Genomic DNA, 57,671 nt, shown 5'->3' on the forward strand with positions numbered 1-57,671 from the left:
ACTTGATCATATTATAATAGGTGACCATAAATTCGTGAGTTTAAAGGAAAAAGGTCATATTTAAGACTATGCTTTTTACTTATTTTGTTTTATAATGTGATTTATGAGTTTTTTGTAGAAAATTATCTACAAAAAGGATACAGATATAAAAAAACGTACTGTTTTTATCATATAAAGTAAGAAAAAATGAGTCCGTGAAAACAAGAAAGGAAGATAAATAATATGTTTGGATTTGGTGGCTTTACTCGCGATCTTGGAATAGATTTAGGAACTGCGAACACGCTTGTATATGTAAAAGGAAAAGGTGTAGTTTTACGTGAGCCTTCAGTAGTAGCATTACAAACTGATACAAAACAAATCGTTGCAGTAGGTAGCGATGCAAAACAAATGATTGGTCGTACACCAGGAAACGTAGTGGCACTTCGCCCTATGAAAGACGGTGTAATTGCTGATTACGAAACAACAGCAACAATGATGAAATATTACATTCAACAAGCTCAAAAATCAAATGGATTCTTCTCACGTAAACCATACGTAATGGTATGTGTACCATCTGGTATTACAGCTGTAGAAAGACGTGCAGTAATCGATGCAACTCGTCAAGCTGGTGCTCGTGATGCATATCCAATTGAAGAGCCATTTGCAGCAGCAATTGGTGCGAACTTACCTGTTTGGGAACCAACTGGTAGTATGGTTGTTGATATCGGTGGTGGTACAACAGAAGTTGCAATTATTTCTTTAGGTGGTATTGTAACAAGCCAATCAGTTCGTGTTGCTGGTGATGATATGGATGATTCAATCATTCAATACATTAAGAAGAGCTATAACTTAATGATCGGTGAAAGAACAGCAGAAGCATTAAAATTAGAAATCGGTTCTGCAGGCGAGCCAGAAGGTATTGAACCTATGGAAATTCGCGGTCGTGATTTAGTAAGTGGTTTACCAAAAACAGTACTAATTCAACCAGAAGAAATTGCAGATGCATTAAAAGATACAGTAGATGCGATTGTAGAATCAGTTAAAAATACGTTAGAGAAAACTCCACCTGAATTAGCGGCAGATATTATGGACCGTGGTATCGTATTAACAGGCGGCGGGGCATTACTACGTAACTTAGATAAAGTTATTAGTGAAGAAACAAATATGCCAGTTCTTGTTGCAGAAAATCCATTAGATTGCGTAGCAATTGGAACGGGTAAAGCATTAGACAATATCGACCTTTTCAAAACTGCTGCTCGATAATATTGCAAAATAAAAATCAATGAAATTAAGAGGGTGTGAACGTGCCACAGTTTTTCTTAAACAAAAGATTAATTGTTTTGTTAGTTAGTATTATTCTTCTCGTGGCATTGATTGGAATCTCATTGAAAGAACGGAACAGTTTAACATGGCCAGAGCAGTTTATAAAAGATACTGTCGGTGTTGTAGAACGTGTATTCCAAAAGCCAGCGAATTATGTTGCCGGATTCTTCGAAAACGTAGAAGATGTAAAGCGCACGTATGAAGAGAATAAAGAATTAAAAGCAAAATTAGATAATTATGCAGACCTATCAGGAAAAGTAAAACAATTAGAAGATGATAAAAAGAAATTACAAGAGTTAACTGGTAAAACAGCGTTAAATAGCGGTTATACTGAAATTCCAGCTACTGTTGTTTCTCGTAATCCAGATAAATGGTACGATTTAATTGGAATTGATAAAGGGGCACAGCAAGGAATTAAAAAGGATATGGCTGTAGTAACTTCACAAGGTTTAGTTGGACGAGTGAAAAGTGTATCTCAGTTTACATCATCAGTAGAGTTACTAAGCTCTATGAGCCGAACAAATCGTGTTTCTGCTATTGTACAAGGTGATGAGAAAATCTTTGGATTGATTGAAGGTTACGATAAAGAAAAGCACTTACTTCTTTTTACAAAGATTGGCTCTGATGCTAAGGTAGAGAAAGATCAACTAGTTGTAACATCTGGACTTGGTGATATTTTCCCGAAAGGTCTTGTAATTGGGAAAATCGTTGATGTTCAGCCTGATCCATACGGTTTAACAAAAACAGCTTATGTAAAACCTGCTGCTGATTTAAATGACGTAGAGCATATTACGGTTGTCAAACGTGACACGCCTTCGGCGCCGTTAGAATAGGAGGGGAAGAAGAGATGATGAAGATTTTAAAAAGAGCAGCTCTTCCTCTTTTGCTCCTTTTTGTTTTTTTATTTGAAAATATGTTCTCTACTGTTGTTCCAACAGACGTCTTTTGGAAAGACAGTATAGCAGCACCGCATTTCTTTATAATTGTGTTATGTTTTATTACAGTGTACTATGGTCCGGTTCAAGGGATTTACTACGGACTATTATTTGGTTTCTTATTTGATACCGTATACACAGAACTTGTTGGTATATATATATTTGCCTATCCAATTTTGGCATATTTAGTTTATAGTGCGATGAAGATATTGCAATTGAATTTATTTATTGTTGTTTCTATCGTATTAGCTAGTATTGCAGCATTAGAGTATTATGTGTATGGATTTTTAACTTTGTTAGGGCGTACTCACATGTCGGCGTATGTCTTTTTCACCGATCGTCTCCTTGCTACTTTATTGCTAAATGGAATTTTCTTATTGATAGTTTGTTTCCCACTGAGACGATATTTAGTGCGTCTTTCAAAAGCGATGGAAGAAAAAGAAAAAAGGATTTTCTAATTTTATGTCGAATTGAATCGGTGGGGTGAACTTTAGTGGAAGAAAAAAAGCAACAAAATGTAACGATAAAAGGGACAAAAGATGGAATAACACTACATTTAGATGATTGCTGTTCATTCTCTGAACTATTAAAAGAATTGGATGAAAAGCTTTCTACACATTACTATGATGGTGACGGACGTTCTTTGATTGAAGTGCGTGTTAAAGTAGGAAATCGTTATTTAACAGAAGTACAACAAGAAGAGATTCGTACGTTAATTCGCAATAAGAAAAATCTTGTTGTGGAATCAATTGATAGTGATGTTATAACAAAAGCAGAAGCAATAGCTTGGAAAGAAGAAACAGAAATTGTCCCTATTTCCAAAATTGTTCGCTCTGGACAAGTGTTACATGTAAAAGGAAATTTATTATTAATTGGAGATGTTAATCCAGGCGGAACGGTTATCGCTGGGGGGAATATTTTTGTCGTGGGATCACTAAGAGGGATTGCACATGCGGGGTATGATGGAGATGCAGAAGCTGTTATTGCTGCATCTATTATGAACCCTATGCAACTCCGAATTAGTGATGTGACAATGCGGGCTCCGGAAGAGAAAGAGGACGGAGCGGAGGCGGCCGAATGTGCGTATATTAATGAGAACAATCACATTGTTGTCGATCGCCTGCAACTTCTCACTCATCTTAGACCTAATTTAACAAAGTTAGAAAGGGGAATTGTATAGCTGTGGGAGAGGCAATAGTAATTACATCTGGAAAAGGCGGCGTAGGTAAAACTACAACGTCTGCGAACATTGGTACAGCCCTTGCGTTATCTGGAAAGAAAGTATGTTTAATTGATACAGATATCGGTTTACGCAATTTAGACGTAGTAATGGGGCTGGAAAATCGTATTGTATTTGATCTTGTTGATGTCGTTGAAGGGCGTTGTCGTTTACCTCAGGCTCTTATTAAAGATAAGCGTTTTGATGATCTTTATTTATTACCTGCAGCACAAACGAGCGATAAATCGGCGGTAACACCTGAACAAATGGATGAATTAATACAAGTATTACGTCAAGATTATGATTACATATTAATTGATTGTCCTGCGGGGATTGAGCAGGGATTTAAAAATGCTGTAGCAGGTGCGGATAAAGCAATCGTTGTAACGACACCAGAGGTATCCTCAATGCGTGATGCAGATCGTATTATCGGGCTTTTAGAGAAAGAGGATATTGAACCGCCGAAACTTGTCATTAACCGTGTGCGTAGTCATATGCTTCATGAACAGGATATGTTAGATGTTGATGAAATTGTACGTACATTGTCAATCGAGCTTCTTGGTGTTGTCGAAGATGATGATGAAGTTATTCGTGCTACGAATACAGGCGAACCTGTAGCGTTGCAACCGAGCGGAAAAGCAGCACTAGCTTATCGCAATATTGCAAGACGTTTGTTAGGTGAGAATGTGCCATTACAAGCATTTGAACAAGAAAAAGTATCGGTATTTACAAAGATGAAAAATTTCTTTGGGATTCGTTAAAAGCACTTCGCATAAATGCGGAGTGCTTTCTTTTTTTCTTCGCATGAATATCTTTCTTCCATAACTCATACATATGTACAAACTGTATATAACTGTTTCTATTTGAATAAGGCTCACTAAAGAAAGGAGACAGTATGAAGAATAGACGTGTGGAAGAAATTAAAAAGCGGATTGCGAAAAGGAAAGCAGAGCAAGAAAGGATGGAGGAAGATCAGTATTTTGCTGGAGGGGACTTTGATAGTGACACGGTATTTATTGAAGAAGGAGAGAAGGAAATTCACCCTCTATTTCGAAAAGAAGTTTTTCTCTTCAAAGTTTTGCTATCAGCAATATTAGTTCTCTCAGTTGCTATTTTATTTAAAAATGCACCTTCTTCTTTTGATGGTACTAGAGCTGTCACAGAAAAAGTTATGCAAGAAGAATTTCAATTTGCTACTATATCGAAATGGTATGAAAAGCAGTTTGGAAAACCTCTCGTTTTCTTTTCTCCAAATGAGAAAAAAGAAAAGGCTATTCAGCAAAAGGATTATGCGATTCCTGCCTCTGGAAAGGTGATGCAAGGGTTTCAAAAAAATGGCCAAGGTGTATTTGTTCAAACGGCTACAAATGCAACGGTTGAGTCAGTAAATGAAGGTGTAGTTGTTTTTGCGGGCAAGAAAGAGGAACTTGGAAATACAGTTCAAATTCAACACGCTGATGGCACGGAGTCTTGGTATGGAAATTTAAACGATATGTCAGTGAAGTTATATGATTACGTTTCAAAAAAACAAAAAATCGGAACGGTGAATAGTGACGAAAATAATAAAAACGGTAAATTTTATTTCGCGATGAAAAAGAATGAAAAATTTATTGATCCTATTCAGGTGATTTCATTTGATTAAATATAGAGATGTTTTAACGAAAATTACGGTGCATCCATTGTTTTGGGTTATTATCGTTATTGGTATTTTTACAGCGCGTTTTAAAGAGTTACTATTACTATTTTGTATCGTTTTAGTTCATGAATTGGGGCATGCTTTTGCAGCTGCATATTATAATTGGCGTATTAAACAAATTCAGCTTTTGCCGTTTGGTGGCGTAGCTGAGATGGAGGAACATGGGAATAAATCATTAAAAGAAGAATTGATTGTCGTTATGGCGGGACCAATTCAGCATATATGGATGATTGCGGTCGCCTATATTTTGTATCAAGCGGGCTGGGTAACGGATGATTTGTACCATTTCTTTGTATGGAATAATGTCATTATCTTAGGATTTAATTTATTGCCTATTTGGCCACTTGATGGCGGAAAAGTATTATTTAATGTATTATCATATCGTTTTCCGTATTTACAAGCACATGAAAAGATGATGAAATTGTCATGTGTTTTTTTTAGTGTAATATTAGGATGGCAGTTACTTTGGAATAGTAATAACATTATGATGTGGGTATTACTCGTTTTTCTAGCGATTTCTTTGTATCAAGAATGGAAACAAAGAAGGTACGCATTTATGCGTTTTTTATTAGAACGTTATTATGGGAATAAAAGAGATATTGAAAAGATTGCACCTATTGAGGTGAAAACAGAAGATCGCTTGTATACGATTTTTACAAAATTTCGTAGAGGATATAAACACTCTATTATCGTCCATGGAAAATATAAAGAGCATTACACATTGGACGAAAATGAATTGCTCTATGCGTATTTTGCTGAAAAACGAACAACTTCATCTGTTGAAGAATTAATTGGTTAGTGTTGACGACGACACTAACCTTTTATATTGTAAGGAAAAGAAGTGAAAAGTGAGGAAAAAATTTTGAAGACGTTATATATAAACTACACTGGTTCGGAAAAGCGTGTTGCGATAGAAGAGAAACAAAAAATTGTCGAGCTTTTATGGAAAAGGAATGAAGAGCAGGAGATTGTCGGGCATATTTATGTTGGGCGTATCGTAAGAACAATTGCTGGAATGAACGCAGCCTTTGTAAATATCGGATTAGAAAAACATGCATATCTTTCATACGATGATGTACCATCTTCATATCGCATACATGAAGGACAGGCGATACTTGTACAAGTTGTGAAAGAAGCTATTGATACGAAAGGTCCTAAGTTAACAGCGAATATAGAATTTACCGGAAAATATGTTGTTTACATGCCGTATGATGAAATGCGCGCTGTTTCTCGGAAAATAAAAAATAATAAAAGAAGACAACAGTTGCTCGGAGTTGAAGTGAAAGGAACGGGTGGATACATTTTCCGCTCTGCTTCTGAAAAAGGAACAATTGATGAAATACAAGCTGAAATGCAAGGGTTGCAGCAGTTATATGAAGAATTAAAAAGAAGAGAAGAGCAAGGGAAGGCGCCGTTACTACTTCATCGACCAGCGACGTTTTTAGATCGTGTATTTCAGGAGAACCCAATTGAAACGATTGAAAAAGTAGTTGTAGATACGAGAAGTGTAGTAAAAGAATTAGAAGAAAAAGTAGGGGAAGAAAGAGTATCCTTTTACAATGAAAAATCTTCGATGTTTAACCATTTTGGAATAGATCGTGAAATCGAGAAAGCACTTCAAAAAATTGTGTGGCTACCAAATGGTGCGTATCTAATTGTAGAACAAATGGAGACGATGACTGTAATTGATGTGAATACAGGTAAATTTACTGGAAAACAAAATTTACAAGATACTGTACTTCGCACAAATGAAGCGGCTGCTGAAGAGATTGCTCGTCAATTAAGACTGCGTGATATTGGCGGTATGATATTAATTGATTTTATTAATATGAAAAGACGTGAAGATAAAGAGAAGGTAAGAGAGAGTTTAATGTTAGCTTTACAAGATGATCGTACATATACGAGAGTACTCGGATTTACGGAATTAGGAATTTTAGAGATGACGCGTAAACGTAAGAAACATTCGTTACGTGACGTATTATTAGAAGAATGTGTACCTTGTAAAGCGACGGGATATGTCATGTCTTATGAAACAATTGCGTATGAGTTAGAGAGAGAACTAATTACATATGGCAATATAGAAGATGAAGCAGTATTAATCGCTGCACCGAAAATTTTGCAAAAGCATTTTCTACAAAAAGAATTACAAAAAAATCTTCCATTTGAAATTTATTTCAAAGATGATATTATCGAAAGGTACGCTATTATCCGATTTGGAAGTAAGAAAGAAATTGTAGAACGGAAAAAATAGTTAGCAGAACATTTATTGACAATAGTCTATGATTCATGATAACATCTTTATGTTATAGTTTATAGCACCTAAACGGCTATATGCTACAACCGCACAAAACAGGTTCCCTAAAGACACTTATGTCTACCTCGTTTTTGGCGAGTCTTAGTAATTAAGAGGAGGTGCAAGTATGTACGCAATTATCGAAACAGGTGGAAAACAAATTAAAGTTGAAGCTGGTCAAGCAATCTACATTGAAAAATTAGATGTTGAAGCTGGTGAAACTGTTACTTTTGACAAAGTTCTTTTCGTTGGTGGCGAAAACGTTAAAGTTGGTAGCCCAGTTGTAGAAGGCGCAACAGTGACTGCTAAAGTTGAAAAACAAGGTCGCGCTAAGAAAATCATCGTTTTCAAATACAAAGCGAAAAAGAACAATCGTAAGAAACAAGGTCATCGTCAACCTTACACTAAGCTAGTTGTTGAAGCTATCAACGCTTAATTCAGGTTAACATGATTAAAATTACGATAAGTCGCACGAAATTAGGAAGTATCCAATCATTTAAAATGACTGGACATGCCGATTATGCGCCACATGGACAAGACCTTGTCTGTGCTGGAACTACAGCGGTTGTGTTTGGTTCTATAAATGCAGTGGAAGAACTTTGTAATGTGCAGGCAACTATTGAACTCGGAAGTGACGGCGGATTCTTAACGTATGAATTGCCTAATGATTTAGACGTTCATACAGCAGAAAAAGCACAGATACTTTTAGAAGGATTGGTTGTTTCGCTTAAGACGATCGAACTTGATTACGGAAAGTATATCCGTTTAATAGAAAAAGTGCAGGAGGTGTAACGTATGTTAAGATTAGATCTTCAGTTTTTCGCATCTAAGAAAGGTGTAGGTAGTACAAAGAACGGTCGTGACTCTCAGTCAAAACGTCTTGGTGCTAAACGCGCAGATGGTCAAACGGTTTCAGGTGGTTCAATTCTTTACCGTCAACGCGGTACAAAAATTTATCCAGGTGTTAACGTTGGTCGTGGTGGCGATGACACTTTATACGCGAAAGTTGACGGCGTAGTACGCTTTGAGCGTCTTGGCCGTGACCGCAAACAAGTGAGCGTATATCCTGTTGCTCAAGAAGCATAAGAACTCACGGAAAACTCTAACCTGAGTGCAGGTTAGAGTTTTTCTATATTAAGGGGTATCTAAATGAATGAAAAATGGACAATTATAGATGCGTTGCGCCATTCAAGACATGATTGGCTCAATCGTATGCAGATGGTGAAAGGAAACCTTTCCCTTGGAAAAGTGGAAGAGATTCATAGGCTCATCGATCGTTTTGTCCAAGAAGCGAGACAAGAATCCAATCTGATAGGGCTATCAATGCCTTTATTTTCAGAGTGGATTTTAACATATAATTGGAAACAGCAGCCGTGCTTATTGGAGTACGAAGTATTAGGGAATTTACATAACTTATCTCACTTAGATGAGACTGTATGTACATGGACGAATCAATTTTTCTCAATACTTCAGCATAGTTTAGACGTATATGTTGAAAATTATGTTTGTATCACAATTGAATGTGACGCGGAGAATGCTCGTTTCTTTTTTGATTTTCGTGGTAAGCTAACGAGTGTAGAAGAACTACAGAATTGGCTTGCGAACCAAAACAATAAATGGTATTCCATTTCTTATACAGTACGAGATGAAGAAGTCTCAGTTATATTACAACCAATCGAAAAAAGTGTGGTGAAATAATGTTTGTAGATCAGGTCAAGATATATGTAAAAGGCGGCGACGGTGGTAACGGAATGGTTGCGTATCGTCGTGAGAAGTATGTACCTAAAGGTGGCCCAGCAGGTGGCGACGGTGGTAAAGGTGCAGATGTTGTTTTTGTTGTTGAGGAAGGCTTACGTACATTAATGGACTTCCGCTACCAACGTCATTTCAAAGCTGATCGTGGTCAGCACGGAATGAGTAAAGGTCAGCACGGTCGTAAATCTGAAGATTTAATCGTAAAGGTTCCACCGGGAACAATTGTAAAAGATGAAAAAACAGGTGAAATTCTTGCCGATTTAGTAACGCATGAACAAACAGCTGTAATCGCAAAAGGTGGCCGCGGTGGCCGTGGTAACTCACGTTTCGCAACACCAACGAACCCAGCGCCAGAAATCGCTGAGAACGGGGAACCAGGTCAAGAACGTGATGTCACGCTAGAACTTAAAGTACTAGCAGATGTTGGACTTGTTGGATTCCCAAGTGTAGGTAAATCTACATTATTATCTGTTGTATCATCAGCGCGTCCGAAAATTGCAGAGTATCACTTTACAACAATCGTTCCAAATCTTGGTGTTGTTGAAACTGGTGATAACCGCAGCTTCGTTATGGCTGACCTTCCTGGACTAATTGAAGGCGCACATGCCGGCGTCGGACTTGGACACCAATTCTTACGTCATATTGAGCGTACACGTGTAATCGTGCACGTTATCGATATGTCTGGTTTAGAAGGCCGTGAGCCATATGAAGATTATGTAACAATCAATAGTGAACTAAAAGAATACAATATGCGTTTAACTGAGCGTCCACAAGTTGTTGTTGCAAACAAAATGGATATGCCAGGTGCAGAAGAAAACTTACAAGCATTTAAAGAAAAATTGGGAGACGAAGTGAAAATTTTCCCAATCTCAGCTGTAACGAAACAAGGTGTTCGTGACTTACTATTTGAAGTAGCGAACTTATTAGAAACAACACCAGAATTCCCAATGTATGATGATGTAGAAGAATCTGAAGCAAGTGTAATGTACAAATTTGAATCTGAATCTAATTTTGAAATTACACGCGAAAGTGATGGCACATTTGTTATTTCTGGTTATGATATTGAGAAAACATTCAAAATGACAGACTTCTCACGTGATGAATCTGTACGCCGATTTGCTCGTCAAATGCGTGGAATGGGTATTGATGAAGCCCTTCGTGCACGTGGTGCAGTAGACGGAGATATTGTAAAAATTCTTGAATATCAATTTGAATTTATCGATTAAGACTGCCGAAATATGGCGGTCTTTTTTTTATCCCGCTATTTGTGGGCAGTAAAACTCCCATCTCAAAATTCAGCTGGAGCAAAGAAGTTAGGTGGGAGCCTTACTGCCCGTAAACGCCAGATTGGAGAGGGCTGATTAAAGTTTCACTTTATATCGTAAATGTCTGATTCATATAGGAAAAAATACCCACTAATTAAATTTTCAATTTATAATAGAACAAGGAGTGGTTTTGGAAGAATTTTTTATGGGGAGAAAATGAACATGTATAAAATATTAATTGTAGAAGACGATGAAAAAATCGCGGGAATACTAGAGGAGCATTTAGAAAGATATGGCTATCAATCATTTAGAGCAAGTGATTTACGTCATATAAAAGATGAGTTCGTGAAAATAAATCCTCATCTCGTATTACTGGATATTAATTTACCATATTTTGATGGTTTTTATTGGTGTCGTCAAATTCGTACTGTATCGAATGCGCCGATTATTTTTGTTTCTGCAAGAACAGGGGAAATGGATCAAGTAATGGCGATTGAGAATGGCGGAGATGATTACATTACGAAGCCGTTCCATTTAGATATCGTAATGGCAAAGGTGAAAAGTGCACTCCGCCGAGGATACGGTGAGTATGCTTTGGCCGCGGAAAGTGATTGTTTAGGTGTTAATGGTTTGTTATTATTCCCATCACAGCACACAGTAGAGTGGAAAGGGCAACAAACGGAACTTACAAAAAATGAGTTTTATTTATTAGAATGTTTAATGAAACAAGCAAATCAATACGTAACACGTGAAGAGTTGTTAGAGGCTTTATGGGATGAAGTAGCTTTTGTTGATGATAATACATTAACCGTAAATGTAAAACGCGTAAGGAAGAAACTAGAGGAGCTAGGCATTAAAAATGCAATTGTAACGAAACGCGGATATGGTTATGCGCTTCTTACAGAGTGGGGGGAAGGGCATGAAGGTTAAAAATTACCTCATGGACCGCTTTTCTTTAATTCTTTCTTATATTGTTAGCCTTTGTTTATTTGGGCTCGTTTTGCAGTTGCAAAATCTTTTGGATAAAAAATCAATTGACTGGAGTACGTGGTTATATGGACTTTTATTAGGGACAGTTGTATTTACTGTATACCTCATTTACGATTACCGAAAACGGAGTGTGTTTTTAAAGAGGATCGAAAAGTATGTTACTGGCGGAAATACATTACATGACTCACTACTTATTGATACTTCTTATACGTCAGAGCAAGAGATGATTGTTGAATCGTTTACTCTATTGAGACAGCAATATATGAATGAAGTTCATAAACAACATGCGAAAGAACAACAGCAAATGATATTTATGAACCAATGGATTCATCAAATGAAAACACCAGTATCGGTTATAGAATTGTTATTACAGAAGTTTGGTAAGGAGCATCGTGAAGCAAGAGTAACAGTTGAAAGTATTCGCGAAGAAAATAATCGTATACTAAATGGTTTAGATTTAGCGTTACATATGGCAAGGTTAGAGCAATTTGCGAAAGATTATAAAGTAGAAGTAGTAAATGTGGTAGATATCATTCGAGGTATTATTAATGAAAATCGAAAATCCTTCATTCAATCGTCTGTATTTCCGAAAGTAATGTTTGATGAAGATACTTGTATGGTTGCATCTGATAGAAAATGGCTGAGTATTGCTATAGGACAAATTGCTGTAAATGCAATTAAGTATACAAAAATTTCAGAAGCAGAGAAAAAGGAAATTCAATTTCAAATTGAAGAGAAAGATCAAAAGGTGTTACTACATATTAAGGACAACGGAATCGGTATTCCAGAGCAAGATATAAAACGTATATTTGATCCATTCTTTACGGGAATAAACGGCCGTAAAACGAGAGAAGCGACTGGAATGGGTTTATATATTACGAAGGAAATTTGCGATAATTTACATCATGGAATGTATGTTCAATCGGCTGAAGGAGAAGGAACGACATTCACATTCCAATTTGCAAAAGATGAAGAATATCATGCATTGATGAGAAAAATGACAAAACTGTAAGATAACAAAACGTTTTGTAAGGAAAATCACTCGTTTCTTTTTCTTATTTTTCTTATAGTAAATGTAAGAAGAAAACACATAGGGGGATTAGAAATGAGTGTTCTTGAAGTGAAAGGCTTAACAAAGGTGTATCAATCGAAAGGTTCAGTAGCGACGACTGCTTTAAATGATATAAATTTTAAAATTGAAGAAGGCGAATTTGTAGGGATTATGGGTCCTTCAGGAAGCGGAAAAACAACGCTTTTAAATTTATTGGCAACAATTGATAAGCAAACTTCAGGTCATGTGCTTGTAAATGGTGAAGAAATTAATCAAATGCGTGCTGCAAAATTAGCAGAGTTTCGCCGTACACATTTAGGATTCATTTTCCAAGATTTTAACTTACTTGATACGTTATCGATTAAAGAAAATATTATTTTACCGCTTGTAATGGCGAAGAAATCTGTAAATGAAATCGATACAAAAGTACTGGAAATTGCGAAGTTTTTAAACATCGAAGAAATTTTAAATAAAAAAGTATATGAAGTATCAGGCGGACAACAACAACGTGCAGCAGCTGCGAGAGCAATCATTCATGAACCGACGTTAATTTTAGCGGATGAGCCAACGGGAAACTTAGATTCTAAGTCAGCGAAATCATTAATGGGAGCACTTCAAGATTTGCATGAGCAAAAGAAAGTAACGATTGCAATGGTTACGCATGATCCAGTAGCGGCTAGTTATTGTGAACGCATCCTCTTCATACGTGATGGAGAGATCTTCTCAGAAATACACAAAGGAAGAACGAAGCAAGCCTTTTTCCAAGAAATTTTAGACGTACTTGCGATGCTAGGAGGAGAATATCATGAACTTTCGCCAGCTCGCGCTTAATAACGTAAAAGGAAATTGGCGTAATTATAAAGCATTCCTTATTAGTAGTTGTTTATCGATCGTAGTATTTTTCATGTATGCTTCCTTCATTTATCATCCAGATGTCGTAAGCGGTAATATTAGTATGAAGACGATGATTACAAAAGGGTTAGAATCAATGAATTACATCGTAGTCATCTTCTCAGCACTCTTTATTTTATATGCAAATTCAACGTTTTTACGAGCAAGAAAAAAGAATTTGGTTTATTAACATTAATAGGCGGAACAAAGTCTCAACTTGGCAGAATGATTATATTAGAACAACTTATGTTAGGTAGTATTGCAATTGTAGTAGGTATCGGGATTGGAATGCTTTGTTCAAAACTATTTTTCCAAGCACTCAGTGTCTTACTAAAAGTTGATAAAACACTTCCGTTTGTATGGAATGGAAAAGCAGTTCTTATTACAGCGGGCATATATTTTATTCTCTTTTTAATTCTATCATTGTTTAGTGTTTGGACAGTGGGACGCTTGCAAATTATTGATTTATTAAGAGAAGCAAGAAAACAAAAAGTGGAGCCTTTTGCATTTACGTGGTTATGTGTAGCCGGTATAGGATGTATCATTGCTGCGTATGTCCTTTGTTTCCAAGTAACAATTATGAATTTTATTATGTATTTCTTACCGATTGTAGGACTGACAATTGGCGGGACGTATTTACTATTTACACAAGGTAGTACAGTCGTATTAAAAGCATTGCAAAAACGAAAACAATCTTTTTATACATATCCAAATATGTTCGTACTAAGCAATCTTATTTACAAAATGAAAGATAATGCTCGTTTTCTATTTGTAATTTCTATTATTACGGCGGTTGTTTCCTCAGCAGTTGGTACGCTTTATGTATATTATGAAAATATGAGTGCAAAAACGGTAGAGCTTACGCCACATGCTATTTCATATGAGGAAAAGGGGTTAAATACGCATAGTCTTATTAATGAAGAAAAAGTACAAGAGATTGTAAAAAAACATGGGTTTGAAGATGCACGAAAAGTAACCTACGTAAAACTACCTGCAACACAGAAAATAATGTTGTTTAACAGTGAACGTGAAGTACCAATGACGATTATTTCAGAAAAAGAATATAACGCAGAAGTGCGTGAACAAAAGAAAGAGCAAATTACAGAGGTTCATAATGCACCAGGTAGTGCGACGATGGTTATGGTTGATGCAGCAAATGAACTTATGAAAATAGATCGTACGAAACCGTATGAATTTACAATTAATGGACAAAAGCAGTCTGTTCAATTAAATGAGCCAACGTCATATTCTGTTTTTAACGATAGCGAATATCTCATTGTGAATGATCAAGATTTTGAGAAGTATGCAAAGCTCGTACCAGACGAAGAAAAGACGAAATATTACGGTTATTATATTGAAGACTGGAAAAGTACGGAAGACCTTGTGCTAGATTTGAAAAAGCAAATTGCACCAGAAAAGCAAGGAGAACTGAAAAATTCAGTGTTTGCTTATAAAGATATAAGAGAATCTGGAGCAATTACAATATTCATTGGTTTCTTCGTAGCAGTACTGTTCTTCTTCTTCGCTTGTAGTATGACATACTTTAAATGGTTTAACGATAAAGAACAAGATCGTATTCAGTTTAAATCGTTAAAGAGAATCGGTATGACAGATAAAGAAATTCGTAAAATTGCAATTCGACAAATGGGTGTTATCTTCTTTATCCCGATTTTAATCGGTGCAATTCATAGTGGATTTGCTCTTCATACGTTAGGGAAAATGCTTTATATCGATTTATGGAAATCAGGTGCGATTGTAATTGGCGCATACATTGTAGCTTCTGCAATTTACTTTATGATCGCGCAAAGAGGATATTTAAAACACGTGAAAAGCTAGGGAAACCTCTAGCTTTTTGCCTATGTAGTACGTTACAGGGGGACGGTAGATGAACATTCGACAACTAGCGCTACAAAATATAAAAGGGAACTGGCGTAATTATAAAGTGTTTTTCTTAAGTAGCTGCTTTGCAATATTTGCTTCTTATGCATACATGTCTGTCATTGTACATCCGTATATGCAAGAGACAATGTGGTATCAAAATGTACGCTGGGGTCTTATCATATGTAACATTATAATTATTTCTTTTTTTATCATATTTATTTTGTACTCTACTTCTATTTTCATAGAAGCGCGTAAGAAAGAACTAGGGTTATATATGTTAATGGGAGCAACGAAATCTAACGTAATAGGAGTGATTATGACCGAGCAAATATTAATTGGAATGTTTGCTAATATTTTCGGTATTGGGCTTGGCATGATCTTTTTAAAGCTCTTCTTCATGGTGTTTAGTATGTTACTTCGTCTTCCGAAAGAACTCCCTGTCATATTTGACGTGAGGGCGATTGGTGTAACGTTTGTTATATATATGGTCGTTTTTATTCTATTATCTTTTATAAGCGCTTTACGTATATGGAATATAAAAATCATTCGGTTATTAAAAGAATTTCGAACAGATAAACGAGAGAGAAAAACATCAAAGTGGCTCTGTTTATTCGGTTTTGCTTGTTTAGGGACGGGATATACGTTATCGCTACAAGCGACGATGCCAACGATAGCATTATACTTTTTTCCTGTTGTTATATTAATTTCTTTTGGAACGTATTTCTCATTTACACACGGCGTTACACAAATATTAGAAATGATAAAACGAAATAAAAAGATTATGTATACATACCCGTATTTGTTTATAGTGAATCAATTATCACATCGAATGAAGGGAAATGGTCGCTTTTTCTTTCTGTTGTCTATGGCGACAACGTTTGTGGTTACGGCGACAGGTACGGTGTTTTTATATTTCTCTGGTATGCAGGATATGTGGCGTGGCGGAGGAGTACACTCGGTTTCGTACATAGAAAAAGGTACTTCTGCTCATGAAGTCTTTGAGGAAGGTGCGGTTGAAAAATTGTTGCATCAATATGGGTATGATGATTTTCAATACATGAGTTTTGTTGGAGTGTATGCATCTTTTCAGTCCAATAAGGGGGAAACAGAAGTAACGCCGCTTATAAAGGAAAGTGAATACAATCAAGAGGCAAGAAAACAAAAGCAGAGAACGTATCATCCTAAAAAAGGAACAGTTACACTTGTTTATTATAATAAGCGGAATCATCCGAATTTATATGATCAAAAAGAGATTCAATTACAAGTAAGGAATCAAACGCATCAATTGGTATTTAACGGTCAGAAGGAAGGGGTACAATTTAACTATCACCCTTCATACATTAATGGTCTGTTTTTCGTCATGAATGATGAAGATTTTGAAAGTATAGCAAATAAGGTTCCGGATTCTGAAAAAATGATATATAGAGGCTACACATTACCAAATATCGAAAATACAAAGAAATTAAATGCAGATTTACGTAAACATATGAAACAAGATAATAATAATGCATTTCGAAGTAATATGGAATTCTATGTGAGTATGAAAGAAGGCGGTGATATTACTCTATTTGTAGGTTCATTCATTAGTATATTATTCTTTCTTACTTCATGTAGTATCGTATATTTTAAATGGTTTCATAATATTGCATCGGATCGTAAGCAGTATGGTGCGCTCTCCAAACTTGGAATGACGAAGGAAGAAGTGTGGAAAATTTCTCGTTGGCAATTGTGTATGCTATTTTTTGCGCCAATTATAGTAGGAAGTATGCATAGTGCAGTTGCGTTATATACGTTTCATAATACTCTCTTTATGGACGGTTCATTAAGAAAAGTAGGTTTGTTTATTCTGTATTATATCGCGGCATGCATCATTTATTTCTTTTTTGCTCAAAGAGAATATAGGAAACATTTAGACTAGCGGATGTTAGTCTTTTTTAAATATTCGAAATTTACATAGAAGAATATAAAAAAGTATGGTATAACAGTAAGAAAACGAAAAAGAGGGGAAAAGACGATGATTCGAGTAGGATATTTAGGACCAGAAGCAACATTTACAAATATGGCGGTGAGTCGTTTTTTTCCGGAAGCGGAGCATGTACCGTATCGAACGATTCCAGATTGTATAGATGCAGCTGCAAATGAAAATGTGGACTTCGCAGTTGTACCGTTAGAAAATGCGATTGAAGGTTCAGTAAATATAACTGTCGATTACCTTGTACATGAGCAACCACTTTCTATTGTAGGAGAAATTACAGTACCGATTCAGCAACACTTACTTGTACATCCCCAGTATGCAGAAGTGTGGGAAGAAGTATATGCTGTACATTCTCATCCACATGCTATTGCACAGTGCCATAAATTTTTAAATGAGGAATTAAAAGGGGTAACCGTTCGTGATATGACATCAACAAGCGCTGCTGCGCAATATGTGAAAGAACATCCTGAAGAAAAAATCGCCGCCATTGCAAATGAAGCAGCAGCAGAAAAATACGGATTAACAATTGTAAGGCGTGACATTCATACGCATAAAAACAATCATACGCGTTTCCTTGTTCTGCATAAGAAAAAGAAAGCAGTACTCCCGAAAAACGGAGAAAATCGCGGGGAGAAAACGACGCTTATGATAACGTTACCTGCGGATTATGCAGGAGCGCTATATCAAGTGTTATCAGCTTTCGCATGGAGAAAATTAAACTTATCAAAAATTGAATCGCGTCCAATGAAAACAGGTCTTGGAAATTATTTCTTCTTAATTGATGTCGATAAAGCATATGATGATGTATTATTGCCAGGCGTAACGATGGAGCTTGAAGCACTCGGTTTTTCTGTTACTGTGCTGGGGAGTTATTCTTCTTATTGGTTGTAAGGGGAGTGTTTGTCGTATTTTGTAGTTCAGTCGATATATTTGATTTTGCGTCGATATAATTTCGGTCGCTAGTATACCGTGTGATAGATAAATAGAATCCCACCTATAAAAGGTGGGATTCTTTATTTCAACTTCGCAAGACGATCCTCTAACTGACCACGCCAAATATCAGCTAGTTCTGGTACAGCAAGAATCTTCTCAATGCCATCTTTATCTTTCCTATTATGAAAATAAATTTCGTTAGAGAACAAAACAGATACATTGTTTGATGGACGCTCTAGTAATGTAATTTTAGAATCTTGACGTACAGTACCTTCTTGAAGAACTCGGCATAGGTAGCCAGTAAATCCAGTTGCTACAATGCGCGGCAGTATGCCAGGGATGCCAAGACGTTTTGAAATTGTGCTACAAGGTACTCTCGATTGTGTCACTTGAATGATTGCTTCACCTAGTTGATATGTATCTCCGATGCAAACATCACGCTCTAACATATTTGTTACGGTAATGTTTTCGCCAAATGTGGAAGCTGGAAGCGTAGTTTGAAATTCCTCTTCCCATAGTGCGTAATGCTCGTGTGGGTACACACAAACTGCGCGATCAGGTCCCCCGTGATGTTTTAAATCTGCTACATCATCACCATGGAATCCGTCTTTTGAGAGAAAGGCCTCTTCTGTAGGATCTTTACATATACCTGTTATCATTTCTTTATCTTCGCCATATTTCATTTGTTTCGGTTTACCGGTGCTAAAGTGAACGAGTTCAATTCCCATATTTGACCTCCTTTACAATTGATTACAATATTATATCATTTACAAAATAAAAGCACAGAGAATGATGAAAAACTCTGTGCTTTACATTAATTAATAAACGAGAAATCCAGCTCGATCTAGTGCCTCACAAGCGGCATCTAATTTCTCTTTAGAATCTGCTTCGATTGTATGTAAGTGAATACCATCTGTTAGTTGCGAAAGGTAGGAAGCGTTTGTGTTTTCGATTTTTTGTAAATATTGCTCTACATCAAAGCGATTACTTACCATGATAGATGCTGTTAAGTCGCCGTATACAGGATGCTCAACTTTTACGTCTTTAATTGTAACGCCGTGGTCAACTAACATGGTAAGTTCTTGACGTACTTCGGCTGGTTTATGTTGGCATACGATTACGCGTTCGAAAGCTTGCTGTTTTTCTTGTGGTTTTAAATATAAATACCCTTGAGCAGTTGCAATAATTGGTTCGTTTCGTGCTTTAAGCAAGGAAATATCTTGCACGATAACTTGTCTACTTACGTTCGTCTTTTTAGATAGTTCATTCCCCGATAACGGTTCATTTGCAGCGAGAAGCCATTGAAGGATAAGCTGTCGTCTTTCTTCACCTAAAATCTTTTTTTGTTCATTTTGTTTCATTATGATTTAACACCTCTATAAAATTGATTTCCAATTGTGTGTAGTGCATGAATAGTAGTATCAATTTGATCTTTCGTTGTTTGTTGTCCGAAAGAGAAGCGGACATATTGTTTTGCCTCTTCATACGTTTTTCCAATTGCAAGCATTGTTTTCGAAGGTTCTTGTTTACCGACTTGGCAAGCACTTCCGGTGGAAATGGCAATACCATGGCGATTACATTCTAGCATTGTGTATTGACCTTCTATTCCTTTTATTGTAACCCCAACAATATGTGGTAAACAAGAAGTAGAATGACCTTCTACTTCAATTTCTAGAGGAAGTGTTTGTAAGTGTCCTAAAAAGTAGGATCGTAACTCTTTAAAACGTAAGCTTTCTTCCTGTTGATTTTTTAATATATTCTCAGCAGCTGTTAAAAAAGATGCGATGCCAGGAACGTTTACTGTACCTGGGCGAAATCCTTTTTCGTGAGAAGTTCCCGGGAATATTTGTGCCCAGCGAACTTGCGGATTTATATAGCAAGCTCCAACACCCTTTGGTCCGTATATTTTATGTGCTGAAACAGAAAGACTATCAATCCCCATCTCAAAAACATTGATAGGAAGTTTACCAAATGTTTGCACACAATCTGAATGAAATAAAACGTTATATTTTTTTAAAAGTGCTCCGATCTCTGCGATGTTTTGAACGGTTCCAATTTCAGAGTTTCCGTGCTGTATACTTGCTAGAACAGTATCTTCTGTAATAGCTGTTTCTAAATCACCTAAATGAATTAGCCCGCCTTTATCAACAGGAATTTCAGTAATTGTATACCCTTGTGATTGTAAGGATTGAAAATAACTTCGAATGGATGCATGTTCCATAGGTGTCGTAATAATGTGCTTCTTATTTTGGGCATTTAGAAGGGATTGAATCGCAAGGTAGTTGGATTCCGATCCACCGCTTGTGAAGAATACCCCTTGTTCCTTTCCGCCAATCATTTCAGCAAATGTTTTTCTGCAAACTTGCAATAAAGAAGAGGCTGTTCCTCCAATATCATGTAAACTTTGTTCATTTCCGAAGTATTGTGTCGATGCTTTCATATATGTTTGTAATGCTTCTTCACTTATAGGGGTAGTAGCTGCATAGTCAAGATATATCATCATGTAAGGTCCTCTCTCTAGTAAGAGTTACATTTCTCGTATTTTTTAAATGGTAGTGAAAATAAGAATTATAAAAAAACTCTTGTCATTATTTTAAAACTATGTAAATATAGGTGTCAAGACAGTTGAAAAGTGTAAAGTAGGAGGCAACAATTATGCCAAGTGCAGATGTCTTAATTATTGGAAGTGGCGTTGCGGCACTTTGTGTTGCGAAAGAGATTTGTCACGAAAAGAATGTGATTATTATCACAAAGGAAACGAATCGTAATAATAATACATATTTAGCGCAAGGTGGAATTGCCGCAGCGGTTGCTACATATGACAATCCAAATGATCATTTTGAAGATACGTTAGTAGCAGGATGTCATTATAACAATGAAGATGTGGTCCGTTATTTAGTCGAGGAAGGACCGAAAGAAATGAATAATCTCATTGAAAATGGAATGAAATTTGATGGAGATGAAACGGGTCCCCATCTTGGAAAAGAAGGCGCACATCGAAAGCGTCGTATTTTACATGCAGGTGGCGATGCAACAGGAAAGAATTTATTAGAGCATTTCATTCAAGAAGTAGCCCCGCACGTTACAGTAGTGGAACAGGAAATGGTGCTCGATTTTATTATAGAAAATGATAAATGTGTTGGAGTTTTAACACGAAATAGTGAAGGGAAGCTGAAGCGTTACGTTGCAGATTATACGGTGTTAGCAACAGGAGGGATTGGCGGTTTATACGCCTTTACTTCTAACGATAAGACAATTACGGGTGATGGACTTGCGATGGTATACCGCGCAGGCGGAGAGCTTGTAGATTTAGAGTTTGTACAATTTCATCCAACAATGTTATACGCGAGCGGGCAGTGCTGTGGCCTCGTTTCTGAAGCTGTCCGTGGTGAGGGAGCTGTCCTTATAAATGGAAAAGGGCAGCGTTTTATGATGGATATACACCCTGATCACGATCTTGCGCCGCGTGATGTAGTGGCAAGAGTGATTCATGAGCAGCTTTTGGCGGGTGAACAAGTGTATTTAAATATCGAGTCTATCCAAGATTTCGAAGAACGATTTCCGACTGTATCATCTTTGTGTAAAAAGAATGGTGTCGATATAAATGAAAAACGCATTCCGGTTGTACCCGGTGCTCATTTTCATATGGGCGGCGTGAAAACGAACTGTGATGGAGAGACGTCCATTCCAAATTTATATGCGATTGGTGAAGTAGCTTGTAATGGTGTTCATGGAGCAAATAGGTTAGCAAGTAATTCATTATTAGAAGGTCTTGTGTTTGGAAAAAGAATAGGACAACATATTTTAATGAAAGCGACAAAAGACGGATGGAACAACTTCGATGAGAAGGAAAAGAAGTTTATCGTTCTGAAACATTTGCCGGCGAAAGAAGAAATACAAGAATGCATGATGAAATATGTTGGGATTGTGCGAACAGAGCAAAGTTTATCTTATGCAAAGAGATGGCTTAGTAAGTACGGTGTTCGAAATATGATATTACAGCATGATGCTCTTACGAATGAAGAAATAACGCTTATTAATATGTTAACAGTTTGTGAGCTTATAGTCGTATCAGCTTTGCAAAGAGAAGAAAGTATTGGTGGTCATTATCGCAGTGATTATCCAGAAAGAAATAAAGTAAGGAAAGAGATTATTCGAGTGAGAAGAAAACTACAACTTGTTTAATGAGGGGAAGAGGGGTTTTATGAACACATTAAAAATTAAGGAAGCACTAAATAGATTTTTTCTAGAAGATATAGGAGAAAGAGATGTAACATCGCAGCTTATCTTTCCTGATAATGCACTTGCGAAAGGAACGTTTCTTGTAAAGGATACAGGGGTCTTTGCGGGGAGTTTAGTAATAGAAGAGGGTTTTAAACTAATTGATGAAAAAATTGAAGTTACACTCCATAAAAAAGATGGGGACTTAGTAGAAAAAGGTGAAATTATAGCAACAGCTAAAGGGCCTATTGCATCTTTATTAACAGCGGAGCGCGTTATATTAAATATTATTCAGCGTATGAGCGGGATAGCAACGATGACTCGTAAAGCAGTACTTACGTTAGATAGCAATCATACGCGTATTTGTGATACGAGAAAAACGATGCCGGGACTACGTATGTTTGATAAATACGCGGTAGTGTGCGGAGGCGGATTTAACCACAGATTCGGTTTGTATGATGGTGTCATGATTAAAGACAATCATATTACGTTTGCTGGATCGATTACAAAAGCGGTTACATCGGTGAAAGAAAGATTGGGACATATGGTGAAAGTAGAAGTCGAAACAGAGACAGAGGCGCAAGTGAGAGAAGCGGTAGAGGCCGGCGCAGATGTTATTATGTTCGATAATCGCACGCCAGATGAGATTCGTGAGTTTTCAAAAATTGTACCGAGTGCCATCGTTACGGAGGCTTCAGGTGGTATTACAATTGAAGATTTATCGAAATACGGGAAAACAGGGATAGATTATATTTCACTTGGGGCGTTAACACATTCAGTGAAAGCACTTGATATAAGTTTTAATATTGAGGCGTGATGAGAGTGGTTTAGAGGGGGAGAATCATAAATGGGTATTTTAGAGAAAATTCAGCCAATCGAAGTAATGTTACCAGAGCGTTATCAAACGATGTCTACATTAGAAATGGAAGAGCGTGTTCGCGAAATTAAAGAAAAAATGGGTGAATTGCTATTTATTCCAGGGCATCATTATCAAAAAGATGAAGTGGTACAATTTTCAGATGCAGCAGGGGATTCATTGCAACTTGCACAAGTTGCAGCGAGTAATAAAGAAGCGAAATATATTGTGTTTTGTGGTGTACACTTTATGGCGGAAACAGCAGATATGTTAACGACAGAGGATCAAGTTGTCATCTTGCCAGATATGCGTGCAGGGTGTTCAATGGCGGATATGGCAGATATTGAACAAACAGAAAGAGCGTGGAAAGAGCTCGCGAAATTATTTGGGGATACGATGATTCCGCTAACGTATGTAAATTCAACAGCTGCGATTAAAGCATTTTGCGGTCGTAATGGAGGGGCGACAGTAACCTCTTCTAATGCAAAACAAATGGTGTCTTGGGCGTTTACACAAAAAGAACGTCTCGTCTTTTTACCAGACCAACATTTAGGAAGAAATACAGCGTACGACTTAGGCATCCCGTTAGATAAAATGGCAGTATGGAACCCGCATACAGATTTATTAGAGTACGATGGAGATATCGAAGAAATTCAAGTGATTTTATGGAAAGGCCATTGTTCTGTTCATCAAAATTTTACTGTGAAAAATATTGAAAGCGTGCGAAAAAATCATCCGGATATGAATATTATTGTTCACCCTGAATGTTGTTATGAAGTTGTTGCCGCTTCCGATTATGCAGGGTCAACGAAATATATTATTGATATGATTGAAGCTGCTCCAGCGGGAAGTAAGTGGGCGATTGGTACAGAAATGAATTTAGTGAACCGAATTATTCAGCAACATCCAGATAAAGAAATTATGTCGCTAAATCCGTTTATGTGTCCTTGCTTAACAATGAATCGAATTGATTTACCTCACTTACTATGGACGCTCGAGAATATAGAAAGAGGAGAAGAAATTAACGTTATTCGTGTAGAAAATCAAGTAACAGAAGAAGCGGTTCTTGCATTAAATCGTATGTTAGAACGTGTTTAAAGCGACGGGATTTCCGTTGCTTTTTTTCATACATATAATCATAACGAGAGCGAAATAGGCATACATTGTTTTGAAGAAATCATTGTGGTTTTTTTATGCTTATTCCACTTCGAACTATATTGAAAATAGAAGAAGTGATAAAAGTGAAAAGAAGTTAATGTTATTTAGAAAGGGTTACTTCATGAGATTTGTTACTTATAGATAAGTTATACAGGAGGGGGAAAATTTGAAAATTCATATCGTGCAAAAAGGGGATACCCTTTGGAAAATTGCGAAAAAGTACGGAGTGGATTTTGACACGCTGAAAAAAACAAATACACAGCTTAGTAATCCAGATTTAATCATGCCAGGTATGAAAATTAAAGTACCATCAAACGGCGTTCATGTGAAACAACAGCCTGGAGCGGGTTCTACGCCGCCAAAACAATATGTAAAAGAGGTGCAACAAAAAGAGTTTGCATCAACACCAACTCCACTTGGAATAGAAGATGAAGAGGAAATTACGTATCAATCAGCACCGATTACACAAGAGCCAGCTATGCAACAAACGCAAAAAGAAATGCAGGTAAAACCGCAAAAAGAAATGCAAGTGAAACCACAAAAAGAAATACAGGTGAAGCCGCAAAAAGAAGTACAACAAGAAAAGCCGATTCAAAAAGAAAAACCAGTTGAAAAGCCGTCTGTTATTCAAAAACCACCTGTTATAGAGAAAGTAGAAAAGCAAAAGCCAACTACGAAGGAGAATACTAAATTTTCCATTAATGTATTGCCGCAGCCACCGCAACCGCCAATTAAAGCGAAAAAAGAATATAAAATTTCAGATGTAATAAAAAAGGGAAGCGAGTTAATTGCTCCTCAAATTAATAAAATGAAACCTAACAACGTCATTTCTCCGCAAACGAAAAAAGACAATATAGGAAATGTCTCACCACAAGTGAAAAAAGAAAACGTAGGAAACATAATTTCACCGCAAGTGAAAAAAGAAAATGTAGGAAACATAGTCTCACCGCAAGTGAAGAAAGAAAATGTAGGGAATATAGTCTCACCGCAAGTGAAGAAAGAAAATGTAGGGAATATAGTCTCACCGCAAGTGAAGAAAGAAAATATAGGGAACATAGTCTCGCCGCAAGTGAAGAAAGAAAATATAGGGAACATAGTCTCACCGCAAGTGAAGAAAGAAAACATAGGGAATATAGTCTCACCAAACGTATCAAAAGAAAATATTACTATCCCGCAAGTAATACCGCCAAATATACAAGTGCCGAACATAATGCCAATAATGGATAACGACCAACCACCAAATATAATGCCAATAATGGATAACAACCAAATGCCAAACATGATGCCAATAATGGATAACAACCAAATGCCAAACATGATGCCAATAATGGATAACAACCAAATGCCAAACATGATGCCAATAATGGATAACAACCAAATGCCGAATATAATGCCAATAATGGATAACAACCAAATGCCGAATATAATGCCAATAATGGATAACAACCAAATGCCAAACATGATGCCGATAATGGATAACAATCAAATGCCAAACATGATGCCGATAATGGATAACAATCAAATGCCAAACATGATGCCGATAATGGATAACAATCAAATGCCAAATATGATGCCGATAATGGATAACAACCAAATGCCAAATATGATGCCGATAATGGATAACAATCAACCGCCAAATATGATGCCATATCAAATGCCGTATCAACCGCCAATGATGCCGCCATATCCGCAGTATCAGCAACAAAATCCATACAATCAAATGCCGTATCAACAAATGGCGCCGCAATATACTTCTATGCCAAATCCAAATATGATGCCAATGGATAATAATATGCCGCCACTCGTGCAAGGTGAAGAAGATTGTGGATGCGGAGGAGAAAGTAGGTTATATAGTCCACAACCAGGCGGACCACAATATGCTAATCCTTTATATTATCAACCAACTCAGCCAGCATATGCACCACAGCCAGGAACGATGTATTATCAACCAGATCCACCAAATGTATTTGGAGAGCCAGTTTCGGAAGAAGAGGACGAAGAGGAAGTTTAAAAAAGGTGGGATTATTCCCGCCTTTTTTGCATTCATGTTAATTAAAAAAATGAAGTTTTTTCATCAAGTGCTAGAAAATTCCTAGTGAAATATTAACAGTGTAAAAAACCTCTCTGTTACTCATCATAAGGGGGAGCTTTTCGAAAGAGAAGTTCATTCTAACAGAGGGGGTTTTTGTATTGAATACGAAAGTAAAAGTTATTGCTGCTTCTTTGTTAGTTACCAGTGCATTAGCTGCATGTGGTACACCAAAAAACAATAATGCTATGGATGGACGTAACTACAATTACGAGCGTACATCTTATAATGATACACACCAGTATCGTGATAATGTAGCGCGTAACGATCGCTATACAGATTATGTAACATATAAAAACGGTCGTAACGATACAGGGTACAATTATTACCGCGATGTAAATTACAATGGGCAAATTGCTAATCCGCATCCAACTCGTAATATTACAATGAACAATTCATACATTAACAATGATGGTAAAACTGCAGAGAAAATTACGAATCGTGTAAAACGTATGAATAACGTAGATCGAGTTTCTACAGTTGTATATGGAAACGATGTAGCGATTGCGGTAAAACCACGTAATCCGGCGACAAATGAAACAGCGATGGCGAACGAAATTCGTCAAGCGGTTGCAAATGAAGTTGGAAATAGAAACGTATATGTTTCCGTAAGAAATGACATGTTTACTCGTGTCGATGCAATGAGTACACGCCTACGTAACGGCACAGTTACAAACGATTTTAATCGTGACATAACAAATATGTTCCGAGACATTCGTTACGGTTTAACTGGAACAGTACGATAGCAAAACAAAAGAGGAAGGGGTAGCCCTTCCTCTTTATTCATCGTCGTCTTGTAAACGGCGTTTTTTTATAAAATAACTAACGGAGTAAGACGCTAAAAAGCATATGAAGAGAATACCACCTGTTAAAATAGCTTCAAATAGAGGTCTTTCTGGACTGAAAATGATATAAATAATAGCCATGATAATTCCTACAATAAGAGAGCGTAAAATAATTTTGTAATAAGGAGTTAACTTTATTTCCTTTTCGCTTTCTTCTACATCGATAGAAACGCTTAATTGTAAATAACTAAGTACTATACCCGTAAGCATAAATAATAACCACAAGGGAGATTTCGTAATTTGATCCACTCCTTCAGTGAATCCGATATAGCCTAAAATTCCAATTATACCAAGTGATTGAAAAAGAAAGGCAATACGTACGTTTTTTAACGTTTGCAGAATGAGTCGTTCATCCTTTATTTTTTTCACAATATCCATCTCCCGTTTATTATGATTTCGCTGTTACATTAATTGTAACATATATATTGCATTTATCAATTTATAATTTACATAAAGTCTGTTTGGCCATCTTATGCTTCTAATATGTATACAACAAAAATAACAACTAGCCCCTCGTAAGAGGTACTAGTTGACGTAAAATCCGTTATCGGTGCTGAAAAAAGAATCTTCAATCGAAGATTCTTTTTTACTGTTTACTAAAGTAAAGCGCTCGACTGAGGAAGATTATTTCGAAGACTTTAATGAAGAAAAAGAACCTATTATTTGGCATCTATTAATTTACTTTCCAGTGTGGATTCCAAACAACTTCCCACAAATGGCCATCTGGGTCTTGGAAGTATCCAGAGTATCCACCCCAAAATGTGTCATGTGATGGGACTGTTATAATAGCCCCAGCCTTCTTTGCCTGTTCCATTACCGTATCAACTTCCTCTTTACTTTCTACATTGTGACCAATAGTAAATTCGGTAGGACTTGATACGGTCTTATTAATCTGTGCATCATGTGCTATATCTTTTCGATTCCAAATGGCAAGTTTTAAGCCTGTTTGTAAGTCGAAAAAGGCAACAGCGCCATGCTCAAATTCTTTGCCAACTATACCTTCTGTCGGAAGTCCCAGTCCGTCTCGATAAAATTCTAACGATTTTTCCAAATCATCTACGCCCAATGTAATTACAGTAATTCGTGGTTTCATAAATTGATGATGCCTCCTCATGATTTAACTATCAACACCCTTTACCTACCTCATCTTATCAGAATCAGAGTGTAAGCTAAAAGATTCAAGTTAACTCGTACAAAGCTAACTTTCTACAATCCTTCCCTATCTTCAATAATCTAGCCGGTTAGTTGAATAAGATCTCCCAGAATTACATGAATATTCTATGCAAATATAGTTAACATAACGTCTCATTATCAGAAGTTCTCCTTATCAACAATCCCCGACTTATCAACATTCTGTGAACCATCCTCTTCACCTACGTACGCAGTTTCTTATTTATCCCATTATATCAGTGGTTAAAAGCAATCATTATCTTTATTCTCTTTACTCCATATGTATAAAATTTCGCATAAACTAACGGCCAGCTTATGGGTAAAGTGACAGGGTGAAAGAGGAAATAAAATATTTTTATAAACATGTTGCACTCATACTTTATTAATGTTATATTAGTAAAGCGATGAGCTAATTTACGTAAGACGAGAGATATGCTTAAGTGCTAAACACGCGAATGTGGTCGCCTGGTCTCTCGCCGTAAACGCATCAAGACGCCTGCTTTGCAGGCGTCTTTCTTATTATGTAAGAAAATGTTATAACTCAATATTAAGATTAAAATAGGTAATAGGTGAGGGTATGAAAAGACTCTTTCTTATTATCTTTTTGTTTTATGTAGGTTGCATTCCATTTGATGATTGCTATCAATCTTTTAAGTGCGTTACAATAAATGAGTTAGAGTTACTAATATTGGAATTAACGTGTAAGGGTGAGGGACTATGGGGGAAGAAAAGGAATTGAAAATACAACAAGAACAATTGAAAGTGGAAGTACATCAAACGAAACGTTCATCAAAAACGAATTTTTCTTATCAAATGCATACATATTTAAACAATTCTATTCGTTTTTCAGATGTAAAAGCAGCTGGGATTAGTGGCGTAAATGTAACTGTTTTTCGCTTGTTTTTTGATCCATCGACTATTCAAATGTCTTGGAAATTTTTAATATTAGGTGCGAGTTTAATTGGTTTATTAGTAGGGATTGTATTTGCAATTTTATCTATTATGCCTCGTTTTATGGAAAAAAAAGAAAATGGTTTGATATACTGGGGAAGTGTGGCTGATATGACTAGAGAGGACTATATAGATGCCATTAAAGGTGCAGAAGGCGACCATCTATTAGAAGAATTGCTCAGTCAAAATTATACGTTATCTCTAATTGCGAAAAAGAAATTTGCAATGACTAAGTATGCATTTTTATTTTCGATAGTAGGATATATTTTCTTAATAATAGGAGAAGTTGTGAAAGTATTATAGAATTTTGGAATGGAGGAGATTGTGGATGGCATATAAGCCAAAAGCAATTGATACATCAAATGTTGTGATTCCGAAAGATATTCAGGAACTTACAGAGTTGATTTCTAAAAATACACATGAAGTTTGGGCGGATCAAAGGTTGCAAGAAGGTTGGAGATACGGAGAAAAACGAGATGAAGATAAAAAAGAGCACCCTTGTTTAATACCTTATGAAGAGCTTTCAGAAATCGAGAAAAACTATGACCGAAGAACTTCATTAGAGACAATTAAAGTGATTTTAGCGCTTGGTTATGAAATAAAGAAAAGGTAGAACAGCAAAGTGAAAGTAGCTGTTCTACCTTTTTTTAATACATAATTGGGATTCCTTGTTGTACAAATGAAAGATTGTATTGAGAGAAAGTATTTGGTGCATGATCTGGATAATGCATTGCGTAAAGTATAGGTCTACAAGCGTCGGGATAATAGGATAGTACCTCTGTTAAGTGTGCATGGACTGGATTGTAAGTTAAATCTACATCTTGAAAAATGGCTACGGTTTCTTGGTTTATTTGCTCTTTTAAATTGCTATTTTTTAATTTCTTTATATCAGATGAAAATAGGATGTTTTGTTGTTTGCTTAAATCATAGATTTGTAGGGCGAAACTTATCATATCTTCACAGTGGAAATTTGTTGTATCAATGAATTTAATTTCAATTGTATTTTCAATTGTTAAAGACGACTGTTCATCGCTCAACGTATGAATATCGCAGTAATCATGTAGAGTTAAATTTTGATTGCATAAACCTGGAGAGAGAAGAGATTTAAGTTGTTTTAATTGACGTTTTTTAATAATAATCTGTGGTTTTTTTTGATTTTGTTTGCCTGTGGTTGACCAATAACGTCTTTGAAGAAACTCTTCTAGCCCACCGATATGGTCGAAATGAAAATGTGTGAGAAGTATATAATCAATATCAGTATATGTATATGGACTAGCTTCTAAACTGAATCTTAAAGTCGTACCAGCATCAATTAAAATATTTGTATTTGAAATTGAAATAATGTAGTTATTGTGAAAGTATTTTGTTGAAAATCCTTGTCCTACTCCTAATGGATATATTTTCATATAGGTCCCTCCAAAAAATGAACATTTTGTGAAAAGTTATGCTAAAATGTTGTTAGTAATTAGTGGAATTATAGCATACTGAAAAGGATTTGGAGTGTTTTGAAACTAGATATTTGGATGTGAAATCGATGTTGGAAAATCTGGAAGAGCGTTTGTTGTTACATGAATTAACTGTGGATGTTCCGAGTGGGAAGCGTTCCTTCTTTATTTATAAAGGGGATATGTCGCAAGCTAAGGCCACTGTTTTTTTGTTATTGCACATGGCTTGTCACTAGATGAAAGTGGTGAATTGTACGAAGCGTTTGACAATAAATTTTCTCTTTCTACTTCGAAAGAGAAGAAGCTATTATCACTTTCCAGTGGAGGCTGGATTGGTATCATTAATCAGAAACAACAAAATAAAACATTTTTAATTCTTCATACTAATAAAAAAGAAGGAACGAGATATTCGTTAGATTTACTAGAAGAATACATCAAGGGATGTTTTTTAGCATTAACTTTACTAGAATATAAAAGATTTGAACTAAAAGATGTTTGTCTACCTGTTATCGGTAGAAAAGGAATAGAGACTGAACATCATTTAGTAGCTATAAATATGATGATCCAGTATGCAACAAATTGGTTAAGAGACACATCTTGTTGTGAAAAATTATCATATTTTTTATATGTGCAACAAGATAATGATGTGTGGATGAATTCTTTGGAAAAAGCATTAAAAGGCACGAATATTGCTCCGGATTTTGATGAAATAATTCGAAATTTACGAAAGAAAATTGTAAGTGAAATAAATAATATTTCCGTAAAAAATGATTTTTATACTAGTACATTAAATGGAATAAAACAAGAACTAGAAAAAAGAGAAGATTCTAGTAGAAATGTAGCGGTTTTATGTAGAAGTTTAATCATTGAAATAAATAAGGATATATGCCGAATTGCAGGAATGCCTGTTTCATCATTTAGGAAAAATATAATAGAGATAAAAAGGAATAAAGTAGTAGAAGAATGGATGATTAATCATTTTATTATACTATACGAGTATAATGAGGATCGTAGAGATAATATTCCATTATATGGGCCGAAAACTTTGGAAAAAGATGATATTGCTATTATGTATTTTACTCTTTTAAGAGTTATCAAATTTTTAAATAAAATGTTGCCTAAAAGGATGAACGTGGAATGAATATTATAAATCGTGTAATAGTTGATTCAACCTTTGGTGATCGATCTTTTTTGTTGTGTAAAGGTGATTTGTTAGAAAGTAGTGGGGACGGTGCTATCGTCATTACTACGTATAAAAATGAAAGTGGCCAAATATATGGTGAGCTAGTAGAAAGTATTAGGCAAAGGATGAATATAGATACATTAAAGATTGCTCCTTTTTATCATGTCAACGACCAAGTTTTTATCGGATATAAGATTCTTCAAGAAGGCAAACAGGATAAATTTGTCTTAACGATTAATTTTAATAGAACACACGATATATTATTTTCGAAAGAAGAATATGAAGAATTAATCGAAGGAGTATTCGCCACGCTAGCAGCATTAGAATTTTCAGGATATCGTTTTTCTTCCATTGCTCTTCCGGTTATTGGTAGGAAGGGATTGGTAGGAAACTATAGTGCTGAGATTACAACGTTACTTGAGCATGCAACACGTTGGTTAAAAAAATCTAAATATACAAAGACAATTTATTACTGTATTTATTTGGATGAGGACGTTGAGATTTGGAATGCAACGCTAAATCAAGTGTTAGGGCGTTCGATTATTCCGTTGCATTATTCTAAAGAGATGGATCAAATTCAAAAGGAATTGTTAAATATATTAGATTCTTTTCCAAAGTCTGATGCTTTTTGGGAGGACACATTTCTCCCGTTAAGAACAGCGTTACAACGTGTAAATGAAATACAGTTTGAAACTCTTGCAGCATTTGGAAGGAAGTTTGCTGAAAATACTTGTCAGAATCTTTGTGAACTAACAGGGACTGACACAGAATTATTTGATATGAACCTAAGAAATATTAAAAATAATAATGTATTAAACCGAAGTATGAGTCAGTATATGTATGGGTTGAGATCGTTTGGTAACCCAGCTATTCATCGGACTGCAACTTTAATAGGAGAGAATAGACCGACAGAAGAAGACATATACGTACTCTTATTGATGCTTCGGAAAATTTTAAAGTTATATGGGTTGTTAATTTATAATCAGAAGTTAATTTGAAAAGAGGGATAGAATCTTGGAAAAGGGATCTATGTTTATTGTTTTCTCTGACTTGAAAGGTTTTTCAAAAATGAATGAACAAGAGTTCAAAAATTTTTATGAACACTATTTAAAATTACTTGTTGAATCTATTCGGTCGTATAAGGATAAAGCAATTGTATGGAATACATGGGGAGATGCGTTTATTGCTTTATTTGAAAATGGAGAAGATGCTGTTTCTTTAATGTTGGAATATCAAAATTTTTTCCGCAAGCACAAATTAAGTATGACGCCTCGCATTGCAGGGCATTATGGTGAGGTGTATATTTTCGAGGACCCTATGTTAAATAATCGGAAAAATGCAGTTGGAGAACATATTAATCGAACTGCACGAATTGAGCCAGTTACATTTCCAGGAGAGATTTATATTACAGAAGACTTCGTACAGGCTTATAAGCAATTTAATGAAATGGAAGCAGTGTTTTTTGAAGATTTAGGTGATGTTCAATTAGCCAAGAAATTCGGAGAACAGCATTTACATAGACTATATTCAGCTAAAGATGAAGGTTGGAATGTTACCAATTTGTTTTTTAAATATAATTTAAAAGAGGCGATTCCACCACGTCCTCAAGTGATAGATGTACAAGAAAGAGACGTAGTACAACAAGTTATTTCAGTTAAAGATAAGGATGAGTTATTGATACTCCAAGAGAAATATAATTTTGATACGTATAGCGGACCATTCCTTCTCGAGTTAGCTAAAGTATATAAAAAATTTGGTGTATATGATAAAGCGCTTATGTACATAAAAAAAGTAGAAGCATGGTCTATGGTCGTGAATGAAATTAATCTTTACCCATTTATAGAGGATAAAGAAGTAGTGAAGTTAAAGGCGAACTGTTTGACTCGTATGGGGAACTACGATGAAGCAGCTAATTTGATGCATGCATTATTAAAGGAAAATAGAATAGATTCTGATGCTTTAGCAATGTTAGCGGCGCAATTTAAACGGAGAGCTTTATATAAAGAAGATTGTTTATTAGATAGAGAGAGTATTAACTTTTCAGATTTACGGAAGGCTTTAGATTTATATTTAGAGGCGTTTCGTGTGAATCCTGAAGATTTTTATCCTGCGATTAATGCAGTGTATATACAAAAGATTTTAGGATTAACAGATTGCTTTACTTTCGCGAATTATATTTCGGATCGATGGTCTGAATATAATGAGAAGTCATGGTGGTATTACAGTACTCTAGCCGAAGTGCAACTTATTCATGATCGTTATGAAGCGAGTGAAAGGTTGATGAAGCGTGCAATTCGCTTCGGGAAGCCGAACACTTTTGAAAAGCAATCAACATTAGATCAAATTAAACAATACTTATTCATCATGGGGCTTGAAAAAGAAGGAGCAGGTATCGTGAAGCTGTTACGTTCAGAGAGCGAAAAGAAAACTATAGTGAATAGAGGATAAAAATGGAAAAGGTATTTATTAGTTATTCTACAAAAGATGCAAGTATTGCTGATATGTTATGTAGTAAATTAACTGGTGCTGAAATAGAATATTGGTTTGCCCCGAAAGATATTCCAGTTGGGGGAGTATATAGTAAGCATATCGTACAAGGTATTCAAGAATGTAGTTGTGTACTACTTATTCTTTCAGAGAATGCTAGACAGTCTGGACACGTAGAAAATGAAGTAGAAGCAGCGGTGAATTATAAGAAAAGAATTATCCCATTCCGAGTAGATAATAGTGAGTTAGGAGATTTTTTTGAATATCATTTGAAAAAGGTAAGTTGGTTCGATGCAGCGTTTGGTGAAATAGAGGAACACGCAGATGAGCTTATTGGAAGAATAAAAGAAAGTTTAGCTTATGATAACTTAGATGCTACTGTAAATGAATCAGAGTTTTATTACGAAATGATTCCTAGCGATACCTCTAAAGAAGAGGGAACAAATTTTTCTTTGAATATGTCAAATAAACTGTTTGCAATTAAGGACAGTGAAATCGATAAAGTTAGTAATATATATGAACAAATCGCCAACTTTAACGACTGTTTGCAGGAATTAAAAAAGAATCATATTTTATTTCTACATAATGAACAGGCTGTCGGAAAATATACGACTGCAATTGCGATTGCGAATGAGTTGAACATAGAAAGAATGTGTCAATTTTTTCCAGATATTAGATGGGAAAAAATGACTGGTAGAATACTGAAAGAAAATACTGTATTTATTATCGATCATATTACATATGACTCCTTGCAAGGGTTACAAGATGCTGTAATAAAACAGATGATTGATTTTTTAAAGAATCATAACAGCTATTTTATTGTAACAGTCAATATTGATAAGGAAGATATCAATGAAGATATACAACAATATATGAAGTTCTGTCCGATTCCTAATGGAAAGGAAAGAATTATAAAGAAGCACTTAGCGCTTTTAAATTCAATGGATTCAGAGATAGAAGGAGTTAATCATTTTTTTAAAAAGAATGAAATTAAACATTATCTAGATTTAGTATTTATTCCGAGAGATGCAGAGGTGTTTTCGGAGAAATTAGTGTGTTTATTAAACGGTGAAATACAGGAAGATGATTTATTAGCTGTTTTAAGACAAAATATAAACGAGCGAATTGAAAAATTGTTGCATGAAAATTCAGGAGTGCGAAAATATACGATGCTCCTAGCATTATCTGTATTTAGTGGTATGGAGTACCAGTTCATTGGAGAGACTGCAGGGCGCTTGCGTAAAATGTTAGAAAAAGAATTGGAGATAAAAGACGAAGTTCGGGTAGGAAGCACTTTGATAATGCCGGTGAAACAGGAGATTAAGCAACTTGGCGGAATTTTGTATCATGCGCAAACATACTCTCATTTAGGGGTCTTACCAACAAAGTTTGCAAAATTTAAGTATGAAGAGGATGCTAGAGCTGTATTGTTAGAATCGTGGAAATGTTATTTTACTCCTGAGTTAAAAAACGTATTTATAAAGTGGTTAATGGATGAATCAATGGTTTCTAATAAGAAAAAAAATCAGCGGATTTTAGAGTGTTTAGCAGTGCTTTGTAAGGAAGATTATTTATTTATTTATAATATGGTTATTTCTAATTGGGCTGGGCAGAAAAAATATATTTATCATATGAACGTTATCCAGCTATTTCTTTTATTACTGAAAGATAAAGATAATATTGTTTTAGTATCACGTGTATTACGTTATTGGACGTCTAGTAATAATTATAATTTCCAGAAAATAGCTGCGAAAGTGTATGGAACAAAGATGGGAATTATGATGTATCCACAAGCCTTGGCAGGACTAAAAGAAATATTTAATAAATCAAATACATCTTTACAGGATATAGCATTGGAAAGTTTTGAACATTTATATAGATTAGGTGAAAGTAGGACGGGATATTACGGAGCTTCATTTGCATTCTTGAGAAGCTGGATACAAGAAGAAACGTTAAGTACGAATAGAAAAGAAAAATTACTTGACTTAGCTATTTCATTAATTTGCACGCTTTCACCAGATACGCTTGTTTACTTGTTTACAAATGATTATATAAGAAGTACGAGTCTCGTTCCGATAGTAAGTGAATGCTTAGGGAATGGAGAAACGAGAATTAAAACTACCAAATGGATTCGAAATGTATTTGAAGAATTGGAAAATAGAGAGGAAGTACACCAAGGTTTACGTGAATTTATGAAAGAGTTGTTTATTGTAGGTGGAGATAGAGTAGAAACACAAATGCGGATTATACTAGAACGCCTTGTTGAGTCTGGACAGCACTATATTATCAATCCTGTAATTCTTGAAATTGTAGCAATCCAGAGGGGGAGAAAAAATGACATTTATTAAATCTAGACAACCGGTTAAATTGAAATTCTGGGGAAAACAACCACAATCAACGCAAACTGTAGCACTTGTATATATAAATAATGAAGGCGAATGTCTTGTTGTGCAAAATGAAGATTATGTATTGAATAGTGAAGTGCGACATGGAAAATACAATACTGTTTATGAGGTAGATACAAGTGTGTATAGTTATACGTTTCACAAAGAGGTAATGTGTGAAGATGGTCAATATGCATTTTTAATTAGAATGCGCATTAGCTATTATGTTGGTAATCCAGAAATTATAGTTAGAAGAGGAATTACAAATTCTACTAATATGTTAGATGAATTGTTATTTTATTCTATAAAAGAAGTTACGAGAGACTACCCAATCGATCAAGTTAGAGCGGTAAATGAGGCGCTAAAAGGATTGCAAAATGATAGTAAATTTAATAGGGTTTTTGGTGAATACGGTTTAGCAGTTGAAGCTTTGGAGGTAGATGTTGAGCTAGGACATGAAGCACGCGAACGATTAAAAAGGAAAATGAAAATTAAAGACGAGATAGAGGAGCAGGACTTAAAAAGTGAGGGAGACATGCGCCGTGTAGACAAATATGGTGTGGCAGCTGGTTTAAGTTCTAAAGAGGCCAAAGATAAGTTTCTAGTAGATCAGTATAATTTGAGGCAGCAAGAAATCCAGAAAGAGATTGAGAGGAAAAACGCAAAAGAAGACCAACTTCGTGAGGTCTTAATACAAAAGCTCAAAGATGGTGAGGATATAGGGGTTATTGAAGAAATGGCGCAAGTATTTAAAAGGGTTGATTCAGGAAAGGATTTTGTAGCGTCGGAAGCTGATATGTTGAAAAAAGCTAAGTGGGAGAAATTGGGGGAAAGAGCAGAACTTCAAGAGAAAGAGAGATTAGATGGATAAGTTATTAGAATGGTTTTATAAATCATATATATTTTTACTTTCAATACCGATAGCAGCACCTATTCGATTTGCTATTATATTATTTTTAATCACATTTATCGGGAAGTATTTGATTTTTTATCTTTTCCCTTATGGAAGTAAGAAAATTTTAGGTTTGCTTGATTGGTGTATTGAAAAATTAGTAAATGGGATTACTAGCATTATTGGTACTATTATGCGTAAAAGACGACAAAAAGGAAAAGGTGTCCCATTTGTTTTAAGTATCGCAGAATTATTAATAAGTATTATTTCAGCAGTGTTTAAATATATAAATAAACATGTTTTAAGGTTCATTCGCTTTCTAGTGAGATTAGAGCATAAATATAAGATAGCAATGAGAGTTTGCGTAGTTGTAATTCCTATTTTAATATATGTATTTCCTACTAATTCGTATACTTTAAAAGTATACGAGTCTGAAAATAAATTGATTCAAGAACATTTAATTCCTTTAGGTTTTAATCCGCAGACATTAAGCGTGAGTAGTGAAGGAAAGACATTACTAAAAGTGAAGGATGAAATGGAAGGAGGAAATGTGCGTAAAGAAGCTCGAATTGATGCAGAAGTTGTAGAAGCTGTATCACCTGGAGTCGAACTTGTATATTTAGAAGAGAATGTACAAGTCCAAGATAGTGATAATCAACAACGTATGTGGTTAAAAGTAAGACTACCAGACGGAAATATTGGCTGGATTAGTGGTGCAATCGTGGAAAAAGTGAAATAAAAAAGGTTATTGTGAATCGGTCTTCGCAGTAGGAAAAAAACTATTGTGCACAAATGAAATAAGGTTCTTGGATAAAACCCCCATTTCCGGAAAAACTACAAATGAAAGTATGATTTTGCCTAGAAGAGGTGAACGGAAATGAAGTGGATACTAATTGCATTGCAAGCTTTCGTTATGATGTTTTGCTTAGCTTATGGATCCGATGTGAGGGCAGAAGTAGTAGAAAAAGAACCTCAAGTTACAATTTTATTAGAGCGCATGTATGTTGATGGAGAAGTAAGTGAGGAAATACTGACAGAAAAAGTAGCGGATTTAGAAAAGTTTTTGCAGCAATATAATGAATGGCAACTTGTTGATCGTGATGATGTGCAAATTGTATTACAAAAGAAAGTTGATGATATTTCTCCTTTACTGAAAACGAGCGGTTATTTTGGTGTTTCAGAGGAAGGGATATTACAAATTTTCAAAGGGGTACCGAAAAGTGATAACGCGATCCACTCCTTTTTTCAAATTGATATGAAAAAACTTGAGAGTTATGAACGTGCGAAATTGAAACGTGGTATTCGTATAAAATCAAAAGAAGGTTTTGTGAAGACAATCGAAAAAATGAAGCAGTATGCAGTGCAAAATAAGAAAAAAAGCAGCTCATGGTGAGCTGCTTTTTCTTATTTATTTTTAGCTAAAATTTCTTTTGCAATTTCATCAATTAGCATATCTTTTCCGATTGGATTGAATGCTTTCGTATTGAAAACTTCATTTGATACTTCGTATACGTGATTGTTTTTTACTGCTTTATTATCTTTCCAAACGGCACTGTTTTTATAGTCTTCGTACACTTTATCAGCTTCTCCGCCGAAGTTTACAATAAACATTTGATCAGGTTGGAATGCAACAAGTCCTTCTAATGATACTTGTGCCATCGTTTGTTTTAAATCTGTACCTTTTGTTGCTGGAAGCTTTAAATCGTTAAAGAGTATATCACCATAACCGAAGCTACCGTACACACGGAAGTTTTGTGGTGTTACTGCAACGAACATAAAGTTCTCATCTTTTGTTTTTTCTTTAATTTTTTTAGATAAAGAGTCTGCTTTTTTATCGTAGTCCGCAATCCATTTGTCAGCTTTCTTCTCTTCGTCAAATAGTTTACCTACTTCTTTAAACTTACCACGCCAGTCTTCTAGATTTGTTTCTAGAACAACTGTCGGTGCAACTTTTTCTAGTTGATCATAAATTTTCAATTGACGATTGTTTAAAATAATTAAGTCTGGTTTTAAAGCTGTAACAGCCTCTAGGTCAACTTTAGGCGCCCAGTACCAGCCGACTGCCTTTACGCCGTCTAGCTTGTCTGTTAAGTGATTTTGGATTTTATCTTTATATGTGTTTGCTGTGCCAACAGGTTTATGTCCAAGGATTAATAATTCCTCTGTTGATCCAGATAAATCAACAATTCTCTTTGGATTAACTGGAATTGTTGCTTCCCCTTTAGCATGTTTTACAACTTTTGTTTTCGGTTGTTCTTTTGCTTTTGATTCTTCTTTTTGAGAAGAACAGCCAACGATAGAAAGAACAACTAGCATAATAGTAAATAAAATAAATAGCTTTTGCTTCATCCTGATGTAACCCCTTTAATTAATATTGATAATCATTATCGACTTCTGTATATTAAGGTGCTTTATACTTTCTGTCAATGGAAAATAACAGAAGTTTCAAATAGAGAACATTTGTTGGGGCAGTCTCGCTTTTCTATTGTTAAATATGTTAAAATGGAATACATGATTTGAGAGGGAGAGATCGTATTTTGTTTGAATATGTTACAGGTTACGTGGAGTATGTAGGACCGGAATATGTCGTAATTGACCATAATGGAATTGGTTATCAAATTTTCACACCAAATCCGTATGTATTTCAAAGAAGTAAGCAAGAAATCCGTGTCTATACATATCATTATGTGAGAGAAGATATTATGGCACTTTACGGGTTTAAAACACGTGAAGAGCGTTTATTATTTACAAAGTTGTTAGGTGTGTCTGGCATTGGGCCAAAAGGCGCTCTTGCAATTTTAGCTTCTGGTCAAACAGGACAGGTCGTTCAAGCGATTGAACATGAAGATGAGAAGTTCTTAGTGAAGTTCCCGGGCGTCGGAAAGAAAACAGCGCGCCAAATGATTTTAGATTTAAAAGGAAAACTAGCCGATGTTGTACCAGATGCGTTTGTTGACTTGTTCTCAGATGTTGAAAGTTTTGATGAGAAGAAAGGTTCATCAGTTGAACTTGATGAAGCACTGGAAGCACTGCGTGCACTTGGTTATGCAGAACGAGAAGTTTCTCGCGTTGTGCCAGAGTTATTAAAAGAAGCATTAACGACGGATCAATATATTAAAAAGGCACTTAGTCTTTTACTAAACGGTAAGAGGTGAGTATAATGGACGAACGTCTCCTTTCAGGGGAATCTGGATACGAAGATGCGGATTTAGAGTATTCATTACGGCCACAGACGCTCCGTCAGTATATTGGCCAAGATAAAGCGAAACATAATTTAGAAGTGTTTATTGAAGCGGCGAAAATGCGTGAAGAAACGTTAGATCACGTACTTTTATATGGCCCACCTGGACTTGGTAAAACGACGCTTGCGAATATTATTGCCAATGAAATGGGTGTTAACATTCGAACGACGTCAGGTCCCGCAATTGAAAGACCAGGAGATTTAGCAGCTGTATTAACAGCGCTTCAGCCTGGAGACGTATTATTTATTGATGAAATTCATCGTTTGCATAGATCTATTGAAGAAGTGCTATACCCAGCGATGGAAGATTTTTGCCTTGATATCGTGATTGGAAAAGGACCATCAGCGCGATCTGTACGTTTAGACTTACCTCCATTTACGCTAGTTGGGGCAACGACGCGTGCAGGTGCATTATCAGCACCACTTCGTGACCGTTTCGGTGTACTTTCACGATTAGAGTATTATACAGTAGATCAGCTTTCTGCGATTGTCGAACGTACAGCAGAAGTGTTTGAAGTTGAAATAGATTCGTTAGCTGCACTTGAAATTGCAAGACGTGCTCGTGGTACACCTCGTATAGCGAATCGTTTATTACGACGTGTACGTGATTTCGCACAAGTTCGCAGTGACGGAACAATTGCAATGGAAATTACACAAATGGCGTTAGAACTACTGCAAGTAGATAAATTAGGTCTTGATCATATTGACCATAAATTACTACTTGGTATTATTGAAAAGTTCCGCGGTGGTCCCGTTGGACTAGAAACAGTTTCGGCGACGATTGGGGAAGAATCTCATACGATTGAAGATGTATATGAGCCGTATTTATTACAAATTGGCTTTTTACAACGAACTCCAAGAGGCCGGATTGTAACTCCGCTTGCATATGAACATTTCGGAATGGAGATGCCAAAAGCATGACGGAGATGCCAAAGCTGCTTATTACAGCCGGTATTTTACTCATTGTTGTTGGTCTAGCTTGGAAGTTCATAGGAAGGCTTCCAGGCGATATTTTTGTGAAAAAAGGTAACGTTACCTTTTATTTTCCTATCATTACATGTATTGTGTTAAGTATTGCATTATCTTTTATTATGTATATAATAAATCGATTCAAATAAGAAATAGGTGGATACAGTTATGAATATTAATCTGTTTGATTTTCATTTGCCAGAAGAACTTATTGCACAAGTCCCGTTAGAAGATCGTGAAACCTCAAGATTAATGGTGTTAGACCGTGAAACTGGTGATATTGAGCATAAACATTTTACAGACATTCTTTCTTACTTACATGAGGGGGATTGCTTAGTTTTAAATGAAACGAAAGTTATGCCTGCTCGCTTGCATGGTGTGAAAGAAGATACAGGCGCACATATCGAAGTGCTTCTTTTAAAACAAGAGGATGGAGATAAGTGGGAAACGCTTGTAAAGCCAGCGAAGCGTGTAAAAGAAGGAACTGTCATCTCTTTTGGTGAAGGAAAGTTAAAAGCAACTTGCATAGGAACTGCAGATCAAGGTGGGCGTCAACTTGAGTTTTCATATGACGGCATCTTTTATGAAATTTTAGATGAGCTTGGAGAAATGCCGCTTCCTCCGTATATTAAAGAGACGCTGGAAGATCGCGATCGTTATCAAACGGTATATGCGAAGGAAATCGGTTCAGCAGCAGCGCCGACGGCTGGACTTCACTTTACAGAAGAGTTACTTGAGAAATTGAAGCAAAAAGGCGTCGAGTTAGCTTTTATTACACTTCACGTAGGGCTTGGGACATTTAGACCAGTTTCTGCAGATACGATTGAAGAGCACCATATGCACGCAGAATATTACCATATGTCTGAAGAGACGGCTGCGTTATTAAATCGTGTGAAAGAGAATGGTGGACGTATTATTACAGTAGGTACGACATCAACTCGTACGTTAGAAACAATTGCGACAGATCATGATGGTAAGCTTTGCGCTGCTTCTGGATGGACAGATATTTTTATGTACCCAGGTTATGAATTTAAAGCAATTGATGGTTTAATTACAAACTTCCATTTGCCAAAATCAACATTAATTATGCTTGTAAGTGCATTTGCAAATAGAGATAATGTACTTCATGCTTATAATGAAGCAGTAAAAGAAAAATATCGTTTCTTTAGCTTCGGTGACGCAATGTTCGTTGCATCTCACGCTAAAATGAGAAACAAATAAAAGGAGTAAATTATGACAGCAATTCGTTATGAATTTATTAAAACTTGTAAACAAACGGGTGCGCGTTTAGGACGTGTACATACGCCACACGGTTCATTTGATACACCAACATTTATGCCAGTTGGTACGCTTGCAACAGTTAAAACGATGTCGCCAGAAGAATTAAAAGCAATGGATTCTGGCATTATTTTAAGTAATACGTATCATTTATGGCTACGTCCAGGTCACGAAATTATTCGTGAAGCAGGCGGTTTGCATAAGTTTATGAACTGGGATCGTGCAATCTTAACGGATTCAGGCGGATTCCAAGTGTTCAGTTTAAGTGACTTCCGCCGCATTGAAGAGGAAGGTGTTCACTTCCGTAACCACTTAAACGGAGATAAATTATTCTTATCACCAGAAAAAGCGATGGAAATTCAAAATGCATTAGGTGCAGATATTATGATGGCATTTGATGAGTGCCCACCATTCCCAGCTACTTTTGAATACATGAAGAAATCTGTAGAGCGTACAAGTCGCTGGGCAGAGCGTTGTTTAAAAGCACATGAACGTCCACAAGATCAAGGTTTATTCGGTATTGTACAGGGTGGGGAGTTTGAAGAGCTTCGTCGTCAAAGTGCAAAAGACCTTGTTTCAATGGACTTCCCTGGTTACGCTGTAGGTGGTTTATCTGTAGGTGAGCCGAAAGATATTATGAACCGTGTCCTTGAGTTTACAACACCACTTCTTCCGGATAATAAGCCACGTTATTTAATGGGAGTAGGTTCTCCTGACTCATTAATTGATGGTGCGATTCGTGGTATTGATATGTTCGACTGCGTACTTCCAACTCGTATTGCTCGAAATGGTACATGTATGACAAGCGAAGGGCGCTTAGTTGTGAAAAATGCAAAATTCGCTAGAGACTTCGGCCCACTTGATCCTAATTGTGATTGCTACACATGTAAAAATTACTCTCGTGCGTACATTCGTCACTTAATGAAATGTGATGAAACGTTTGGAATTCGTTTAACGTCTTATCACAACCTTCATTTTCTGTTAAACTTAATGGAGCAGGTGAGACAAGCTATTCGTGAAGACCGTCTTGGCGATTTCCGCGAAGAGTTCTTTGAACAGTATGGCTTTAATAAACCGAATGCTAAAAACTTCTAATACATAATTTAAAAGGAGGAACAAAATATGAATCCAGGTATGATGAATATCATTATGATCGTTGCGATGTTTGCGATTTTCTATTTCTTATTAATTCGCCCGCAACAAAAGCGTCAAAAAGCAGTAGCTCAAATGCAAAACGAGTTAGCAAAAGGTGATGCTATCGTAACAATCGGTGGTTTACACGGTACAATCGAATCAGTAGATGAAACGAAAATCGTTATTAAATCTGGTGGTTCACACTTAACTTTCGATCGCAATGCGATTCGTGAAGTTGTGAAAAACTAATGAGGAAGGCCCTGCATGAAATGTGCAGGGCCTTTTTTTAATTATTTTGTTTTGACATATTTACACCGAAAATACCACCGAGTGTACTCGCGCCCATTAATGCTAATTGGTAAAGTAACTGTGAGTTCGATAAAGTTTGAGAGAAACCTAAATAGTTAACTAGAAAAACAAGTATGGCGAATGTAAGTCCCGTTGTGAAACCTACTAGCCAACCTTTCCCTTGCGCTTTTTTGCCAGCAATAAACCCAGACATAAGCATAGATAGAAGAGCTAGTATCAAAATAGTAACGGTTAATGTCCCTTCATTCATATTCGTAAACTTTAATAATAGAGCTATAACCATGCTAGTAATAGATGCGAGGATAAGTAGGGTAATAATGCCGAAGCCGATTGCAGTTGATAATTTTTTCGTTCCATCCATTTATAAATTCCCCCTTTTTAATACAAGCATATTTTCATTTTGATCAAGTTAGACTAGTTTCTTTTTTGTAGGGAAGTCTATAAATAAAAAAGGAGATGTAGAAATGGAATGGGTATCAATAATTGGCCGGACGATGCTTTTGTATATCATTATCTTAATTATTTTCCGTCTTATGGGTAAACGTGAAATTGGAGAGCTAAGTGTATTAGATTTAGTCGTATTCATTATGCTTGGAGAAATGGCCGTAGTAGCAATTGAAAATACCGATAAATCACTTTGGCATCAATTAGTTCCAATGATTTTTCTTATGTGCATACAAATCATTTTGTCAGTTATATCTTTAAAGTTTCAACGTTTTCGACATTTAATAGAAGGGGAACCGGCTATTCTTATAAATGCGGGAAAGATTGATGAAAAAAAGATGCGGAAACAGCGCTATAACATAGACGATTTAATGATGCAACTAAGGGAGCAAGGGGTCGGGGATGTGCGGGATGTGGAATATGCTATTTTAGAACCATCAGGGAAGTTGTCTGTTTTTCAAAAACAAAAAAGTAAAAAGAGTAAAAATGATACGCCGATTTTTACACTCCCATTAATTATTGATGGAGAAATTCAATTCAATCATTTGCAAATGATTGAACACACAGATGAATGGCTCATTGGGAAATTAAAAAACTTAGGTTATAACGATATAGCGCAAATTTTATACTGCAGCTTTCAAAATGGCCAATTTTTTGTTGATTTGAAAGAAAACTAGAGGCTTACCGTATTAAATAGTAAGCCTATTTACTTCAAAAATGAAAGTTTCCGAATGATAGGGAGGCGACTCAACTCTTCTTTTCGAATGAGTTTGAAAGCAAAGAGGAGGAAAATATAAACGATTGTTGTTAAAGTGATTTCCCATAATGTTTGTACGCCAAGTGAATGAGAGAAAATAATATACTTATGAAGGTAAAAACCGAAGGCGCCTGCAATACCGATGGCAAGTCCTCCAAAAATATAGTCTTTTGCATAAATGGTAAATTTAATTTTCTTTAAAACAGTAGCATAGTGAAGGAATGTTACCGTCACTATATTTGCTGCGATTGCGAGAGCAACCCCCATCATTTGGAACTCTGGGCGTGAAGCGAGTGCAAAAATAACGATTAATTTTACGATAGCGCCAATAAATGTGTTCATCATAGCAGCTCTTGCTAAGTTTAAAGCTTGCAACACAGATGTAAGTGGGCTTTGAAAATAATGAAATAAAAAGCAAGGTGCAAGAAGTTGGATGAACGCTGTTGCACTGTCCGATCCATACATAAGCGTTAAGACGGGTGAAGCAAATACATATAAAATAACGACTGACCATCCACCAGTAATTAAGGAAATTCGAAGTGCTTGTTGTAAACGGTGTTCCACTAATTTGTGCTGTTTCTTTGCCATTGCTTCACTAATGGAAGGGACGAGTGCTGTAGAAAGAGCGTATGTAATAAAGGCAGGTAGTGATAGAAGCGGGAAGGCGTAACCGTTCAATATACCGTATTGCTGTGTTGCGACAGAAGCAGCAACCCCGGCAATTGCTAAGCTTTGCATAACAACGATAGGTTCAAAGAAATATGAAACGGAACCGATTAAACGGCTTCCTGTAGTTGGAAGTGCGATATCCATAAGAGAATAAAATGTATTTTTGCTCTCCTTTACCGTAGTGAAAAACCCAGAGCGTATAGATAAATGTTTTTCGCGCTGGAATAAAGTAAGTAAAAATAATAAAGATGCAACTTCGCCAAGAACGGCTGATAACATAGCGCCAGCTGCAGCATATTCTACGCCGTAAGGTAAAAATAACCGAATGCATACAGCGATAATTGTAATGCGGACAACTTGTTCTAGGACTTGGGCATAAGCGCTAGGCTTCATATTTTGTTTCCCTTGGAAATAACCACGTAAAACGGAAGAAACGGCAATAACAGGGACGACAGGTAAAATAGCTATTAATGGATAGTACGTTCTTTCATCAGTTAATAATGTTTTTGCTAAAATAGGTGTGAGGAGCATAATCCCAATTGTTAAAATGATACTAATAATGGATGTAATGGCTAGCGAGACTGTTAAGATTTTTTTAACTCTTTGTTTATCGTTTACTGCTTCCGCTTCTGCTACAAATTTTGCGATTGCAACGGGAAGGCCTATTTGTGTTAATGTAATTGCTAAAATGAAGGTGGGGACAGCCATCATATAAAGGCCAACGCCTTCTTCTCCTAAAATACGTGCCATTACAATGCGGTTAATGAATCCAAGGATTTTTGTAATAAAGCCAGCTACCATTAAAATAAATGCACCTTTTAAAAAGCTTTGTCTCGTCATACTCTTCTCCTACCTTCTCAAAATCAATGGAATGATTTACAATAATTTATATGCACGTATGAGACAAGAATGACAAGCATTTAAGAGAGTAAAGTATGAATGGTACTCTTGGAAGTAGTTATTGCTGTCCATTAGAGCGGGAGTAAAAGCGACTTTTCGTGCTGAAATAAGAAGGAGATGTTATATATGTTGGATAAAGAGGCTTTGGTAGAATCATACCGCGGACAGTTACAAGTCGTTTTAGAAAGTAAAGTAGAAGAGTTTCACATGTTTGGTTATGACCGAGTGACAGATAATGATATTTGGAAGTTTCTCAAGGTGAAAAAGTGGAAGAAGATAGACAGTGATGTTAGGTTATATGAATTAGTAAATGATGTATTAAGAGTAAGTGCTAATGAATATATGACTTATTTAACTGTTGAAGCATATCAAGCGCCACTTTGGTCATTTGATGAATATGAAAATAAATAACTGACTGCAATTGGTTTGTTCTTCCTTTTGCAGTATAATGATAGGTATTGATAAAGAGGAAATAATTATGTCTAAGATTATATATAAAGGAGGTAGTGAAGAGGAAAAATAAATAATGAAAGTGTAGGTATGGTGACAAGCTTACCGACACAGCTAGTGATGAACTAGCAGAAATACATGTATTTTATAGAAAGTAAGTCTACTAACTAGGCGTATGCACACGTGTAAAAATGAATCGTAAGAGATTTATTGAAAGTGTTAGTAGCAGAAAGAGGGTACATATGGCAAAGCGTGGTACAAGAATTGCCGCCTTTTTCCTCATCGTTTTATTAATTGGTGGAGTGATTGGTGCGGCAGGAAAAGACATAGCAAAAGGAATTAGTCTAGGACTAGACCTTCGCGGTGGTTTTGAAATTCTGTATGAAGTAAAACCAGCCAAAAAAGGTGATAAAATCGATCGTGATGCACTTGTCAGTACAGTAGGTGCTCTTGAAAATCGTGTCAATGCACTCGGTGTAAGTGAGCCGAACATTCAAATCGAAGGAGAAGATCGAATTCGCGTACAGCTTGCTGGTGTACAAGATCAGCAAAAAGCACGTGACATGTTATCAACACAAGCAAAATTAACATTCCGTGATGTGAATGACAACCTTCTTATGGACGGAGCGGATTTAAAAGGCGGCGGAGCAAAGCAAACATTTGATGAGCAAGGCCGTGCAAGCGTAGGTCTTACACTGAAAAGCGCTGACAAATTCCGTGAAGTAACTGAAAAAATTTCAAAAATGCCACCACCAACGAATTTAATGGTAATTTGGCTTGATTTTGAAGAAGGAAAAGATTCGTATAAAGCAGAGTCTGCAAAACCGAATCCGAAGTTTTTATCAGCAGCAACAGTAAACCAAGTATTTAACCAAGCTCAAGTATCTATCGTAGGTGGAAACTTTACAGTGGAAAGCGCGAAAGAACTTTCATCTTTATTAAATGCAGGTGCACTTCCTGTTGATTTAAAAGAAATGTATTCAACATCTGTTGGAGCGAAATTTGGGCAACAAGCATTAGAGCAAACGATTTTCGCTAGTGCGATCGGTATTGCTATTATCTTCTTATTCATGCTTGTATTCTACCGTTTACCAGGACTTGTAGCGGTTATTATGTTAGGTTTATACATTTTCGTTACATTACTTGTCTTTAACTGGATGCATGCAGTTCTTACGTTACCAGGTATTGCGGCATTAGTGCTCGGGGTTGGTATCGCAGTTGATGCGAACATCATTACGTACGAGAGATTGAAGGAAGAGCTTAAAATTGGTAAGTCGATGATGTCAGCATTCCGTGCTGGTAACCATCGTTCATTATCGACAATTTTAGATGCGAACGTTACAACAATTGCAGCAGCTGGTGTATTATTCGTTTACGGTACAAGCTCTGTAAAAGGATTCGCAACAAGTTTAATTGTTAGTATTTTAGTCGGTTTCATTACGAACGTATTCGGTACTCGTTTCTTACTAGGTTTACTTGTAAAGAGCCGTTACTTCGATAAAAAACCATCTTACTTTGGTGTTAAGGAAAAGGATATTATTCCATTAACAAAAGGTGTAGTACATCCACCGACAAGATTTGATCGTATTAATTTCGTAAATATCGGTCATAAATTCCTTATCTTCTCGATGGTAGTTGTAATTGCAGGTGCAATTATACTACCAATTTTCAAACTGAATCTTGGGATTGACTTTGCAAGTGGTACACGTATCGACTTGCAATCTAAACAAGCACTTACTGTGTCAGATGTTCATAAAGATTTGAAAGAATTGAAAATTGATGTGAAGGAAGAAGATATTGTACCGACCGGGGACGACAATAAAGGTTTCGCCGTTCGTACATTAGGAGTTTTATCAAAAGATGAAATTGCGAAAGCAAAAACATTCTTCCATGATAAATATGGTACAGAGCCAAACGTAAGTACAGTTTCACCAACAATCGGTAAAGAAATCGCACGAAATGCATTTATCGCAGTATTAATTGCTTCGGTAGTTATTATCTTATACGTAAGTATTCGATTCCGATTTACGTATGCATTATCTGCAGTACTTGCATTACTACATGACGCATTCGTTATGGTTGTTATGTTTAGTCTTTTCCAGATAGAAGTAGACTTAACGTTTATCGCTGCGGTATTAACAATCATCGGTTATTCTATCAATGACTCGATTGTTACGTTTGATAGAAACCGTGAGCTATACAAACAGAAAAAACGCGTTCGCGACATAAAAGACTTAGAAGAAATCGTAAACGCAAGTATTCGCCAAACACTTGGACGTTCGATTAACACCGTATTAACAGTGTTGTTCCCAGTAATTGCGCTGCTTATCTTCGGTAGTGAGTCACTTCGTAACTTCTCGTTTGCGTTACTTGTTGGATTAATCGTAGGTACGTATTCTTCTGTTTTCGTTGCCTCTCAAATTTGGTTACTACTTGAAAACCGTCGTTTGAAAAAGGGGAAAAACAAGAAGAAGGTTGAGAAAGTAGAATCTGAACCGCAAGTATAAAAAAGGTGATGTCTCTTTATGAGGCATCTCTTTTTTCGTTTGTGGATACAATAAGGTAGCAACTTTTGAAAGAAGATAATGGGAGAAAGTGGTGATGTTAACTTCGTTTTTGTTACAATAAAAGAGAGGTTAAGAAAAGAAGGGATTTTAATTATGGAAAAAGATGAACGTTTTAAACAGGCTGAGTTTGGTGCTATTGTCGGTATCGTTGGTAATATTATATTAGCGATTATAAAAGCGGTAATTGGTTATATTGGAAACAGTAAGGCACTATTGGCGGATGCAGTGCATTCTGGATCAGATGTAATCGGTTCGCTAGCTGTACTTTTTGGATTGCGAGCAGCGAAGCAGCCGCCTGATGAAGATCATCCGTACGGTCATGGTAAAGCGGAATCGATTTCAGCGATTATTGTAGCGGTATTATTATTTATTGTTGGACTAGAGATAGCGATTTCGTCTATAAAAGCTTTTTCACAAGAATTAGAACCGCCGAAGGGAATTACGATTTTTGCTGTCATTTTTTCTATTGTCGTGAAAGAAGGAATGTTTCAATATAAATTCCGATTAGGGAAAAGGATAAATAGTGATGCAATTATTGCAAATGCATATGAGCACCGTTCGGATGTGTTTTCCTCAATTGCAGCTTTAATCGGCATTTGTGCAGCTATCATCGGTGGTAAATTAGGTTTAGATTGGCTTGTATATGCCGATCCGATTGCAGGATTATTTGTTTCAATTCTTGTTGCGAAAATGGCGTGGAGTATTGGGGCGGAAGCGATTCACGCAACGCTTGATCATGTGCTTCATGAGGAGGATGTTATTCCGTTTAGAGAAGCAGTTCTTCAAGTGGAAGGTGTGAAGAAAATAGGTTCTTTATATGCGAGGGAACATGGTCACTATGTAATCGTTGATATTAAAGTATCTGTAGATCCATATATCACTGTAGAAGAAGGGCATAGCATCGGAAAGCATGTGAAAGAAACACTTATGAAACAAGATAACGTACAAAATGTGTTTGTACATATAAATCCGTATTCTCCAAATTAAATAGCATTAATATTTTAGTATATGGATATTGCATCGTAGCTTGCATCATATTGTCACCCCTTAATCTGTCTTGTATAATGGATAGGTTAAGGGGTGATTTCGTGTTACAACCGAAGACGCGTTGGAAAGAAAAAGAATATAGTGAAGAGCGAGTGAGTGAATTAGCAAGTAAATTGCAATTATCACCTCTTGTTGTTTCGTTATTCCTCGGTAGAGGATTAGATACAGAAGATAAGATTTTAGATTTTTTAAATACAGAAAATCAAGAATTTCACGATCCATTTTTATTAGAAGGAATGGATAGAACGGTAGAACGTGTAAATAAGGCGATTCAAAATGGAGAGCAAATATTAATATTTGGTGATTACGATGCGGACGGAGTAAGTAGTACGACTGTCTTATATCTTGCGCTTCAAGAATTAGGTGCAGAGGTAGAATTTTATATTCCAAACCGTTTTACAGAAGGGTATGGACCAAACGAAGAAGCGTTTCGTTGGGCGCATAGCGCTGGGTTCTCGCTAATTATTACCGTAGATACTGGTATTGCAGCGGTACATGAAGCGAAGGTAGCGAAGGACCTTGGAATAGATCTTATTATTACAGATCACCATGAGCCACCGCCAGAATTACCAGAAGCACTTGCAATTATTCATCCGAAATTAGAAGGCGGTGTTTATCCGTTTCACTATTTAGCGGGTGTTGGTGTTGCGTTTAAAGTTGCACATGCACTTTTAGGGCGCGTTCCAGAACATTTATTGGAAATCGCAGTAATCGGTACAGTAGCTGATTTAGTATCGCTACATGGTGAAAACAGATTGTTAGTACAGCGCGGGCTTAAACATATGCGTATGACAAGAAATATTGGTTTGAAAGCTTTATTTAAAGTTGCTAACGTTTCGCAAAGTGAAATTACAGAAGAAAGTATTGGCTTCTCAATTGCACCGCGCATTAATGCGGTTGGACGTTTAGAAGATGCAACACCTGCTGTTCATTTATTATTATCAGACGACCCAGAAGAAGCGAAAGAGCTTGCTGAAGAAATTGATGAGCTGAACAAACTTCGAAAAGATATTGTAAAGCAAATTACAGAAGAAGCTATCGCCGAAGTTGAAAATAATTTTCCGCCTGAAGAAAATAAAGTGTTAGTACTAGCGAAAGAAGGCTGGAATCCAGGTGTAATTGGGATTGTTGCTTCTAAATTAGTTGAACGTTTTTATCGTCCAACGATTGTATTGAGCATTGATCCTATAAAAGAAACGGCAAAGGGTTCAGCGCGTAGTATTGCAGGGTTTGATTTATTTGCTAACTTGTCTGATTGTAGAGAGTTATTGCCACACTTCGGAGGACACCCGATGGCAGCCGGAATGACGCTACATATGAATGATGTAGATGAATTAAGACGTAGGTTAAATGGGCAAGCTGATGTGATTTTAACTGAGGAAGATTTTATTCCAATTACAGCAGTTGATGCTTTTTGTAAGGTGGAGGATGTAACTCTTGCTGCAATTGAGGATATGCAAAAGCTAGCGCCGTTTGGTGTTGGAAATCCAAAACCACGTATTGCGGTAAAAGATGCTGATTTAGAAAGCATTCGTGCAATCGGATCGGATGGATCTCATTTAAAAATGACGCTTCGTGATGGACAAGCAACACTGGATACAATTGGATTTGGATTTGGTGCTTATGCGAAAGAAATCTCTCCAGTTGCGAAAGTTTCTGTAATAGGAGAAGCATCCATTAATGAATGGAATAATTTTAAGAAGCCGCAATTAATGGTACAAGATATCGCTGTAGAGGCATGGCAATTATTTGATTGGCGTAGTATGCGTAATGCAGAAGCAAATTTAGCAGAACTTCCGAAAGAAAAAATAACAATGGTGTATTTTTCTGAAGAGGTATTGAATAAGTTTTCTTTAGAAGACTATAAAGAACATCTCATGCATGCATCAGAGGTCACACAGTTAGATGATCAATACATCGTTTTGCTTGATTTGCCGAAAGGAACAGATGAATTACGTGATCTATTTAAAATGGGATTCCCATCGCGAATTTATACGTTATTTTATCAAGAGAATAACCATTTATTTAGTACAGTCCCAACGAGGGAACATTTTAAATGGTACTACTCTTTCTTGAACCAAAAAGCACCATTTTCTTTAAGACAATATGGGGAACAACTATGTCGTCATAAAGGTTGGTCGAAAGATACAGTAAATTTCATGACACAGGTGTTTTTTGAGTTAGAATTTGTTACAATAAAAGACGGTGTCATTTTTATGGCCGAACAAAAACAAAAGCGTGATTTAATTGAATCGAACACATATCGTGAGAAAATGAACCACTTACAATTAGAAAAAGAATTGGTTTATAGCACATATCAGCAACTATATACATGGTTTGAAACGATTCGTAATCATAAATAAGTAGAACAGTTAGGGTAAAGGATTTGTATTTACAAACCTTTTATATCTGAGGAGGATTCAGAAATATGGATTTCAAGCAACATATCGCAATTGTACCGGATTATCCGAAAGAAGGTATTGTGTTTAAAGACATTACACCTTTAATGAACGACGGTAAAGCATACAAAGCAGCAACAGATGCAATCGTTGAGTATGCAAAAGAAAGAGATATCGATGTTGTAGTAGGACCAGAAGCTCGTGGTTTTATTATCGGTTGCCCAGTTTCTTATGCATTAGAAGTAGGATTTGCGCCAGTTCGTAAATTAGGAAAATTACCACGTGAAGTAATTACAGTTGACTACGGCAAAGAATATGGTACAGATGTTTTAACAATCCATAAAGATGCAATTAAACCAGGTCAACGCGTATTAATTACAGATGATCTATTAGCTACAGGCGGAACAATTGAAGCAACAATTAAGCTAGTTGAAGAACTTGGCGGAGTTGTAGCAGGAATTGCATTCTTAGTAGAGCTTACTTACTTAGATGGTCGTAAAATGTTAGATGGTTACGATGTATTAGTATTAGAAAAATACTAATCACTATATAGGTAAAACTACGGTGATAAAAAGTACCCGTGAATCTCTTGGAGAGGAACGGGTACTTTTGTATAATTGAACAAAAAAATATGGTGAAATGTCAGTAAAATCTTTTCCTTTTCACAATTCACAATCATTGGGTTATAATGATAGAATATAATTTATTCTACTTAATAAGGATAAAGTCAATTTTCAATAAAAGGTGATTCGATGGCAAATGAGCAAGTACTAACAGCTGAACAGGTACTCGAGAAAGCAAGTCAATATTTAGCGGATGAAGATATTGAGCTAGTGGCACGTGCCTATGAATATGCGCGCGATGCACATAGCGAACAATATAGAAAATCGGGTGAACCATATATTATTCACCCAATTCAAGTTGCAGGTATTTTAGTTGATTTACACATGGATCCGGCTACAGTATCGGCAGGTTTCTTGCATGATGTAGTGGAAGATACAGAAATTACATTAGAAGATATTGAACGGGAATTTAATAAAGAAATCGCTATGCTTGTCGATGGTGTTACAAAGCTTGGAAAGATTAAATATAAATCTCATGAGCAACAACAAGCAGAAAACCATCGCAAAATGTTTATCGCAATGGCTCAAGATATTCGAGTTATTTTAATTAAACTAGCCGATCGTCTTCATAATATGCGTACATTGAAACATTTGCCTCAAGAGAAGCAGCGACGCATTGCAAATGAAACGTTAGAAATCTTTGCACCTTTAGCACATAGACTCGGAATTAGTACTATTAAATGGGAGCTAGAGGATACGTCACTTCGCTATTTAAACCCGCAGCAATATTATCGTATTGTGAATTTAATGAAGCGTAAACGTGCAGAGCGTGAAGAATATTTAGATGAAGTAATGACTGGCATTCGCGAGAAATTAAAAGAGGTTTCAATTCAACCTGAGATTTCTGGAAGACCAAAACATATTTACAGTATTTATCGTAAAATGGCATTGCAAAATAAACAATTCAATGAAATTTACGATTTACTAGCCGTACGTGTCGTTGTGAATAGTATTAAAGATTGCTATGCGGTGCTTGGAATTATTCATACGTGCTGGAAACCAATGCCAGGTCGTTTTAAAGATTATATTGCAATGCCGAAAGCAAATTTATATCAATCTCTTCATACGACTGTAATTGGACCAAAAGGTGATCCGCTAGAAGTACAAATTCGTACGAAAGAAATGCATGAGATTGCAGAATTCGGAATCGCGGCACACTGGGCGTATAAAGAAGGAAAAACAGCAGAAACAACAGGTACATTAGAGAAGAAACTAACTTGGTTCCGTCAAATATTAGAATGGCAAAATGAAGCTTCTAATGCAGAAGAATTTATGGAGTCATTAAAAATTGATTTATTCTCTGACATGGTATTCGTCTTTACACCAAAAGGCGATGTAATGGAATTACCACTTGGCTCTGTTCCAATTGATTTTTCGTACCGTGTCCATTCGGAAATTGGAAACAAGACAATTGGTGCAAAAGTAAATGGGAAAATGGTGACGCTTGATTATAAGTTGAAAACTGGTGACATCATTGAAATTTTAACATCAAAACATTCGTATGGTCCAAGTCAAGATTGGGTAAAGCTTGCTCAAACATCTCATGCGAAAAATAAAATACGTCAATTTTTTAAGAAACAACGTAGAGATGAAAATATTGAAAAAGGCCGTGAGCTTGTTGAAAAAGAAGTGCGTGGCTTAGAGTATGAGATGAAAGAAGTATTAGCGCTTGATAATTTAAAACGTGTTGCTGAGAAGTTTAACTTTGCAAATGAAGAAGATATGTTTGCGGCAGTTGGATATAACGGAATTACTGCAGCGCAAATTGTTACGCGACTAACGGACAAGTTCCGTAAACAACGTGAAGAAGAAGACATCGTTGAAGTTAAAGAAGTTCGTAAACCGATGAAAATTCGAAAATGGGATTCTGGTGTAAAGGTAAGCGGTGCTGATAATTTACTAATTCGTTTATCAAAATGCTGTAACCCAGTTCCGGGTGATGATATCGTTGGGTATATTACGAAAGGCCGCGGTGTATCGATTCATCGTCGTGATTGTGTCAATGTGCATACAGAAGAAGCTGTAGAGCGTTTACTAGAAGTAGAGTGGGAAGGTAGCCCTGAAAAAGAAATTGAATACAATGTTGATATTGAAATTTCAGGCTATGATCGCCGTGGTTTATTGAATGAAGTATTGCAAGCTGTTACAGAAACGAAAACGTATATCTCAGCTGTTTCTGGTAGAAGCGATCGTAATAAGATGGCAACGATTAACATGTCGATTTCTATTCGAAACTTACAGCACTTGAAAAAAGTAGTAGAGCGTATTAAACGTGTTCCAGAAATTTATGCAGTACGACGCATGATGCATTAATAGGGAGTGTAGAAAAGATGAGAGTTGTTTTACAACGATCAAAGGAAGCGTCTGTCACAGTAGATGGTGAGATTGTAGGACAAATTCCATTCGGTTTGACATTACTAGTGGGCATTACGCATGAAGATACAGAAAAAGATGCAACTTATATTGCAGAAAAAATTGCAAACCTACGCATTTTTGAAGATGAGAGCGGAAAGATGAACCACTCTGTACTTGATGTAGAAGGACAAGTTCTATCTATTTCGCAATTTACATTATACGGAGATTGCCGTAAAGGGAGACGTCCAAACTTTATGGATGCTGCGAAACCTGACTATGCAGAGCGTTTATATGATTTCTTTAACGAAGAGGTTCGTAAACAAGGATTACATGTAGAAACAGGGAAGTTCGGAGCAATGATGGACGTTTCTTTAATCAATGATGGTCCGGTGACCTTAATTGTGGAAAGTAAATAGTATTGTTAAAAAAGAGAGGGTTATATGACCCTCTCTTTTTTATACATTATTGTATGTTTTGTTCATTTATCCCACTATTTGCGGGCAATAAGACTCCCACCTTAAAATTCAGCGACTGCGAGGGATTTAGGTTGAAGCACTGCTGCCCGTAAAAGCCTTCACTTTAACATAGGATGATTGTGAAGGGGAATAAAAGGAAAAGAAGGTGTAGCATGCTAGAGTTATGTGTTCTTGGAATTGTTGGAT

General features: G+C 36.2%; 55 protein-coding genes, 3 pseudogenes and 1 other annotated feature. Of the genes and pseudogenes, 49 read left to right on the forward strand and 9 right to left on the reverse strand.

Annotation, left to right across the window (positions count from 1 at the left end):
* From CDB3_RS01715 to pheA, 20 genes and pseudogenes are all read left to right on the forward strand, one after another.
* A pseudogene (locus tag CDB3_RS01715) lies at nucleotides 1-64 on the forward strand (JAB domain-containing protein); the annotation flags it as partial.
* A 158-nt stretch (nucleotides 65-222) separates the two neighbouring features.
* A complete protein-coding gene (gene mreB / locus CDB3_RS01720; RefSeq protein ID WP_000466738.1) occupies nucleotides 223-1,242 on the forward strand; it encodes a cell shape-determining protein MreB in 1,020 nt (339 codons plus the stop codon).
* Between the two features lie 41 nt (nucleotides 1,243-1,283).
* Nucleotides 1,284-2,135 (forward strand): rod shape-determining protein MreC, encoded by an 852-nt coding sequence (mreC, locus tag CDB3_RS01725; protein WP_097830562.1) that lies wholly within the window; start codon nucleotides 1,284-1,286, stop codon nucleotides 2,133-2,135.
* 14 nt (nucleotides 2,136-2,149) lie between these two features.
* Nucleotides 2,150-2,695, forward strand: coding sequence for a rod shape-determining protein MreD (mreD, locus tag CDB3_RS01730; protein WP_128853299.1), 546 nt, complete (start codon nucleotides 2,150-2,152; stop codon nucleotides 2,693-2,695).
* A 35-nt stretch (nucleotides 2,696-2,730) separates the two neighbouring features.
* Nucleotides 2,731-3,417, forward strand: coding sequence for a septum site-determining protein MinC (minC, locus tag CDB3_RS01735; RefSeq protein WP_128853300.1), 687 nt, complete (start codon nucleotides 2,731-2,733; stop codon nucleotides 3,415-3,417).
* A 2-nt stretch (nucleotides 3,418-3,419) separates the two neighbouring features.
* Nucleotides 3,420-4,217, forward strand: a complete 798-nt coding sequence (gene minD / locus CDB3_RS01740) for a septum site-determining protein MinD (protein WP_000503310.1) — start codon at nucleotides 3,420-3,422, stop codon at nucleotides 4,215-4,217.
* Nucleotides 4,218-4,351: 134 nt separating this feature from the next.
* On the forward strand, nucleotides 4,352-5,098 hold the full coding sequence (locus CDB3_RS01745) for a M23 family metallopeptidase (protein WP_071745761.1): 747 nt from the start codon (nucleotides 4,352-4,354) through the stop codon (nucleotides 5,096-5,098).
* Nucleotides 5,091-5,951: a M50 family metallopeptidase gene (locus CDB3_RS01750; RefSeq protein WP_097830565.1), complete on the forward strand. Its 861-nt coding sequence runs from the start codon at nucleotides 5,091-5,093 to the stop codon at nucleotides 5,949-5,951. Before CDB3_RS01745 ends, CDB3_RS01750 begins: the two co-directional genes overlap by 8 nt.
* A gap of 63 nt (nucleotides 5,952-6,014) precedes the next feature.
* Nucleotides 6,015-7,403, forward strand: a complete 1,389-nt coding sequence (locus tag CDB3_RS01755; protein ID WP_128853301.1) for an Rne/Rng family ribonuclease — start codon at nucleotides 6,015-6,017, stop codon at nucleotides 7,401-7,403.
* Nucleotides 7,404-7,480: 77 nt separating this feature from the next.
* Nucleotides 7,481-7,558: a sequence feature (ribosomal protein L21 leader region), on the forward strand.
* Nucleotides 7,559-7,572: 14 nt separating this feature from the next.
* Nucleotides 7,573-7,881 carry a 50S ribosomal protein L21 gene (gene rplU / locus CDB3_RS01760; protein ID WP_000270907.1) on the forward strand — a complete coding sequence of 103 codons (309 nt, stop codon included), beginning with the start codon at nucleotides 7,573-7,575 and terminating at the stop codon, nucleotides 7,879-7,881.
* Between the two features lie 11 nt (nucleotides 7,882-7,892).
* Entirely contained in the window at nucleotides 7,893-8,237 is a 345-nt protein-coding gene (locus CDB3_RS01765; protein WP_001993153.1) for a ribosomal-processing cysteine protease Prp, read from the forward strand.
* A gap of 3 nt (nucleotides 8,238-8,240) precedes the next feature.
* Nucleotides 8,241-8,531: a 50S ribosomal protein L27 gene (rpmA, locus tag CDB3_RS01770; RefSeq protein WP_000944957.1), complete on the forward strand. Its 291-nt coding sequence runs from the start codon at nucleotides 8,241-8,243 to the stop codon at nucleotides 8,529-8,531.
* Nucleotides 8,532-8,594: 63 nt separating this feature from the next.
* Entirely contained in the window at nucleotides 8,595-9,143 is a 549-nt protein-coding gene (locus CDB3_RS01775) for a sporulation initiation phosphotransferase B (protein WP_128853302.1), read from the forward strand.
* Nucleotides 9,143-10,426, forward strand: a complete 1,284-nt coding sequence (obgE, locus tag CDB3_RS01780) for a GTPase ObgE (RefSeq protein WP_000497117.1) — start codon at nucleotides 9,143-9,145, stop codon at nucleotides 10,424-10,426. Before CDB3_RS01775 ends, obgE begins: the two co-directional genes overlap by 1 nt.
* 261 nt (nucleotides 10,427-10,687) lie before the next feature.
* Complete coding sequence (locus CDB3_RS01785; RefSeq protein ID WP_128853303.1) at nucleotides 10,688-11,395, forward strand: response regulator transcription factor; 708 nt, start codon at nucleotides 10,688-10,690, stop codon at nucleotides 11,393-11,395.
* The gene (locus CDB3_RS01790) at nucleotides 11,385-12,467 is read left to right on the forward strand and encodes a HAMP domain-containing histidine kinase (protein WP_128853304.1); all 1,083 of its coding nucleotides are present in this window, start codon (nucleotides 11,385-11,387) and stop codon (nucleotides 12,465-12,467) included. Before CDB3_RS01785 ends, CDB3_RS01790 begins: the two co-directional genes overlap by 11 nt.
* Before the next feature lie 93 nt (nucleotides 12,468-12,560).
* On the forward strand, nucleotides 12,561-13,337 hold the full coding sequence (locus tag CDB3_RS01795) for an ABC transporter ATP-binding protein (protein ID WP_088230692.1): 777 nt from the start codon (nucleotides 12,561-12,563) through the stop codon (nucleotides 13,335-13,337).
* Nucleotides 13,312-15,233, forward strand: a pseudogene (locus CDB3_RS01800) (ABC transporter permease). The gene CDB3_RS01795 and the pseudogene CDB3_RS01800 overlap by 26 nt, the downstream one beginning before the upstream one ends.
* Before the next feature lie 49 nt (nucleotides 15,234-15,282).
* A complete protein-coding gene (locus CDB3_RS01805) occupies nucleotides 15,283-17,196 on the forward strand; it encodes an ABC transporter permease (protein ID WP_128853305.1) in 1,914 nt (637 codons plus the stop codon).
* A 96-nt stretch (nucleotides 17,197-17,292) separates the two neighbouring features.
* Nucleotides 17,293-18,144 carry a prephenate dehydratase gene (gene pheA / locus CDB3_RS01810; protein ID WP_128853306.1) on the forward strand — a complete coding sequence of 284 codons (852 nt, stop codon included), beginning with the start codon at nucleotides 17,293-17,295 and terminating at the stop codon, nucleotides 18,142-18,144.
* Between the two features lie 122 nt (nucleotides 18,145-18,266).
* Here pheA and CDB3_RS01815 read toward each other — a convergent pair whose 3' ends face one another.
* From CDB3_RS01815 to CDB3_RS01825, 3 genes are all read right to left on the reverse strand, one after another.
* Nucleotides 18,267-18,914 (reverse strand): MOSC domain-containing protein, encoded by a 648-nt coding sequence (locus tag CDB3_RS01815; RefSeq protein ID WP_128853307.1) that lies wholly within the window; start codon nucleotides 18,912-18,914, stop codon nucleotides 18,267-18,269.
* A 90-nt stretch (nucleotides 18,915-19,004) separates the two neighbouring features.
* Nucleotides 19,005-19,547 (reverse strand): transcription repressor NadR, encoded by a 543-nt coding sequence (locus tag CDB3_RS01820; RefSeq protein ID WP_128853308.1) that lies wholly within the window; start codon nucleotides 19,545-19,547, stop codon nucleotides 19,005-19,007.
* The gene (locus tag CDB3_RS01825; protein ID WP_128853309.1) at nucleotides 19,547-20,689 is read right to left on the reverse strand and encodes an IscS subfamily cysteine desulfurase; all 1,143 of its coding nucleotides are present in this window, start codon (nucleotides 20,687-20,689) and stop codon (nucleotides 19,547-19,549) included. Before CDB3_RS01825 ends, CDB3_RS01820 begins: the two co-directional genes overlap by 1 nt.
* A 152-nt stretch (nucleotides 20,690-20,841) precedes the next feature.
* Between CDB3_RS01825 and nadB the strand changes: the two genes are divergently transcribed.
* The 5 genes and pseudogenes from nadB to CDB3_RS01850 all read left to right on the forward strand — a co-directional run bounded on the left by nadB (nucleotide 20,842) and on the right by CDB3_RS01850 (nucleotide 27,256).
* The gene (nadB, locus tag CDB3_RS01830; protein ID WP_128853310.1) at nucleotides 20,842-22,371 is read left to right on the forward strand and encodes an L-aspartate oxidase; all 1,530 of its coding nucleotides are present in this window, start codon (nucleotides 20,842-20,844) and stop codon (nucleotides 22,369-22,371) included.
* Between the two features lie 19 nt (nucleotides 22,372-22,390).
* Nucleotides 22,391-23,224 carry a carboxylating nicotinate-nucleotide diphosphorylase gene (gene nadC / locus CDB3_RS01835; RefSeq protein WP_128853311.1) on the forward strand — a complete coding sequence of 278 codons (834 nt, stop codon included), beginning with the start codon at nucleotides 22,391-22,393 and terminating at the stop codon, nucleotides 23,222-23,224.
* 30 nt (nucleotides 23,225-23,254) lie between these two features.
* Nucleotides 23,255-24,361 (forward strand): quinolinate synthase NadA, encoded by a 1,107-nt coding sequence (gene nadA, locus CDB3_RS01840; RefSeq protein ID WP_128853312.1) that lies wholly within the window; start codon nucleotides 23,255-23,257, stop codon nucleotides 24,359-24,361.
* Nucleotides 24,362-24,587: 226 nt separating this feature from the next.
* Nucleotides 24,588-24,779: pseudogene (gene safA / locus CDB3_RS33050) on the forward strand (SafA/ExsA family spore coat assembly protein); the annotation flags it as partial.
* Between the two features lie 1,832 nt (nucleotides 24,780-26,611).
* The gene (locus CDB3_RS01850) at nucleotides 26,612-27,256 is read left to right on the forward strand and encodes a YhcN/YlaJ family sporulation lipoprotein (RefSeq protein WP_128853314.1); all 645 of its coding nucleotides are present in this window, start codon (nucleotides 26,612-26,614) and stop codon (nucleotides 27,254-27,256) included.
* A 33-nt stretch (nucleotides 27,257-27,289) separates the two neighbouring features.
* Here CDB3_RS01850 and CDB3_RS01855 read toward each other — a convergent pair whose 3' ends face one another.
* Together CDB3_RS01855 and CDB3_RS01860 are read right to left on the reverse strand one after the other, a co-directional pair.
* Entirely contained in the window at nucleotides 27,290-27,724 is a 435-nt protein-coding gene (locus CDB3_RS01855) for a branched-chain amino acid ABC transporter substrate-binding protein (RefSeq protein ID WP_128853315.1), read from the reverse strand.
* A 304-nt stretch (nucleotides 27,725-28,028) separates the two neighbouring features.
* Entirely contained in the window at nucleotides 28,029-28,448 is a 420-nt protein-coding gene (locus CDB3_RS01860) for a VOC family protein (protein ID WP_128853316.1), read from the reverse strand.
* 794 nt (nucleotides 28,449-29,242) lie between these two features.
* Here CDB3_RS01860 and CDB3_RS01865 point away from each other — a divergent pair.
* Nucleotides 29,243-29,779: a Pycsar system effector family protein gene (locus tag CDB3_RS01865; protein ID WP_128853317.1), complete on the forward strand. Its 537-nt coding sequence runs from the start codon at nucleotides 29,243-29,245 to the stop codon at nucleotides 29,777-29,779.
* A 25-nt stretch (nucleotides 29,780-29,804) separates the two neighbouring features.
* Nucleotides 29,805-30,089, forward strand: a complete 285-nt coding sequence (locus CDB3_RS01870) for a RyR domain-containing protein (protein ID WP_128853318.1) — start codon at nucleotides 29,805-29,807, stop codon at nucleotides 30,087-30,089.
* Nucleotides 30,090-30,123: 34 nt separating this feature from the next.
* On the opposite strand, the gene CDB3_RS01875 is transcribed toward CDB3_RS01870, so the two are convergent.
* A complete protein-coding gene (locus CDB3_RS01875; RefSeq protein WP_128853319.1) occupies nucleotides 30,124-30,882 on the reverse strand; it encodes an MBL fold metallo-hydrolase in 759 nt (252 codons plus the stop codon).
* Nucleotides 30,883-31,010: 128 nt separating this feature from the next.
* Here CDB3_RS01875 and CDB3_RS31530 point away from each other — a divergent pair, with 128 nt between their 5' ends.
* From CDB3_RS31530 to CDB3_RS01910, 8 genes are all read left to right on the forward strand, one after another.
* Nucleotides 31,011-31,157 carry a hypothetical protein gene (locus CDB3_RS31530; RefSeq protein WP_179139657.1) on the forward strand — a complete coding sequence of 49 codons (147 nt, stop codon included), beginning with the start codon at nucleotides 31,011-31,013 and terminating at the stop codon, nucleotides 31,155-31,157.
* A complete protein-coding gene (locus CDB3_RS01880) occupies nucleotides 31,148-32,062 on the forward strand; it encodes a hypothetical protein (RefSeq protein ID WP_128853320.1) in 915 nt (304 codons plus the stop codon). The genes CDB3_RS31530 and CDB3_RS01880 overlap by 10 nt, the downstream gene beginning before the upstream one ends.
* On the forward strand, nucleotides 32,059-33,102 hold the full coding sequence (locus CDB3_RS01885; protein ID WP_128853321.1) for a hypothetical protein: 1,044 nt from the start codon (nucleotides 32,059-32,061) through the stop codon (nucleotides 33,100-33,102). The genes CDB3_RS01880 and CDB3_RS01885 overlap by 4 nt, the downstream gene beginning before the upstream one ends.
* 16 nt (nucleotides 33,103-33,118) lie before the next feature.
* The gene (locus CDB3_RS01890) at nucleotides 33,119-34,552 is read left to right on the forward strand and encodes a tetratricopeptide repeat-containing protein (RefSeq protein WP_128853322.1); all 1,434 of its coding nucleotides are present in this window, start codon (nucleotides 33,119-33,121) and stop codon (nucleotides 34,550-34,552) included.
* Between the two features lie 2 nt (nucleotides 34,553-34,554).
* Complete coding sequence (locus CDB3_RS01895) at nucleotides 34,555-36,939, forward strand: toll/interleukin-1 receptor domain-containing protein (RefSeq protein ID WP_128853323.1); 2,385 nt, start codon at nucleotides 34,555-34,557, stop codon at nucleotides 36,937-36,939.
* Nucleotides 36,926-37,846 (forward strand): hypothetical protein, encoded by a 921-nt coding sequence (locus CDB3_RS01900; protein ID WP_128853324.1) that lies wholly within the window; start codon nucleotides 36,926-36,928, stop codon nucleotides 37,844-37,846. Before CDB3_RS01895 ends, CDB3_RS01900 begins: the two co-directional genes overlap by 14 nt.
* Nucleotides 37,839-38,606, forward strand: a complete 768-nt coding sequence (locus CDB3_RS01905; RefSeq protein ID WP_128853325.1) for an SH3 domain-containing protein — start codon at nucleotides 37,839-37,841, stop codon at nucleotides 38,604-38,606. Before CDB3_RS01900 ends, CDB3_RS01905 begins: the two co-directional genes overlap by 8 nt.
* A gap of 138 nt (nucleotides 38,607-38,744) precedes the next feature.
* Nucleotides 38,745-39,260 (forward strand): BofC C-terminal domain-containing protein, encoded by a 516-nt coding sequence (locus CDB3_RS01910; RefSeq protein WP_128853326.1) that lies wholly within the window; start codon nucleotides 38,745-38,747, stop codon nucleotides 39,258-39,260.
* A gap of 11 nt (nucleotides 39,261-39,271) precedes the next feature.
* Here CDB3_RS01910 and CDB3_RS01915 read toward each other — a convergent pair whose 3' ends face one another.
* Complete coding sequence (locus CDB3_RS01915; protein ID WP_128853327.1) at nucleotides 39,272-40,216, reverse strand: iron-hydroxamate ABC transporter substrate-binding protein; 945 nt, start codon at nucleotides 40,214-40,216, stop codon at nucleotides 39,272-39,274.
* Between the two features lie 188 nt (nucleotides 40,217-40,404).
* Here CDB3_RS01915 and ruvA point away from each other — a divergent pair, with 188 nt between their 5' ends.
* Genes ruvA through yajC form a run of 6 tightly spaced genes read left to right on the forward strand, consistent with a single transcriptional unit; the run spans nucleotide 40,405 to nucleotide 44,738 of the window.
* Nucleotides 40,405-41,022, forward strand: a complete 618-nt coding sequence (ruvA, locus tag CDB3_RS01920) for a Holliday junction DNA helicase RuvA (RefSeq protein WP_128853328.1) — start codon at nucleotides 40,405-40,407, stop codon at nucleotides 41,020-41,022.
* Nucleotides 41,023-41,027: 5 nt separating this feature from the next.
* Nucleotides 41,028-42,029, forward strand: a complete 1,002-nt coding sequence (gene ruvB / locus CDB3_RS01925) for a Holliday junction branch migration DNA helicase RuvB (RefSeq protein ID WP_000344469.1) — start codon at nucleotides 41,028-41,030, stop codon at nucleotides 42,027-42,029.
* Nucleotides 42,026-42,226 carry a DUF2905 domain-containing protein gene (locus tag CDB3_RS01930; RefSeq protein ID WP_000138161.1) on the forward strand — a complete coding sequence of 67 codons (201 nt, stop codon included), beginning with the start codon at nucleotides 42,026-42,028 and terminating at the stop codon, nucleotides 42,224-42,226. Before ruvB ends, CDB3_RS01930 begins: the two co-directional genes overlap by 4 nt.
* Nucleotides 42,227-42,245: 19 nt before the next feature.
* Nucleotides 42,246-43,298 carry a tRNA preQ1(34) S-adenosylmethionine ribosyltransferase-isomerase QueA gene (gene queA, locus CDB3_RS01935; protein ID WP_128853329.1) on the forward strand — a complete coding sequence of 351 codons (1,053 nt, stop codon included), beginning with the start codon at nucleotides 42,246-42,248 and terminating at the stop codon, nucleotides 43,296-43,298.
* A gap of 12 nt (nucleotides 43,299-43,310) precedes the next feature.
* The gene (gene tgt, locus CDB3_RS01940; protein WP_128853330.1) at nucleotides 43,311-44,450 is read left to right on the forward strand and encodes a tRNA guanosine(34) transglycosylase Tgt; all 1,140 of its coding nucleotides are present in this window, start codon (nucleotides 43,311-43,313) and stop codon (nucleotides 44,448-44,450) included.
* Nucleotides 44,451-44,477: 27 nt separating this feature from the next.
* Nucleotides 44,478-44,738 carry a preprotein translocase subunit YajC gene (gene yajC / locus CDB3_RS01945; protein WP_128853331.1) on the forward strand — a complete coding sequence of 87 codons (261 nt, stop codon included), beginning with the start codon at nucleotides 44,478-44,480 and terminating at the stop codon, nucleotides 44,736-44,738.
* A 37-nt stretch (nucleotides 44,739-44,775) separates the two neighbouring features.
* On the opposite strand, the gene CDB3_RS01950 is transcribed toward yajC, so the two are convergent.
* On the reverse strand, nucleotides 44,776-45,159 hold the full coding sequence (locus CDB3_RS01950; RefSeq protein WP_000349132.1) for a TIGR04086 family membrane protein: 384 nt from the start codon (nucleotides 45,157-45,159) through the stop codon (nucleotides 44,776-44,778).
* Nucleotides 45,160-45,262: 103 nt separating this feature from the next.
* On the opposite strand from CDB3_RS01950, the gene CDB3_RS01955 reads away from it, so the two are divergent.
* A complete protein-coding gene (locus CDB3_RS01955; protein ID WP_044737697.1) occupies nucleotides 45,263-45,919 on the forward strand; it encodes a DUF421 domain-containing protein in 657 nt (218 codons plus the stop codon).
* A gap of 29 nt (nucleotides 45,920-45,948) precedes the next feature.
* On the opposite strand, the gene spoVB is transcribed toward CDB3_RS01955, so the two are convergent.
* Nucleotides 45,949-47,508, reverse strand: a complete 1,560-nt coding sequence (spoVB, locus tag CDB3_RS01960) for a stage V sporulation protein B (protein WP_128853332.1) — start codon at nucleotides 47,506-47,508, stop codon at nucleotides 45,949-45,951.
* 186 nt (nucleotides 47,509-47,694) lie between these two features.
* Here spoVB and CDB3_RS01965 point away from each other — a divergent pair, with 186 nt between their 5' ends.
* From CDB3_RS01965 to CDB3_RS01995, 7 genes are all read left to right on the forward strand, one after another.
* Complete coding sequence (locus CDB3_RS01965; RefSeq protein WP_128853333.1) at nucleotides 47,695-47,979, forward strand: post-transcriptional regulator; 285 nt, start codon at nucleotides 47,695-47,697, stop codon at nucleotides 47,977-47,979.
* Nucleotides 47,980-48,260: 281 nt separating this feature from the next.
* Nucleotides 48,261-50,525: a protein translocase subunit SecDF gene (secDF, locus tag CDB3_RS01970; RefSeq protein ID WP_128853334.1), complete on the forward strand. Its 2,265-nt coding sequence runs from the start codon at nucleotides 48,261-48,263 to the stop codon at nucleotides 50,523-50,525.
* 153 nt (nucleotides 50,526-50,678) lie between these two features.
* On the forward strand, nucleotides 50,679-51,572 hold the full coding sequence (locus CDB3_RS01975; protein WP_097830588.1) for a cation diffusion facilitator family transporter: 894 nt from the start codon (nucleotides 50,679-50,681) through the stop codon (nucleotides 51,570-51,572).
* Between the two features lie 101 nt (nucleotides 51,573-51,673).
* A complete protein-coding gene (gene recJ / locus CDB3_RS01980; protein ID WP_128853335.1) occupies nucleotides 51,674-53,995 on the forward strand; it encodes a single-stranded-DNA-specific exonuclease RecJ in 2,322 nt (773 codons plus the stop codon).
* A 65-nt stretch (nucleotides 53,996-54,060) separates the two neighbouring features.
* Nucleotides 54,061-54,573, forward strand: coding sequence for an adenine phosphoribosyltransferase (locus tag CDB3_RS01985; protein ID WP_000346217.1), 513 nt, complete (start codon nucleotides 54,061-54,063; stop codon nucleotides 54,571-54,573).
* 210 nt (nucleotides 54,574-54,783) lie between these two features.
* Nucleotides 54,784-56,967: a GTP diphosphokinase gene (relA, locus tag CDB3_RS01990; protein WP_001262798.1), complete on the forward strand. Its 2,184-nt coding sequence runs from the start codon at nucleotides 54,784-54,786 to the stop codon at nucleotides 56,965-56,967.
* 17 nt (nucleotides 56,968-56,984) lie between these two features.
* Complete coding sequence (locus CDB3_RS01995; RefSeq protein WP_001266956.1) at nucleotides 56,985-57,425, forward strand: D-tyrosyl-tRNA(Tyr) deacylase; 441 nt, start codon at nucleotides 56,985-56,987, stop codon at nucleotides 57,423-57,425.
* The last annotated feature ends 246 nt before the right edge of the window (nucleotides 57,426-57,671 follow it).

The sequence above is a fragment of the Bacillus sp. CDB3 genome, assembly GCF_002081505.1.
Taxonomy (GTDB): domain Bacteria; phylum Bacillota; class Bacilli; order Bacillales; family Bacillaceae_G; genus Bacillus_A; species Bacillus_A cereus_AT.

Coding starts and splice junctions, on each gene's coding strand:
- mreB (WP_000466738.1), top strand. CDS start 223: ATGTTTGGATTTGGTGGCTTTACTCGCGATCTTGGAATAGATTTAGGA.
- mreD (WP_128853299.1), top strand. CDS start 2,150: ATGATGAAGATTTTAAAAAGAGCAGCTCTTCCTCTTTTGCTCCTTTTT.
- CDB3_RS01745 (WP_071745761.1), top strand. CDS start 4,352: ATGAAGAATAGACGTGTGGAAGAAATTAAAAAGCGGATTGCGAAAAGG.
- rplU (WP_000270907.1), top strand. CDS start 7,573: ATGTACGCAATTATCGAAACAGGTGGAAAACAAATTAAAGTTGAAGCT.
- CDB3_RS01765 (WP_001993153.1), top strand. CDS start 7,893: ATGATTAAAATTACGATAAGTCGCACGAAATTAGGAAGTATCCAATCA.
- rpmA (WP_000944957.1), top strand. CDS start 8,241: ATGTTAAGATTAGATCTTCAGTTTTTCGCATCTAAGAAAGGTGTAGGT.
- CDB3_RS01775 (WP_128853302.1), top strand. CDS start 8,595: ATGAATGAAAAATGGACAATTATAGATGCGTTGCGCCATTCAAGACAT.
- obgE (WP_000497117.1), top strand. CDS start 9,143: ATGTTTGTAGATCAGGTCAAGATATATGTAAAAGGCGGCGACGGTGGT.
- CDB3_RS01785 (WP_128853303.1), top strand. CDS start 10,688: ATGTATAAAATATTAATTGTAGAAGACGATGAAAAAATCGCGGGAATA.
- CDB3_RS01790 (WP_128853304.1), top strand. CDS start 11,385: ATGAAGGTTAAAAATTACCTCATGGACCGCTTTTCTTTAATTCTTTCT.
- CDB3_RS01795 (WP_088230692.1), top strand. CDS start 12,561: ATGAGTGTTCTTGAAGTGAAAGGCTTAACAAAGGTGTATCAATCGAAA.
- CDB3_RS01805 (WP_128853305.1), top strand. CDS start 15,283: ATGAACATTCGACAACTAGCGCTACAAAATATAAAAGGGAACTGGCGT.
- pheA (WP_128853306.1), top strand. CDS start 17,293: ATGATTCGAGTAGGATATTTAGGACCAGAAGCAACATTTACAAATATG.
- CDB3_RS01815 (WP_128853307.1), bottom strand. CDS start 18,914: ATGGGAATTGAACTCGTTCACTTTAGCACCGGTAAACCGAAACAAATG.
- CDB3_RS01820 (WP_128853308.1), bottom strand. CDS start 19,547: ATGAAACAAAATGAACAAAAAAAGATTTTAGGTGAAGAAAGACGACAG.
- CDB3_RS01825 (WP_128853309.1), bottom strand. CDS start 20,689: ATGATGATATATCTTGACTATGCAGCTACTACCCCTATAAGTGAAGAA.
- nadB (WP_128853310.1), top strand. CDS start 20,842: ATGCCAAGTGCAGATGTCTTAATTATTGGAAGTGGCGTTGCGGCACTT.
- nadC (WP_128853311.1), top strand. CDS start 22,391: ATGAACACATTAAAAATTAAGGAAGCACTAAATAGATTTTTTCTAGAA.
- nadA (WP_128853312.1), top strand. CDS start 23,255: ATGGGTATTTTAGAGAAAATTCAGCCAATCGAAGTAATGTTACCAGAG.
- CDB3_RS01860 (WP_128853316.1), bottom strand. CDS start 28,448: ATGAAACCACGAATTACTGTAATTACATTGGGCGTAGATGATTTGGAA.
- CDB3_RS01865 (WP_128853317.1), top strand. CDS start 29,243: ATGGGGGAAGAAAAGGAATTGAAAATACAACAAGAACAATTGAAAGTG.
- CDB3_RS01870 (WP_128853318.1), top strand. CDS start 29,805: ATGGCATATAAGCCAAAAGCAATTGATACATCAAATGTTGTGATTCCG.
- CDB3_RS01875 (WP_128853319.1), bottom strand. CDS start 30,882: ATGAAAATATATCCATTAGGAGTAGGACAAGGATTTTCAACAAAATAC.
- CDB3_RS31530 (WP_179139657.1), top strand. CDS start 31,011: ATGTTGGAAAATCTGGAAGAGCGTTTGTTGTTACATGAATTAACTGTG.
- CDB3_RS01885 (WP_128853321.1), top strand. CDS start 32,059: ATGAATATTATAAATCGTGTAATAGTTGATTCAACCTTTGGTGATCGA.
- CDB3_RS01895 (WP_128853323.1), top strand. CDS start 34,555: ATGGAAAAGGTATTTATTAGTTATTCTACAAAAGATGCAAGTATTGCT.
- CDB3_RS01900 (WP_128853324.1), top strand. CDS start 36,926: ATGACATTTATTAAATCTAGACAACCGGTTAAATTGAAATTCTGGGGA.
- CDB3_RS01905 (WP_128853325.1), top strand. CDS start 37,839: ATGGATAAGTTATTAGAATGGTTTTATAAATCATATATATTTTTACTT.
- CDB3_RS01910 (WP_128853326.1), top strand. CDS start 38,745: ATGAAGTGGATACTAATTGCATTGCAAGCTTTCGTTATGATGTTTTGC.
- CDB3_RS01915 (WP_128853327.1), bottom strand. CDS start 40,216: ATGAAGCAAAAGCTATTTATTTTATTTACTATTATGCTAGTTGTTCTT.
- ruvB (WP_000344469.1), top strand. CDS start 41,028: ATGGACGAACGTCTCCTTTCAGGGGAATCTGGATACGAAGATGCGGAT.
- CDB3_RS01930 (WP_000138161.1), top strand. CDS start 42,026: ATGACGGAGATGCCAAAGCTGCTTATTACAGCCGGTATTTTACTCATT.
- queA (WP_128853329.1), top strand. CDS start 42,246: ATGAATATTAATCTGTTTGATTTTCATTTGCCAGAAGAACTTATTGCA.
- tgt (WP_128853330.1), top strand. CDS start 43,311: ATGACAGCAATTCGTTATGAATTTATTAAAACTTGTAAACAAACGGGT.
- yajC (WP_128853331.1), top strand. CDS start 44,478: ATGAATCCAGGTATGATGAATATCATTATGATCGTTGCGATGTTTGCG.
- CDB3_RS01950 (WP_000349132.1), bottom strand. CDS start 45,159: ATGGATGGAACGAAAAAATTATCAACTGCAATCGGCTTCGGCATTATT.
- CDB3_RS01955 (WP_044737697.1), top strand. CDS start 45,263: ATGGAATGGGTATCAATAATTGGCCGGACGATGCTTTTGTATATCATT.
- spoVB (WP_128853332.1), bottom strand. CDS start 47,508: ATGACGAGACAAAGCTTTTTAAAAGGTGCATTTATTTTAATGGTAGCT.
- CDB3_RS01965 (WP_128853333.1), top strand. CDS start 47,695: ATGTTGGATAAAGAGGCTTTGGTAGAATCATACCGCGGACAGTTACAA.
- secDF (WP_128853334.1), top strand. CDS start 48,261: ATGGCAAAGCGTGGTACAAGAATTGCCGCCTTTTTCCTCATCGTTTTA.
- CDB3_RS01975 (WP_097830588.1), top strand. CDS start 50,679: ATGGAAAAAGATGAACGTTTTAAACAGGCTGAGTTTGGTGCTATTGTC.
- CDB3_RS01985 (WP_000346217.1), top strand. CDS start 54,061: ATGGATTTCAAGCAACATATCGCAATTGTACCGGATTATCCGAAAGAA.
- relA (WP_001262798.1), top strand. CDS start 54,784: ATGGCAAATGAGCAAGTACTAACAGCTGAACAGGTACTCGAGAAAGCA.
- CDB3_RS01995 (WP_001266956.1), top strand. CDS start 56,985: ATGAGAGTTGTTTTACAACGATCAAAGGAAGCGTCTGTCACAGTAGAT.